The sequence below is a fragment of the Anoxybacillus kestanbolensis genome (assembly GCF_001996285.1).
In the GTDB taxonomy this organism is placed as follows: Bacteria; Bacillota; Bacilli; order Bacillales; family Anoxybacillaceae; genus Anoxybacillus; species Anoxybacillus kestanbolensis_A.
Window position 1 is genome coordinate 1 of the sequence record NZ_MQAD01000013.1, and the last position, 57,112, is coordinate 57,112.

Genomic DNA, 57,112 nt, shown 5'->3' on the forward strand with positions numbered 1-57,112 from the left:
ACTCTTTCGTTTGTTTGAGCTGCGTTAATCTTTTTCTTAGTTCACCATCACTTAAAAATTTGCCACCTTGTTTATCATTTTCTTGTTGTTGTGCTAATGCAAAGTTATACGCCCATCTGGCAACACCTGCGCATTGAAAAAGCTTCGTCTTTTGCTTATTGTTGGGCAGAAGCATGACTTTGTACGTGCGAATCATCTTCTCCCAGCCCCTTTTTGACTTTTTTCACATAAAATGATCATCAGATTTTTATAAAATTTTTATAAATATTTATACATTTATCATGAACAGTCAAAAGCCCCCCTACGATGAGCAAACGTCGCATTCTTCAATCGTTACGGCAGTGCTGCGAACGTAATACGTCGATTTTAACCGTTCTTTCCATGCCGTTAAATGTAAATCCAAAAGATCTTTCGCTTTAATCGTGTTGTATACGTAAAGATTAAAACTTAACGACTGATCGACATGTTTTTGTCTAGCGGCATTTTGACGAATGCTCATCTTTTGATCCACTTCATAGGCATTTTCGTAAAACCAAAATGTTTTGGCATTTAAATCAGGAACGGTAACAGGAATTTTATAATTTTTCTTTTCTTCAAAATATAAGCGATTAAAGACAGGGTCGCATGACGCCGTTCCGTTTGCTAAAACGGATGTCGAAGCGTTTGGCGCAGGCGCCATGAGATACCCATTACGTATCCCATGTCTCATCACTTGTTGCTTTAACTCATCCCAATCTAACTCATCGTGGGAATGATAACCGCGAAGGTCAAAATATTTCCCTGTATGCCAATCAGAACCTGCAAACTCCGGATATGCTCCTTTTTCTTTCGCTAATTCCATGCTTGCTCGAATCGTTAAATAAGCGATTTTTTCAAATAGCTTGTCAGCGAAATCAACGCTTTCTTCGCTATTCCACTTGATTCCTTTTAACGCCAATAAGTGATGCCATGAAAATGCACCTAGACCGATTGCCCGATATTTTTTATTTGTCATCACCGCTTGCAACACTTCAATGCGATTTTCGTTTAAGTCGATGACGTTATCGAGCATACGTACTTGAATCGGAATTAATCTTTCGAGTACATCGTCTTGTACGGCGCGAGCGAGATGAATGCTAGATAAGTTACAAACGACAAAGTCGCCTGGCTTTTTATGAATAATAATTTCACCATCTTGCGTATACTCTTTTGTTACGGTAGTCGCGCTCATATTTTGCATAATTTCCGTACATAAATTGCTAGAATAAATCATGCCCGCATGTTTATTTGGATTCATTCGATTCGCTTCGTCGCGATAAAACATATAAGGTGTACCCGTTTCTAATTGTGATTTTAAAATGCGCTTCATAATTTCAATGGCAGGTACACGTTCTTTACTTAACTCTGGGTGATTGATACATTCTTCGTATTTTTCGCGGAACGAACCACACCCTCGTTCTTCATCGTAAAAATCTTCAAGACCTAGCGGATTCCCATCTTTATCTTTCCACCCCATCACTTTTTTCACTTCATGTGGGTCAAATAAATACCAATCGCCACGCTTTTCGACTTGTTCCATAAATAAATCAGGGATGCATACGCCATAAAATAAATCATGGCATTTTTGCCGTTCATCGCCGTTGTTTAGTTTCGCGTCTAAAAATGAGAAAATGTCTTTATGCCAAACGTCTAAATAGACGGCAATACTTCCTTGTCGCGTACCAAGCTGGTCAACCGATACAGCGGTATTGTTTAATTGACGCATCCATGGGATGACACCAGACGATACGCCTTTAAATCCTTTAATATCCGAGTTGCGTGCCCGAATTTTACCTAAATATACACCAATCCCTCCACCGCCTTTTGATAAACGCGCGACGTCTGTATTTGATTCATAAATGCCGGTTAAGCTATCGTCGACTGTATCAATGAAACAACTCGATAATTGACCGTAAGATTTACCTGCGTTGGCGTACGTTGGTGTAGCGACCGTCATGTATTGGTTCGATAACGCCCAATACGCTTCTTTGACAAGCTCCATTCGTTTTTCTTTTGGCTCATTCACCATCAGCGTAAGAGCAATGGTTAAAAAACGTTCTTGTGGCAACTCATAAATTTCTCCGTCATATCCTTTCGCTAAATAACGATCAACGAGTGTGCGTAATCCGATGTATGTAAATTGCTCGTCTTTTTTCGGATCGATCCATGTCCCCGCTTCTTGTAGTTCTTCTTTCGTATATCGTTCAAGTACAAACGGATCGTAAATACCGAGATCAACGAGCATTGTTTGTAACTCATAAAAGTAGCGGTATGTGTCGGATACATCATAACCCCGATTTATAGCAGCCTCATTGTATAGCTGTTGTAAATAAAGGCGTGCTGCGACAAACGTCCAATCAGGTTGTTCTACGGTGATTTCGTCAAGTGCATTTAAAATGAGTTTGTTCATCATGTCATCGTATGATTTTGTATACGTCAGCGACCGTATCGTACGCTCGATGTATCGCTCGCTTGATAAGTGTGGAAAATCTTTGAAAATATGAAACAATAATGTGCGGGTCGTTTCTTCATTTACTTCTGTTTGTTGTTTTATGTACACCATATAACATCCCTTCCCCTAGAAAATAAAAAAATCCGCTCTCGTTGAGCGGATGAAACGATGGTAAAAGCATGCCTTTTTCCATCGTTTCATCTTCTCAATCCCCGAAGAATATGAAACGATACAAGGAAGGCAGGTCTCCTGACTTGCGCTTCTTCCTACTTTGGATTCCTTCCCATATATGCGCCATAAAACAGCTGACATATACAGTGGTGTTGTTTCCATTTCGTCTGCGCACACAGTTGCGGGGACAGTTCTGGATTCGCACCAGATTCCCTATTAAGTCCGTTTGGACACCTTCGCTTGTCGGTTTCAATATATAGTTATTATCTTGTTTATCATCACAATATATTGTGTAAAAAAGGTTTACGTTTAAAACTATAACGAAAAATCTCAACATTTGCAATCATTATTTTTCATCCTTTGCTACATAGCGTCGATCTTTCATAAACAGCCGCCAAAAATAAATGAATCCTGGAAATAAAATTGCAAAACCAACGATATACGTCAAAAATAAGGCACGAAACGTATTCGGGTGTGTAAATCCCGACTCAATGGTTACATTCGGATAAATCATATACGGTAAATGAGCTTTCCCATATGCATAGCTCGCACAAAAATATTGCAAAACGATCGCACCCACCGCAAGACGCGGTATTCCGCGTCCATGTTTCTTTTTCCATGGGGGAAGAAAAAGCGCCCCGCCAGCTAAAAGGAACAATATGACGGAAGCGACAAGCCATGGCCAATGAGACATCATTCCATCGTATAGCCACCGTGCTTCATTTCGCATCGTAATCATAATCAACATCGAGGAGAGAAGGGCGAATGGTCCTATAATAAGCGCATCGCGACGATAGATCGCATATGCCTCCGCTTCATTCGCTTCATTTGAGTAATCCGCTAATAAAAGCGAAGAAAGAAAAAGTGTGCTTGTAATCGCAAAGGCAATAAACGCATACTCATGTGGGCTTGTAAATAGACGATCGAGCCGAAGACGACTGACACCATTCATTGTTTCAACGAAAGACCCATGTGTAATGGGCAAGACGCTAATTAAAAATGCTGGAATAAGCAAGCCGCTTATGCCTGAAATGTAAATGAGCACTTTTTCATATTTAGGGGCAACGTGCGAAAAAACGAGAAATGCACTACGAACGGTCAGCAAAAGTAAAATAATACTACCAGGGATAAGCAAGATCGTTCCAAGTATAAACGTCGCCCCAGGAAAAAAGCTAACGAGCGCTACGACGATGGCGACGATAAAGACGTTCGTTACTTCCCATGTTGGCGATAAATATCGATTTGCGATTTTCGTTGCTTTTGTTTGTGGACGATTCATATATACCATCGACCAAAAACCTGCTCCGAAGTCCATCGTCGCCATGACGGCGTAAATAAAAATAAATCCCCATAAAATTGAAATCGCAATTAATTCATCTGTCATCATCTTGCTCCTTTCTATATGTGTATAGACAACTGTTGTTCAATCGGATGGCGGCGAAAATACGATCGCAAGACGAGCACGACGGCGATGAGTAAAAATACGTAAATGGACGTAAATAAAAGAAAAAGTGTTCCTAAATTTGTTGATTGTGTTACAGCTTCTGCCGTTGTCATCATGCGATAAATGACCCATGGTTGTCTGCCTGTGCAAGCAAAAATCCAGCCAAATTCAATGCCGAGAAGAGCGAGCGGCCCAGCAGTAACAACTGTCCGCATAAACCAGTTTGGAAATGTATATTGTTTCTTTATGCGATACCAAATGAATCCGACAGTTGAAAGTAGGAGAAGAAACATGCCAATTCCGACCATGGCGTTAAAAAGTGTATGGACGAATAGAGGGGGCCACCATTCTTCTGGAAAATCATTTAACCCGACAACGACGGTATCGAAGCGATTACCAGCTAAAAAGCTAAGCAACCACGGAATTTCAATTCCCCATTTTACTGTTTGTGTTTCGCGATCTGTAAAACCACCGATAACGAGTGGAGCGTGTGACTGCGTTTCAAACAATCCTTCAGCAGCCGCTAATTTTTCTGGTTGATATTCATGAAGAAGTTGAGCTGATTCATGTCCGTTTATTGCCGTGAGTAAAGAAAATACGCCACCGACTGTTAACCCGAGCATCAGTGCTTTTTTATGAAAAAGCTGAATGCGCTCGTTATGTTTATTTTTCAACATCTTGTAGGCAGCGATGGAAGCGATCGTAAACGCTCCGGTCATATAGGCGGATAAAACAACGTGTGTGGCTGTGACGGCAAAGCTCGGATTAAAAAATGCTTTCCATGGATCGACGTCAACAATTTGTCCATTTTCGATGCGAAAGCCTGTCGGTGTACCTTCAAAGGCATGTACGTTCGTAATTAAAATGGCAGAAGCAGCTGCCCCGATGGCCACAAATATTAAGCTTACGATGCGCATCGTTGGTGAAATGCGGTCAGCTGCATATACGTAAATGGATAAAAATAACGCTTCAACGAAAAACGCATAAATTTCAATTTGAAATGGTAGTGCCATCACTTTTCCGATTACTTCCATAAAACCGGGCCATAGAAGGGAGAGCTGCACTCCTGCAATCGTACCGGATGGAATGGCTACACCAAGCAAAATGGCGAGCGCTTTTGTCCAACGATTTGCCATGATGGCATAGTCATTGTCTTTCGTTTTTTGATATAGTAGCTCAGCCAATAAAATCATAAGCGGAATCCCAACGCCAAGAGTGGCGAAAATAATGTGAAATGCCATCGTTGTACCAAAAAGCGTTCTTGCTGTTAATACGTGGTCCATACCGAAATGTTCATCCCTTTCCATACATTGTCGTTTCCTAGTTTGATTTGAAAAGGGAAAAAATATACAAAAAAATAAGCGACCGTTATGATCGCTTATTGTAGAGCTTTTTTTAGTGCAGAGATGTTGTCATTCATAATTGCGAAGTAGTCTTTGTTGTTTTTTATATCATCATTTGTTCGTGCTTCTAAGTTGTGAAGGATAAGTACATCAGCTCCGATTTCGTTTTTCACAACTTCAGCAATTTTCGATGTTACGTTTTGCTCAAAAAAGATATGGTGTATGTCATGGTCTTTGGCGATTTGAATAATCGAAGCAAGCTGCTTTTGCGATGGTTCATTTGTTGGTGACAATCCTGTTACACTTATTTGCTTGATGCCGTATCGTTTTTCCCAATAGCCGTATGCCGCATGAGCGACAAGAATTTCTTTTCTTTTTGCTTCTTTTACTAATTGTTGAAATTGTTGATCTAGTTGTTCAAGCTGTTGTTTTAGCGAAGTAAAGTTTTGTTCAAAATCGTCTTTTGCTTCCGGTTTTAGTTTTGTTAACGTTTGTTTAATCGTTTCAGCCATTTGGATTGAATATATCGGATCTAACCAGACATGAGGATCTACATCACCGTGCTCATGCTCATCTTCATGGGCGTGTTCATCTTCATGAGCATGTTCGTCCCCATGAGCATCGTTGGCTGGAAGCAATTCCATCCCAGCTGTTGCTTCCACGAACTTGACGTGTTCATTCTCTAGCGTTTCGACAACGCGGTCAACAAATCCTTCCATTCCTTGACCGATGTAAATGAAAGCGTCAGCATCTGCGATTTGTTGCATCGTTTTTGCCGTCGGTTCGTATGTGTGCACATCAACGCCGGGAGGATATACGCTTTCCACTTGAACGTGCTTGCCACCAATTTTTTCAGTAAAGTCTTGAAGAGGGTATACAGTTGTATAAACGATAAGTTGATCGTTTTTTTCCTCATTCTTCGATTCATTCGTCTGTTCTTGTTGCGAGCATCCAAACAATAGCAGTGTGCTCGTAAGTATAATGGATAAAATGGTTTTTACCTTCATCTTCCTCCTCCTTCCAAATAAAGAAAGATGTTTCTGATCGTCAGATAACATCTTTCTCACTCCTGTTTTATTATATCGTAATCGTTACGATTTGAAAACTATGAAACAGAAACAAATGGTGGGAGTGGATCGACAAATGTTGACCAATCTTTGCTCATTTCTTCATCTGTTAATAAGCATGTATCGAGTGAAGAAGAAATGGCTTGTTCATCCATATCGATTCCAATAAACACGAGTTCTGTCATGCGATCACCATACGTATCGTTCCATTTGGCGCGTAATTCTGGTTCTTGTTGTAAAATTTGTTCACGTTCATGTGGAGGATATGTGGCAATCCATTCGCCAGCCCCTTGAATCATAATGGACGGTCCAGCTTGAGAAAGAAGTCCGCACATATTGTTGCGCGACGCGAGCCAGAAAAATCCTTTTGCACGAACGACTTCAACCGGCCAGTTTTCAAGCCAATGCATAAGTCTTTCAGGGTGAAACGGGCGACGGCGGCGATATACGAAAGAAGAAATACCGTATTCTTCCGTCTCAGGTGTATGTTCTTCGTTTAGTTCTTTCATCCATCCAGCCGATTGACTTGCTTTTTCAAAATCAAATAAACGGGTATTTAAAATGTCATGAAGTGCCACTTTTCCGTACGTTGTTCGAATGATTTTCGCTTCTGGGTTTAATTTACGAAGAAGTGCTTCTAATTCGTCCGCATCTTCTTCCGAAATACAATCAATTTTATTTAAAATGAGCACGTTTGCAAATTCGATTTGGTCAATTAATAAATCAACGACTTCACGCACATCTGTTTCATCGATCGCTTGTTTGCGATCTAATAACGTTTCACCGGAAGCGAAATCATGCCAAAAACGATGAGCATCGACGACAGTAACCATCGTATCTAATCGACATTTCGATGTTAAATCGATCCCGAACTCCTCGTCAATGTACGTAAACGTTTGAGCAACAGGAATTGGCTCGCTAATGCCTGATGATTCGATAACGATGTAATCAATGTTGCCAGCATCAACGAGATTTTCGACTTCTTTCATTAAATCTTCTCGCAACGTACAGCAAATACACCCATTTTGAATTTGTACAAGCTTTTCTTCTGTACGCGAAAAACCGCCTTGTTTAATTAATTCAGCGTCAATATTGACTTCACTCATGTCATTGACGATGACAGCGATTTTTAATCCGTCACGATTATTTAAAATATGATTAAGCAACGTCGTTTTTCCAGAACCTAAATAGCCGCTTAATACGGTAACAGGGATTTTCATTTTCCTCCTCCTTTTGATAAAGCGTAATTATTACGATTTACAACGTTTATCATATCGAAAAAAAAAAGAGAAAGGGCAATTATTTTTGCTCTTTTTCTGGCACAGGATCAAATCCACCTGGATGAAATGGATGGCACTTTAAAATGCGTTTGATTGTTAAATAGCCTCCTTTAAGTGCACCGAAGCGACGAATCGCTTCTAATCCGTAATGCGAACAAGTCGGATAAAAGCGACATGTCGGTGGTTTTAAAGGGGAAATAAATCGTTGATAAAAACGAATGAGTAAGATGAATATATGTTTCATGTAATACGCCCGCCCCTATTTTTTCTTATTGTAACATATTTGGACGAAACAATTCCAACAAAAAAAGATGAAAAAAGTCGGACTTTTGTGTATGATAAAAACGTAACAATTGAAAAAGAGGTGACATATATGCCTTCAGTAGAAAGCTTTGAACTAGACCATTGTGCGGTCAAAGCACCGTACGTTCGCCATTGTGGTGTTCATCAAGTCGGTAGCGACGGTGTTGTGAATAAATTTGATATTCGCTTTTGTCAACCAAATAAAGAAGCGATGCAACCGGCAGCGATTCATACACTTGAACATTTACTAGCGGTGCACATTCGTAAGCATGCTGAAAAATACGCTCATTTTGATATTATCGATATTTCTCCGATGGGATGTCAAACGGGGTATTATTTAGTCGTTAGTGGCACGCCAACAGTCGAAGAAATTATTGATTTGCTTGAGGCGACGATGAATGAGGCATTGACGGTTACAGAAGTGCCAGCTGCAACGGAAAAAGAGTGCGGTCAAGCGAAATTGCACGATTTAGAAGGAGCTAAGCGACTTATGCGATATTGGCTATCGCAGCCAAAAGAACAATTGAAAAAAGTATTTGGTTAAAAAATAAAGGTTCAGATGTTACATGTCTGAACCTTTACTTTTTTCACTCGGCAATTCATCAATAGTATGTTTGTATTTGTATGCTTTTGAGGTCGTTAAAACGCTTAAAATGAGCACGACAAATACAATGATGATAGAAATAATAAAAGTGAGCAACATACATACCCCTCCATCCTCCATTTTAAATTTTAATATGAAAGCATATTGTTTTCCAAAAAATTTTTTGTTTGTTACAATGAAGAAAGGGAAAGTTTATAATCGAGGAGGGAACAAGGATGAAAGAAAAATTAATTGACATTGTCAACAAACAAATTGCGAACTGGAATGTGTTATACGTAAAATTGCACAACTACCACTGGTATGTGAAAGGACCACAGTTTTTTACGCTGCATACGAAATTTGAGGAACTATACAACGAAGCAGCTCTACATATTGATGAGCTAGCAGAGCGTTTGTTAGCGCTAGGTGGAAAACCGTTAGCGACGATGAAAGATTATTTAGCGGTAGCATCTGTACATGAAGCAAAAGGAAATGAAACGGCGGAAGAAATGGTAGCGGAAATTGTTCGCGATTTTGAAACGATGATTGAAGAATTGAAAGCTGGCATGGACTACGCAGGAGAAATTGGAGATGAAACAACAGGCGATATGCTTTTAGGCATTCATCAAAGTTTAGAAAAACATGTATGGATGCTCAAATCGTTTCTCGGATAAGGTGGGAGTGGCCCCACCTTATTTGCATGTTCAGTCGCAGATGAGTGCTTTTGTTGCATGAAAATAAATGAATCGACTCACACTAACTGTAACAAACGAAAAAGAGGTGGGTCGATGAAAAAAACGTATTATGTTTCGGTGGCACGTGGTGAGATTTCACAAGTGAAAACGGCTTCACCATGGGAATTTCGCATTGAAGCGACGGATGAAGAAATCATTCAATTACGGGAGTATTTTGATGAAATGTATTCATCCGATTGGCAATCGTTTTGGCGTGCACATGTGCCATATGTGCAATATCATTATGATCGGCCGAACGACGGGTATGACAACGCGATGAAAAAAGTGTATGAAATGATTTATGAACTTGGTGATGAAGAAGCGAAACAACAAATTGAAACGATGGGTGTCATACAGTTATAAAGGCTGTCGACAACTTTACTGTGTGGTACAATGAAGAAAACATACAGTTGAGGGTAGACGGTGATGATTGTATTTCAAGATTACTACGGATACAACGTTCGACTTTCTTTTTCTGACCATCCTTTCTCGCAGCAACCGAAACATGTTTTCGTTATTTGTCGGTACGGTGGTCGTTGGTTATTGACAAATCACGCTGTACGTGGCTTGGAGTTTCCAGGCGGGAAAATAGAGAAAGGAGAAACGCCAAAACAAGCAGCAATTCGCGAAGTAAAGGAAGAAACGGGAGGGGTCGTTGAAAAGATCACGTACATTGGACAGTATGAAGTCAACCGTCCGAATGAAACGATTGTAAAAAATATTTATTTTGCCCATGTTAAATCTTTGGAACAAAGGGAGTCGTATTTTGAAACAAATGGCCCTGTGCTCATTGAGCATATGCCAGATGAAATAGCGAAAGATGAACGATTTAGTTTTATTATGAAAGATGGCGTATGGACATATACAAAACAAGAGTTACAGCGGCGGGGAATGTTGTAAAACCCCACCGCTTTTTGACGTGTGGGGTTATGCGCCCTTCACTAATTTCTTTTCAAGCCAACTTACAAGTTGATACATGATGCTTGAAAGTAACGCGATCATAAGCAAACTTAATAAAACGAGCGTAAAGTTGAACACTTGGAATCCGTAAATAATCATATAACCGAGTCCTTGTTTTGAGACGAGAAATTCACCAACGATGACACCAACCCAAGATAGACCAACGTTTACTTTTAACGTTGAAATGATTGTTGGGAAGGAGGCAGGTAAAATGGCCTCTGTAAACCACTGTCGTTTCGTTGCTCCGAATGTTCGAAGCACTTTTATATAGTTTGCATCGACTTCTTTAAATGAGGTGTAAACGACAATCGTTGTAATGATGATCGAAATGATCGCTCCCATTGCGACGATCGATGTCATATTCGGTCCGAGTGCGACGATTAAAATCGGACCGAGCGCTACTTTTGGCATCGCGTTTAAAATGACTAAATACGGATCAACGATGTGAGAGATGCGCGGAAACCACCAAAGTATTGCTGCAAAACAAACACCGATCATCGTTCCGGCGATAAAGCCCAGCACCGTCTCTGTTAATGTGACGGTCGTGTGTGTTAGCAATGTATGATCGCGTATTTTGGCGATAAACAAATGCCAAATGGAAGACGGGGAGCTAAATAATAACGGATCAATCCAATGAAATCGGCTTGCGATTTCCCATAAACTAAAAAACGTAATGACAATGATTACTTGAAAAAAACGGACGATTTGTTTTTCCTGTTTTTCATATGCCATATATTGATCATATATACGTTGCAACCACTCATGTTTGTTCAATGCTCTCTAACTCCTTCCAAATCATTTGAAAGAGCGGTGAAAAATCTGGATGTTGGCGAGCTTGAAATGGTGTACAAGCTTTTAATGAGTCTGGAACAGTAACAATTCGTTTAATTTTTCCGGGTTTTGCGGTAAATAAAACGATCCGATCGCTCATCGCAATCGCTTCACCGATATCGTGTGTGACAAGAAGTGCTGTTTTTCGATATTGTTTTAACGTCTCCCATACAAGATCTTCAAGTTTAAGCTTTGTTTGGTAATCAAGTGCTGAAAACGGTTCGTCTAACAATAAAATTTTCGGATCGGTTGCGAGTGTGCGAACAAGTGCTGCGCGCTGACGCATTCCTCCCGATAATTCATAAGGGTAACGATCGTCCACGTCACGCAAACCGATTTGATGTAGAAGGGAGAGCGTTTGCTTTCTCGTTTTCTCGCTATATTTGCCTGTCAGTTTTAATCCGAGTGTCACGTTTTGTTCAATCGTTTTCCATGGAAACAAATAATCGTGTTGAAGCATATATCCGATCGTTTGGCTCATCGTGTGAATTTCTTTTCCTTCGATAAGCACACGACCTTTTGTTGGTTTGATGAGCCCCGCCACAATTGAAAGAAGCGTTGTTTTTCCACAGCCGCTTGGGCCGAGAAAGGAGACAAACTCTCCTCTCTCGACAGTTAGCGATAGATGATCAAGCGCCAATACGGCAGATTGCTTTGTGACGTAGGCGTGCATCACTTGATCAATTGTTAAAATGGGCATGATGTTCACCTACTTTTTCGCTTTTTCAGCGAACGATGTATTCACTAAAATGGAATGCTCAATGTACGATGGCAACTCGTTTGCTTCTTTCATAATGTTTTGAAGATGGTTCCATTCTTCTTCATCTAAAATCGGATCAGTTGCGTATGAACCTTGTTGTTTATAGCGATCGACGACTTTTTCAATGAGAGCGATATCTGTATTTTCAAAGTACGGTTGAATGACTGTTGCAATTTCTTTCGCATCGTGTGTTTGCACCCATTGTTGAGCTTTATAAAGAGCTCGTGTGAATTTATCAATCACATCTTTATTTTTTTCAATGAAGCTTTGTTTCGCCATAAATGTCGTATATGGGAGATGACCAGATTCCGTTCCGAATGAAGCGACAATATATCCTTTTCCTTCTTGTTCAAAAATGCTAGCAGTTGGCTCAAATAGTTGGACGAAATCGCCTGTTCCGCTTGCAAATGCATTGGCAATATTAGCAAAATCAATATTTTGGATGAGATTTAAGTCTTTGTGTGGGTCAATGCCGTGTTGTTTGAGAACGTATTCTCCGATCATTTGTGGCATGCCGCCTTTTCTTTGCCCCAAAAATGTGCTTCCTTTTAGTTGATCCCATGTAAAGTTGGCGATTGGTTCACGTGAAACTAAAAATGTACCATCGGTCTGTGTCAATTGCGCGAAATTGATGACCGGATCAACAGCTCCTTGGCTATACACGTAAATGGACGTTTCGGAACCGACAAGCGCAATATCCGCTCCGTTTGATAAAAGTGTCGTCATCGTTTTATCGCCGCCCCACGTTGTATTTAGCTCAATATGAAGCCCTTCTTCAGCAAAAAAACCTTTTTCAATTGCCACGTATTGTGGAGCGTAAAAAATGGATCGAGTTACTTCTGCAACGCGTAACGTTTTTACATCATTTGATGAGCAGGCTGTAAGTAAAAACATTAAAATAATGAGCAAAAACCCCCATTTTCGCATGTGTTTCCCCTCTTTCCTGTCGTTTGCTTTATCGTATGCGCCTAATAAAAATGTGTGAATGATCTAAAAAGAAAACCGCCGAGCACATCCCCCGACGGTTTAATTAATCGAATGCAAAGCAATTAATTCATATGTAACGATCGTTGTTTCGTTTTCAAAGGTAAGTTTTTTGACAATCGCTTTTCCCGTTGTTTCTCCGTGTTTTGTTCGTCTTACTTCTAATGGGACATCAAGCGGATATAAACGATAGCCTTCTTTTTGTAATACAAATAAGTTGTGTTCAATTCGTTTTTCTTTTCCATTTGTGACGATCATTGTTTGTACTTCTAACGGCATACCCATGGGATCACTCCATATTCCACATTTTTACCTTCATTGAAACACATTTATGACGATTACACAACTACATTTCATGATTTGTAACTATATCATATAAATAAATCATATGACCTAATGATAAATTTTATTGACAGGACAAGAATATAAATGATACGATGGCAATAAGCTTTCAAAGGAGATGTTTGAATATTCATTTCTTTTTAAAGCGAAGTGTTCACGTATGAGGGGAGTTTTTTGTTACATGAAACAATTTCATTCATTTGGGTGGTATGCGGCTCGCATTGCCCCGTATTTGCCTGAGGAAGCGTTCCGTCCTGTTCCGTCTCGTCTGTTTGGTGGTCTTGCTTACATGCTCGTTTTAGTTAGCAGCATTGTCACGATTTCTTTATTTGATCTCCATTGGTTATGGAACGGATTGCTTTCAGTTGTTATTGGATTTTGTTTTGCTGGTTTAGGGTTTTTAGGACATGAAATTTTGCATGGAACAGTTGTCAAACGGGCGTGGCTTCGTGATTTGTTAGGAGGCATTGCATTTTTGCCACTTTGCACAGGTCCAAAGTTGTGGAGAAAATGGCATAACGCAACGCATCATGTGCATACACAACATGAGGAACTTGATCCGGATGCGTGGCCGACGATCAAACGTTTAGCTCAAAGTCGTTTCCTCCGTTGGATTTATCGCATTCCGTTTCCGATTCGTGCGGCTTTTTCGTTCTTGTCTTTAGCAGGGATGTTTACAGTTCATTCGCTTCATATGCTTCTTCATTTTTGGAAGGAGTTTGAAAAAGGAAGTCGTCGTGCCGTATTCTGGCAATTTGTCTTACCATGGTCGGTATGGATTGGATTATTGTTGATGATCGGAGTAGAAAAATGGCTCTTTGCGTTCGTTCTTCCACTACTTATTGGAAATGCGATCGTGATGGGATACATTTCAACAAACCATCGTTTAAATCCGCTCGTTCCAGTTAACGATCCATTAGCAAACAGCTTAACTGTCATCGTTCCAAAGTGGGTTGACGTATTGCATTTTAACTTTTCGCACCATACAGAACATCATTTGTTCCCAGCGATGAGTTCAAAATATTATCCGCTCGTTAAACAATATATTAAACAACTATGGCCGGATCGTTATTATGAAATGCCGATGACAAAAGCGTTAATTGCGCTATGGAAAACACCACGGCTTTATCACGAACAAACAGAACTAATTGAGCCGCGTGAAGGATATGTATACGGCACGCTTGGATATGGATTAAATATAGATGACCTTTCGCATAAAGTGAAGGAAAATGTTGTAGGAAAAATGGTGAAAGAAAAGTAAAGCGTCGCATCTCGGCGCTTTTTGTTTTCTTGCATGTTTTATTATAGGGGAAATATATAATTGAAAGCTATTTCATTTTTTCTTTTAATTTGCTTATGATGTAATTTTTCGTTTTTTCGTCATAAACGCCATGTCTATTGCCGCCTGAAAACATCAAGTTGACTCGTTTTACAGCATCTTGCGTTTTTTGACCGAACACGCCGTCTTCTGCTCCGCATTTAAAATGAATCGTATTTAACGCTTGCTGTAAGATGCGTACGTCCTCGCCACGATCGCCATATCGAAGTACTTTATTCGGAAGTTTATTAATCAGTTGTTCGATTGGATTTTGTTGCTTCGGTGTTTGATTAGATGGTTGTGATGGAGGGTTGGTTGCTTCTTTCTTTACTTGTTTTTCAATGATAATTTGTTGGCCAGGCTGTAACGTTCTTGGATTGACGTCAGGATTTAGACGCAATAACGTTTTGACGCTTACTCCTGTTTTTTGACTAATTGCCCATAGTGTATCCCCTTGTTCGATAGTATACAGTTTGACGTCTTCTTTTATTTCGATGTTTTCTTTTTCTGCTAATACTTGCGCATAGTTAAAACAAGGACATTGCTTCCATTCGTATCCTTTTAGTTCGTTATGTCCTTTCACATCTTTATAGTTTGGTAATATATTTACAAGTGTTTTGTATAACGCTTTTAGCGATTGTTTTTGTTCATTCGTCGGTTGTTGTGTGCGAAAATCACCTGTTAAACAAATGCCAATGCAGTAAGGGTTATGATTGCCGACATGGTAGCTAATCGTTTCTAAGTCGTTGCAAAAATGAATCGTTCCGTCTTGTTCAATGACAAAATGGTATCCAATTCCGGGCCATCCTTTACTAACGTGATAATTAGCAAACGCGAATGCGGAACCTGTTTTCGTTAAACTATGATGAATAATAATATGTGTTTTTTGTTGAATCGTCGTCTTTTTGTACGAACGTCCGGAACGAGTAGGGAGAAGATGGCGTATATCTTTTAATTGGGGGAGAGCAAGTAGTTCGTTCATTTTTTAGCCTCCTTTTGTTCGTTTTTATATACTACTATATGTTCCAATTTCGTAAATGGTTTGTACGAAACAATAAAAAAAGAAAAAAGCTGCCAAAACAGGCAGCTTTTGTTGTTTACGCGATTGGCCCACCGAGTTTTTCGATGCGTGGATCAACGTTTGTGAATTTTTTAAAGTTTTCCCGGAACTTCGCCGCAAGCTCTTTTGCTTTTTGTTCATATGCTTCCTGATCTGCCCATGTGCTTTTCGGTTGTAACACTTCATCAGGCACACCGGGAACGTGAAGCGGGATATGAAGACCGAAAATAGGATCTTGAACGGTTTCTACGTTGTTTAATTCTCCTTCTAACGCTGCTTTTACCATCGCGCGTGTATACGATAGCTTCATTCGTTCACCAACGCCGTATCCACCACCAGTCCAACCGGTGTTTACTAAAAACACTTGAACACCGTGGGCGTCAATTTTTTGACCAAGCATGTCTGCGTAACGCGTTGCAGGAAGCGGTAAAAACGGTGAACCGAAGCATGTAGAAAATGTTGCTTCCGGCGCTGTCACTCCGCGTTCTGTGCCCGCTAATTTGCTCGTATAGCCGCTTAAGAAATGGTACATTGCTTGTTCTTTCGTTAATTTACTAATTGGCGGCAATACGCCGAACGCATCTGCTGTTAAAAAGACGATTGTATGCGGATGGCCAGCAACGCTCGGCTGCACGATATTATCCATCGCTTCGAGCGGATATGCTGCGCGCGTATTTTCAGTTAATGTTGCATCGTCATAGTTTGGTATGCGCGTGTCTGGGTCAACGATGACGTTTTCTAATACAGAGCCGAAGCGAATCGCATCAAAAATTTGTGGCTCTTTTTCACGTGATAAGTTAATGCATTTGGCATAACATCCACCTTCAATATTAAAAACACCGTTGTTTGACCAACCGTGCTCGTCATCGCCAATTAGGCGACGGTTTGGATCAGCAGAAAGCGTTGTTTTTCCTGTACCAGATAAACCGAAAAAGAGCGCGACATCACCTTCTTGACCGACGTTTGCTGAACAGTGCATCGGGAAGATTCCTTGTTCTGGCAATAAAAAGTTCATGACAGAGAAAATGGATTTTTTCATTTCACCAGCATATTCTGTTCCACCAATTAGTACAGTGCGGCGCTCGAATGAGATGATAATAAACGTTTCTGAGCGCGTGCCGTCAATAGATGGATCAGCTTTAAATGTTGGTGCAGAAATGACTGTAAATTGTGGTTCATGTGTTTGTAATTCTTCCGCTGTTGGACGAATGAACAATTGATGAGCAAATAAGTTATGCCAAGCAAATTCGTTGACCACTTGAATCGGCAAACGATAAGCTGGATCTGCGCCTGCAAAGCCATTAAATACAAATAGTTCTTCTTTTGTCATTAAATAATCGATCACTTTGTTGTAAAGCTTATCAAATACCTCTTCAGAAATAGGTTGATTGACAGTTCCCCAATCAATTTTATGTTTCACAGACGGTTCTTCGACAATATATTTATCCTTTGGAGAACGGCCTGTATATTTTCCAGTTGTTGCACAAATTGCTCCTGATGAAGTTAGGATGCCTTCTTTCCGAGTTAGTACTTTTTCTACTAGTCGTGGTACAGATAAGTTATGAAAAACCCCATCCCTTTGTAAGAGTGTTGATAATTTGTTTGTCAGTTCAATGGAATTCATTGGACAAAACCTACCTTTGTTTGATTTATCTTTATGTAAAAAGTATAACACATTTTGATAAATAGTCCATACTAATTATTGTATTTTTCTTCAGTTTAATTTCAAAATAATCCATATAGAAAAACGTTGACTCGTTTCGTACGGATGTGGTATGATGCTGAAATGAACGGATACTCTTATCCCGAGTTGGTGGAGGGAGACAGGCCCGATGAAACCCAGCAACCGTCACATACGTGAAAAGGTGCTAACCTGTGGCAAGGGAACGCCCTTGAACGATAAGAGTGAAAGGCGCAGACAAATGCAAAAACCTTTCCTCTGAGGGAAAGGTTTTTTTCACGATAGACCATAATAAGAGGGATGAGTACCGTATCATTTGTCATTATACTGAGGAGGAATGTTTGAATGCCTAAACGTCGTCTGTTTACATCTGAATCTGTAACGGAAGGGCATCCGGATAAAATTTGTGACCAAATTTCCGATGCGATTTTAGATGCGATTTTAGCAAATGATCCAAATGCGCGTGTTGCGTGCGAAACGAGTGTAACAACAGGACTTGTTTTAGTGAGCGGAGAAATTACAACATCTACATATGTAGACATTCCGAAAATTGTCCGTGAAACGATTCGTGGAATTGGCTATACGCGTGCAAAATACGGTTTTGACGCAGATACGTGCGCCGTATTAACATCCATTGATGAACAATCTCCAGATATTGCGATGGGTGTTGATAAAGCGTTAGAAGCTCGTGAAGGACAAATGACAGATGAAGAAATCGAAGCGATCGGTGCAGGAGACCAAGGATTAATGTTTGGTTTTGCGTGCAACGAAACGAAAGAGCTTATGCCGCTTCCAATTTCACTTGCCCATAAACTTGCGCGCCGTTTAGCAGAAGTGCGTAAAGAAGACATTTTACCATACTTACGCCCGGACGGAAAAACGCAAGTGACAGTAGAGTATGATGAAAACGGCAAACCTGTACGCATTGATACGATCGTTGTTTCCACACAACATCATCCAGAAATTACGCAAGATCAAATTGTGCGCAACATTAAAGAACATGTCATTCAACCTGTCGTTCCAGCGGAGTTGATCGATGAAAACACAAAATATTTCATTAACCCAACAGGTCGTTTCGTCATCGGTGGTCCACAAGGTGACGCAGGGTTAACAGGACGCAAAATTATCGTTGACACTTACGGTGGTTATGCTCGTCACGGCGGTGGGGCTTTCTCAGGAAAAGACCCAACGAAAGTAGATCGCTCGGCAGCATATGCGGCTCGTTACGTAGCGAAAAACATTGTCGCAGCAGGTCTTGCGGATAAATGTGAAGTGCAATTAGCATATGCGATCGGTGTGGCGCAACCTGTATCGATCTCAATCGACACGTTCGGCACAGGCAAAGTATCTGAGGATGTATTAATTGAAGTGGTGCGCAACAACTTCGACCTTCGCCCAGCAGGCATTATTAAAATGCTCGATCTCCGTCGCCCGATTTATAAGCAAACAGCAGCTTATGGTCACTTCGGTCGCACAGATATCGACCTTCCTTGGGAGCGTACAGATAAAGCGGAAGCGTTAAAACAACAAGCGTTACAGTTAGCGAAGTAAGGAAAAGAGGAGAGTTACAAGATGTAGCTCTCCTTTCCTATTTTTTAAGTAAGAACAGAAAATGAAGCAATACCAAATAGCGTACCGAGCATACAACCGGCAAGTACATCAGACGGATAATGAAGCCCTAAATAAATGCGCGACACGGCAACGCTAACAGCAATAGGTAAAAGACAAACAGCAAGCGCTGGAGCGTATAGTAAAAACGGAACGATGACAGAAAATATTGCAGTCGTATGTCCTGATGGAAATGAATGGTCAGTTAATGGGTTTTTTGTTACTTTCGTTTTATGTAGTGAAATATACGGTCGTTTGCGAGGATATATTTTTTTCATCATTGCGACAGGAATATGGCTAAGTGCTAAGGCGATCGCACTTGCGATAGCAGTATCGCGCCATTCATCCCGCAATAGCCAAATGGCTAGCATAACCGATGTAATTGAAAATGTAGCCCCTCCAACGTGTGTAATTGAACGAAAATAGGTGTTTAGCCATTTTTGATCAAAATAACGATTAATGCTGTAAAATAACTTGCACTCCCAATCGTACCATTTTCGTAACATAAGCAAATCCCCCTGATTTTATGATAAAATACATATGTGAAGTCAATAATAAAACAATGTAAAAATACCACGCTTATTTGTCGCGTGGTTTGTTTACTTGAAGTGATTTATAATATTGTCCTTTTTCGACATATTCGCGACGAATGCGTGCCATTTCACGCTCATCTTCTTCAGTTAATTCACGAATCACTTTCGCAGGACGACCGAATGCAAGTGTGCGTGGCGGGATTTTTTTTCCTTGTGGAACGAGGCTACCAGCGCCGATAAACGCACCTTCACCAATTTCGGCACCGTCTAAGACGATCGAACCCATGCCGATGAGTGCGCCTCTTTTGATGATCGCACTATGCAAAATGACTTGATGTCCGATGGTGACATCATCTTCAATGATCAGTGGATTGTTTGGGCTTTGGTGAAGGACAGAGTTGTCTTGGATGTTTACACGGTTGCCGATGATCGTTGGTGCGACATCTCCACGAATGACAGTGTTAAACCAAACACTCGTTTCCTCTCCAATTGTTACATCACCTGTAATAGTGACGTAATCGGCGATGAAAGCAGAACGTGCAATGTTTGGTGTGTGTTCTTTATATGGATAAATCATTTCACTCGTCCCTTTCGTTTCGTTTTGTTATATTTAGTGTACAAATTTTTCGGCTATTCGTAAACATAAAGGAGGGGTGTATATGTGGAAATGGGAAGGAGAAAATGCAAAAGGAACGATTGTGATCGTTCACGGTGCAGCTGAGCATCATGGACGATATAAATGGCTTATTGAAATGTTTCGCATGCACGGTTTTCATGTTGTTGCAGGAGATTTACCAGGGCAAGGAACGACATCACGCAGTCGAAGAGGACATATTGATTCCTTTGACGAATATATCGAAGCGGTTGCCAGTTGGGTGCATGAAGCAAGCGTGTATGAACAGCCTGTTTTTTTACTCGGTCACAGCATGGGTGGGCTCGTCGTCATTCGTACATTGCAAGAAAAGCGTCTTCCTGTGCGCGGTGTCATTTTATCTTCTCCATGTTTAGGGCTCGTTCACTATCCGTCCAAAGCACTTGAAATCGCTTCGCACATTTTAAATGTTATTCATCCGAAAAAGCGTTTTCCATCAGGGTTAAAGGTGGAGATGGCGACTCGAAATGAAGAAGTGCGTGAGATGGATAAAAACGATTCATTATACGTGACGAAAGTGTCTGTTCGTTGGTATCGTGAGCTAGTCAAAGCCATTCGGATTGCTCATGATAAAATTGCGGACTTACCAGACGTTCCGATGCTTGTCATGCAGGCGGGAGATGATAAAATTGTCGATAAAAGTGCAGTGAAATCATGGTTTGATCAGTTGACGGTAAGTGAAAAAGTGTATAAAGAATGGCCAAAACTATATCACGAGATTTTTAACGAACTTGAACGTGAACAAGTATTTTTATATGCCCATACGTTTTTAACTTTGCAGCTGCAAAGGGGTGAACTCATTGAACGTTCCAACAAATCCGTTTAGTCTAATGCGAGCTGTCTATCATCGCGTTTTTCCGCTTGTTCACCGGGAACTAGCCGTTTGGAAAAAAAGAGCAGAAGCTATTCCAGATGAAGAATTGCGCAAACAAGCGTTAGCGAGCATCGCAACAAAAACGTTTCATTGCGAAGGGGGCGCGATTTTAGCTTTACTGGCGGGAAAAGAAATGGAGCGATGCATTCGTTTTATCGTTGCTTATCAAACGATTAGCGATTACCTCGATAATTTATGCGATCGCAGTACGTCGCTTGATCCGACTGACTTTCGTGCGTTGCACGATTCAATGATCCATGCGTTAACGGTCGGGGCAAAAAAAGAGGCATATTATCGTTATCGTGCCGAACAAGATGACGGTGGCTATTTGCATGCTCTTGTCGATACGTGCCAAGAAATGTTGGAAGGAGTTCAACATTATGAAGTGATCACTCCATTTTTACATGAACTTGCATCATATTATTGTGACTTACAAGTACATAAACATGTAAAAAAAGAGGAGCGCATTCCGCGCTTGAAGCAATGGTTCGCTAAACATGAAGCATCGTTGCCGAAAATGGAGTGGTACGAATTTTCCGCTTGTTCTGGTTCAACGCTCGGTATTTTTTGTCTAGTTGCTTACGCCTGCAACGATGCGTTCGATCAGCTTCTTGCACAACGTGTGCGCAACAGCTATTTTCCATACGTACAAGGGCTGCACATTTTGCTTGATTATTTCATTGATCAAGAGGAAGACCGACAAGGTGGAGATTTAAATTTTTGCTTTTATTATCCGAATGAGGAGACGCTATTTGCTCGTTTACGTCATTTCATTGAAGAGGCAGATCGCCATATTGCACAATTGCCACATCGTGAATTTCATCGCTTTATTCATCGTGGCTTGCTCGGATTATATTTGTCAGATGAAAAAGTGCATGAGCAAGAAACCATTCGTAAACTAGCGAAACAATTGTTGCGTTCTGGCGGCATGACATCTCACTTCTTTTACTGGAATGGCCGAATGTATCGAAAATGGCAAAGATGGATGTATGCGTGAAGAAAATGGGTGTATAATGGAAGAAAAGAAAAGAGGGATGAATATGTCGTTGCCTCGCTTTTCGCATGTGACATATGAACAATATTTAATGATGCGCCAAAATAGTGATGAAAGGTTAGAATATATTAATGGCGTTGTTTATATGACACCTTCGCCCAGCATTCAACATCAACTTGTATCGAGCAATCTTCATACGATATTTGGAAATTATTTAAAAGGAAAGACATGTAAAGTATTTGCGGCCCCAACAGATATTGAACTAGTGAGTGAGAAATGTTCCGAGCGAAAACTTGTCATTCCTGACTTAAGTATTATTTGTGATCCATCAGGATTTACAGATACAAAATATATTGGCGTTCCAACGCTAATTGTTGAAATACTCAGTCCTTCGAATCAAGCGCACGATTTAGTGACGAAATTTAATTTATATATGGAGTACGGTGTAAAAGAATATTGGATCGTTAATCCGATGAAACAAGCAGTTACTGTTTATGCATTAAATGAAGACGGACTGTACGAGCAGGCAGATATTAAGGTGAGCATAGGGATTGTTCAATCTGTTTCCTTTTCGGATCTGTTTGTTGATTTAGAAGAAATATTTCACTAACGAAACAAAAGTAGCGATAGGGAGAACCGATCGCTACTTTTTTACCTCTTCTCAATCGCAACAATAAACGGTGGATGATTGATTTGATTTATAAATTCGTATCGTACGACGTGTGCACGTTGTTGATCGATTGTTGAAACGTATTGCAAAAGGGCATCACGTTCGATTGCTCCTTCGGGATGACCGTGGTAAATGACGAGAACGATGATTCCTTCCGGAGCCATGATGTCCAGCAATTGTTCAATCGCAGCAATTGTTGAGTTTGGCTTTGTGACAATTTGTTTATCTCCCCCGGGCAAATAACCGAGATTAAACATCGCTCCGGTAATGCGTCCTTTATATTCGGAAGGGATATGCGCATCAAGTTCCGCGTGGCTTGCTTGCACAAGTGTGACACGTGTTTCCATATGATGTTCGTGCAATCGCTTTGTCGTATTTTCAATCGCTTGCGCTTGAATATCGAAACCAAACACATGTCCAGACTGGCCAACACGTTCCGCTAAATAAAGCGTATCGTGGCCGTTGCCTACCGTTGCATCGACGACGATATCGCCCTCTTTGACTGCTAAGTCGATAAGCGAGCGCGCAAACGGCAAAATGCGCATCAGTTTCATCATCTTTCTTCCTTTCGCACATATTTTTTCCCTTGATAACTATTGCGTCGCTCTAATTCAGCATCGATGGCGTTTAACACTTCCCACTTATTGACGCTCCACATCGGACCAATCATTAAATCGATCGGGCCGTCCCCTGTAATCCGATGAACAATCATCTCTGGCGGCAATACTTCTAACTGATCACAAACGAGTTGAACATACTCATCGAACGTTAAAAAGCGAAGCATTCCTTTTTCATATTGTTTCACCATCGGCGTTCCTTTTAACAAATGGAGCAAATGGATTTTAATCCCTTGCACATCTAAATGAGCGACCGTCTTTGCTGTTTCCATCATCATGTCATACGTTTCAAGCGGTAATCCGTTAATAATATGGGCACAAACGCGAATGCTATGTTTACGTAGCTTTTGTACTCCTTCTACATAGCACGAAAAGTCATGTGCGCGGTTAATTAAAGTAGCGGTTTGTTCATGAACGGTTTGCAAGCCAAGCTCGACCCATAAATACGTTCGCTCATTCAATTCGGCTAAATAGTCAACGACATCGTCAGGTAAACAATCGGGGCGTGTAGCGATTGATAAACCGACGACCCCTTCTAAATGTAACACCGATTCGAATTTTTCACGCAAGACGTCAACGGGTGCATGCGTATTTGTGAACGCTTGAAAATAGGCGATGTATTTGCCATCTTTCCATTTCGTATGCATTTTTTCTTTAATCGTATGAAATTGCGTTACTAAGTCGTCCGTTCGTCTACCTGCAAAATCACCGGAACCGGCAGCGCTACAAAATGTGCAACCGCCATACGCGACGGTGCCATCACGATTCGGACAATCAAATCCTGCATCAAGCGACACTTTAAACACTTTTTCACCGAACGTTTGGCGTAAATGATAATTCCATGTATGGTATCGTTTCTTGTCGTTTGTATATGGAAAAGGATTCATGTTTATCACCTCGCATCATTTTAGCATTGTAGCACGTTTCAAACGAGAAGCTCAACAGTGCTGTGATAAATGACAAGAAAATGTACAAACTATAAAGCGATACGAAAGAAAGGAAGGGATGCGTATGGCAACAAGACAGTCGATGGATGAATTTTTGCAGCATTGTGAAGATGTGCTTCGCTATGCAAAAGAGCAATATACAGAAGCAAGCAAGCTTGAACATTATAACGATACAGAATATGTAAAAGCCCAGCAAATGCTCGAACATGCGGTGACCGATTTGGCGCATTTTTCGTTAAGTTGTAACGCCCAACAGCGCGAGCAATTGCATCGCATGCGCCTGCAGCTTGAACAATTACAAAACGATATGATTTTACTTCGTCACTAGGAGGAAAACGATGAAAAAACGTTCGAAACAAAACAATCCAGAACAAAAAACGTTGCATGCGAAAGATTTCGGTGATCCGGTAAAAGAAGTGAAACAAAGGAATGCGAAAAAAGGGCAAGAAGCAAAAGCGGAATATCATAATGAAACGTAATTTCCCCACTCGGACATGCTCCGGGTGGGGGATAGTTTAGTTTTGCTTCAAAATGTCATCTAGTTTTTCTTTGGTAAGGTTTGTCACCCCGTAAAAAACAGGATCAATATATGTGCTTGATGCTTTTCCTGCTAATTCATATTCAATTTTTGGTGAAACAATATAAAAGTGAGCGTTTTGTTCTGTCTTTTCAGCAAGAGTAAAATACATATTTATTGTTTCGTTTGGACTTACACTCTGTTTTTCCGATTTATCGTTTATTTTTACATCTTTTGTCTGTAAATAAGTGTTTTCTACAGTTACACGCTTTATTTGGATCGTATGCTTTGAAACGTTTTTCAGCTTTGCTTGAAAAAATTGCGTATTTGGATAAGCTGTCACATACTCATTTTGTGGAGTAAATATTCCTTTCTCGTCTACAGCTAACTTAATTTGACCGATCGGGAATGTCTCTTTATATTTTTGATCAAATATGAGAGTTATTTTAGATAGTGTCGCGCTACTTACTTCTTTTAAACGTAAATTTACAGCGATATTAAATAATTGAAAGTCTTTGTATTTATCACCTTTGATAAGATCATATTGCATGTCATCGATTGCGTGTGAGATTTCGGGAAAATCGATAGATGTTACGTTTGTTAGAGGGCTGTCACTTAATAAAATGAAGTTAAGAACAAAAGGAGCATCTTTTTTTGCTACATATACACCGTCCCATTTCCCGAAAACAATAAATTTTTTCATTTGTTCCGACTGGCATCCGAGAATAAGAAAACTGATGAGAATAGAGAAGATGAGAAAAAATTTTTTCATCATTTATTGTCAACTCCCTTTCATTTTAGTGTATAATAACCTAATCATAATAAAATAACTACCTGAAATATTTTTAATTATTTTATACTTTTTGTATCATGTGTATCATCTATATGATTGAGTAGCCATGCTTAAATACACTTGCAACGAGGGTGTAAATTTTTTAAAATAATGTGTATAATGAAATAATGGAAAATGACGGTGAAAAGGAGTAGTAGTAAACAAATGGTCGGCAGAGAGTTGACGGGTGGTGCGAGTCAACCGAAGTTTGTTTACGAACTCGCCTTGGAGTCGCGTGTGCGAATGAAGTAGCATGCGCCGTGAATCTGCGTTAATGATGAAAGTGAGTGCACGATTCGTGCGCTAACAAGGGTGGTACCGCGGGAGAATCCTCTCGTCCCTTTTTGGGATGGGAGGTTTTTTGTTTTTCATTTTTGTTAAAAATGGATTAAAAGGAGGTTTGTCACGTGAGTTTTAATCATCGAGAAATCGAAAAAAAATGGCAAAAGTATTGGGAAGAAAATAAAACGTTTAAAACGACAGAAGACGACGGAAAGCGAAAGTTTTATGCGCTTGACATGTTCCCATATCCATCAGGGGCGGGATTGCACGTTGGTCATCCAGAAGGATATACAGCAACGGACATTTTAGCGCGTATGAAACGCATGCAAGGGTATAACGTATTGCATCCGATGGGGTGGGATGCGTTCGGATTGCCAGCGGAGCAATACGCACTGGATACAGGAAATGATCCAGCCGAATTTACAGAAAAAAATATTAACAACTTCCGCCGTCAAATTAAATCGCTCGGTTTTTCATATGACTGGGATCGCGAAGTGAATACAACTGATCCGAACTATTACAAATGGACACAATGGATTTTCCTAAAGCTATATGAAAAAGGATTAGCGTACATGGATGAAGTGCCGGTCAATTGGTGCCCAGCATTAGGAACGGTATTAGCGAATGAAGAAGTGATCGATGGAAAAAGCGAGCGCGGGGGACATCCAGTCATTCGTAAGCCGATGAAACAATGGATGCTTCGCATTACGGCATATGCGGACCGTTTACTTGAAGATTTAGAAGAATTAGACTGGCCTGAAAGCATAAAAGAAATGCAACGCAACTGGATCGGCCGTTCTGAAGGGGCAAATATTCATTTTCAAGTTGATGGACATGATGAAACGTTTACGGTGTTTACAACGCGTCCAGATACGTTATTTGGAGCCACTTATGCGGTGCTTGCCCCTGAACATCCGCTCGTTGAAAAAATTACAACACCTGAGCAAAAAGAAGCGGTTGAAGCTTATTTAAAACAAATTCAAAGCAAAAGTGATCTTGAGCGAACGGATTTAGCGAAAGAAAAAACAGGTGTATTTACAGGAGCTTACGCGATCAACCCAGCCAATGGGGAAAAATTGCCGATTTGGATCGCAGATTACGTGTTAATGAGCTACGGTACAGGCGCCATCATGGCGGTACCAGCGCATGATGAGCGCGATTATGAATTTGCAGAAAAATTCAATTTGCCGATCAAACAAGTCGTTGCCGGTGGCGACATTTCAAAAGAAGCGTACACAGGCGATGGAGAACATATTAACTCTGATTTCTTAAACGGTTTAAATAAAGAAGAAGCAACGAAAAAAATGATCGAATGGCTAGAGGCCAACGGAAAAGGAGAGAAAAAAGTATCGTATCGCCTTCGCGATTGGTTATTTAGCCGCCAACGTTATTGGGGCGAACCGATTCCGATTATCCATTGGGAAGACGGAACGATGACACCAGTGCCAGAAGAAGAATTGCCGCTTGTATTGCCGAAGACAGATGAAATTAAACCGTCAGGCACAGGAGAGTCTCCACTAGCAAACATCGAAGAATGGGTGAACGTTGTTGACCCGAAAACAGGCAAAAAAGGTCGCCGCGAAACGAATACGATGCCACAGTGGGCAGGAAGCTGCTGGTACTACTTGCGTTACATCGATCCGCATAACGATAAACAATTAGCCGATCCTGAAAAGCTAGAAAAATGGCTACCTGTTGACATCTATATTGGCGGGGCAGAACATGCCGTATTGCACTTGTTATACGCGCGTTTTTGGCATAAGTTTTTATATGATATTGGCGTTGTACCGACAAAAGAGCCATTCCAAAAGCTATTCAACCAAGGGATGATTCTTGGGGAAAACAATGAAAAAATGAGCAAATCAAAAGGAAATGTCGTCAATCCAGACGATATTGTTGAAAGTCATGGGGCGGACACATTACGTTTATACGAAATGTTTATGGGTCCTTTAGAAGCATCGATTGCATGGTCGACAAAAGGTCTGGACGGTGCACGTCGCTTTTTAGATCGTGTATGGCGCTTATTTGTTGAAGAAAACGGTGAATTAAATCCAAAAATCGTTGACAATCCAGAAACAGATACGCTTGAACGCGTATATCATCAAACAGTGAAAAAAGTAACCGAAGATTACGAAGCGCTTCGTTTCAATACAGCGATTTCACAGTTAATGGTGTTTATTAATGAAGCATATAAAGCACCTATATTGCCAAAAGCGTATATGGAAGGATTCGTAAAACTGTTATCGCCAGTTTGTCCGCACATTGCTGAAGAGTTGTGGGAAAAACTAGGTCATAGCAACACGATTGCTTACGAAGCTTGGCCAGCATACGATGAAGCGAAATTAGTTGAAGATGAAGTTGAAATCGTCATTCAAGTGAATGGAAAAGTACGTACAAAACTACATGTGCCAGCTGATGCAACGAAAGAACAACTTGAGCAATTAGCAATGGAAGATGAAAAAATTAAAGAACAAATTGAAGGAAAAACAGTGCGTAAAGTGATCGCTGTACCAGGAAAATTAGTGAACATTGTTGCAAATTAATGTACAAAGCCTCTCGCACATGTGGTGGGGGGCTTTCGCTAAAGAAAGGGAGAGATGGATGAAAGAAATGACAGCCGCTCAATTAAAACAAATAATGCAAACGGGAGAGCGTGTCCATATCATTGATGTACGCGAAGATGAAGAAGTCGCTTTCGGAATGATTCCATCAGCGATTCATATAAAGATGGGGGACATTCCTGAACGAATGAGTGAACTAGACAAACAGAAAACATATGTGATTATTTGTCGTTCTGGCGTGCGTAGTGAACACGTTTGCCGTTATTTAGAGGCACATGGGTATGATGTTTGTAATGTCATTGATGGCATGCTTGGCTGGAATGGAGAACTTGTATAACATAGAAGGAACCAATAAGATCGCTTGATCGGCGATCTTATTGGTTTGCATACATAGCAGCATGCATACCTGCAAGCCGACCGGTCACGAGCGCCGCGGTAATATTATAGCCACCTGTATAGCCGTGAATATCTAAAATTTCCCCACAAAAATAAAGGCCATTCATCAGCTTGGATGCCATTTCTTTCGGATGGACTTCTTTGACGGATACTCCTCCACCTGTGACGAACGCTTTCTCAAGCGGCAACGTGCCATGTACGGAAAAAGAAAATTTTTTTAATAACGAAACGAACATCCGCACTTTCTCACGACTGAGTGTGCTTGCGACCGTATGTGGATCAATTGTTGCTTGCTCGAGTAAAAACAATACATACCGCTCTGGGAGAGAGATCGTTCCCTTGACAATAGTTTTTATCGTTTTTTTCGGCTCTTCTTTCATCGTGTGCACAATACGTTGAAATAATGTCTCTTCTTTTTCGTCTGGCAGTGCATCGATTGTCATGATCGTAGAAGGCTGTTTTTTTAACTGTTTCACAACGAACTGGCTACATCGTAGTGCAGCGGGTCCGGAAATACCAAAATGTGTAAAAATCATATCCATTCGATGTGTGACGATTGGTTTTCCTTTTTCGTTTAATACACTTAATGCCACATCGCGTAGTGATAATCCTTGTAACGTTCGCTTTTGAATAAATGGTTCATGTGAAACAATCGGCACTTCGGTTGGAAACAGTTCTGTAATCGTATGTCCAGCTTTTTCTGCCCATGCGTAGCCGTCCCCTGTCGAACCGGTATGTGGCACAGATTTCCCTCCGACGGCAACGACAACTGCTTTCGTTTGAATGACTTCCCCTGTTTGTAGCCTCACGCCATAAACAGCCCCGTCTTTATATTCAATATCTTTTACAAGGGTATGGACGCGAATGTCGACGCGCAATCGTTTTAATTCTCGAAGCAAAGCTTGTACGACAGATTGCGCACTATCGCTCACCGGAAACATACGACCGTGGTCTTCTTCTTTTAACGGAACACCGAGTCGTTCAAAAAAGCGAATAATATCTTCATTATTAAACATTGAAAATGCGCCATATAAAAAACGACCGTTTCCTGGGATATGTTGAATGAGTTCATCCACCGGCCGTCGATTTGTGACATTACATCGTCCACCGCCCGAAATGGCTAATTTTCGACCAAGCTTATCCCCTTTATCAAGGAGAAGTACACGTCCCCCTTGTTCGCCGGCGGCAATGGCAGCCATTAACCCTGACGGCCCTCCACCGATCACTACGACATCATATATCATGACTTTCACGTCCTTTCTGTCAAAATTATAATGATTTTATGAAAAAGAAAAAAGTGTGATAAAATAAGTGAAGCAATGAATCCGTTAAGGAAGGGATAATATGTCGTCATCAAAATTGTTGCGCGGGACGTTTATTTTAACTGGGGGTGTATTTTTATCTCGCATTTTAGGACTTATATACGTCTTCCCATTTTACCAACTCGTTGGTAAACAAGGGGGGGCACTTTATTCATACGGCTACGTTCCATATACGTTGTTTATTAGCATTGCCACGATGGGTGTGCCGCTTGCGGTATCAAAGTTTGTCTCGAAATACAATGCACTTGGGGAATATGCGATCGGGCGAAAATTGTTTCGTTCAGGCGTTACGTTAATGGCGATTACCGGATTTCTCGCTTGGCTCATTTTATATATGAGTGCACCGTTGTTAGCGCCATTTGTCGTCAATGATGATGGATACGGCAACTCCATTGCTGATGTTATTTCCGTGATTCGTGCCGTTAGTTTTGCTTTATTGCTCGTGCCGATGATGAGCTTAATTCGTGGATTTTTTCAAGGGCATGAATCAATGGGGCCAACAGCGCTGTCGCAAGTTATTGAACAACTTGTGCGCATCATCTTTTTGCTTTTAGGGAGCTACATCGTGTTGCGTATTTTCGGGGGCTCGCTAACAACAGCTGTTCAAGTGGCAACGTTTGCAGCATTTGTCGGAGCGGTTGGTGGACTAGCTGTGTTATTGATGTATTGGTTCAAGCGTAAAACATTTTTAGATGAGCTATTAAAACAAGATCGCGGCACCATTGATATGTCATTAAAAGACATGTATAAAGAATTGATTGCTTACGCTGCTCCCTTTGCGTTTGTTGGTCTAGCTATGCCGCTATATCAACTGATTGATCAATTTACGTTTAACAAGGCGATGGCGAGCATTGGGCTTGGAGCCATATCGGAAGATGCATACGGCATTTTCAACGTATGGGCGCAAAAACTCGTCATTATTCCGGTTACGTTAGCTACATCGTTTAGCTTAACGCTTATTCCCACCATTACGAAAGCTTATGTGAAAGGGGAAAGCAAGCGGTTACGAAAATATTTAAACGACACGTTTCAAGTCGTCATGTTTATTACGTTGCCTGCTGTTATCGGTATGGCGCTTTTATCTGAATACGTATATGCTGCTTTTTATAGTTATGATCCACTCGGAACAGAAGTGTTGCGCGCATATGCCCCGACAGCTATTTTCTTTGCATTATTTTCTGTTACGGCTGCCATTTTACAAGGAATCAATAAGCAAAAATTTACCGTTATTAGTTTATGTATTGGGTTGTTGTTCAAATTGCTTTTTAACTATATGTTTATCGTTTCTTTTGAAACGGTGGGAGCTATTTTGGCAACGACGATTGGATACGCTTTATCGGTCGGGATAAACTTATGGATCATTCAACGTTACACAAATTATCGTTATCATTTCGTCGCTAAGCGCATATTGTTTATGGGAATTTTAACAGCGATCATGTGTGCTGTCGTTTGGCCGATTGTAAAACTAATTGATCGTTTCTTCCATTACAATGGCAGCATGATCCAATCGGTCGCGATCGTTGCGTTCGGTGGATTCATTGGAGCGGCTGTTTATTTTTATTTAAGTGAGCGTTCAAACTTGTTGTATATGTTATTTGGAAACAGATTTTCATTTTTGCGAAAAAAAGAAAAGAAGGCCGTATCGTAGCCTTCTTCTTTCTATTAGAAATCGCTGCTAAACGGGAATCCAAGCTGACGCTCAACGCGTTGAAGGCGTCGATTTAAATTGTTAATTTGTTGTTGTTGTCGCTCGGTGATGCGTTCAAGACGGTCGACGCGACGCTCAAGAGAGCCGCTTGGAAATCCAGGTGTTCCTGGGAATGTTGGTGTTCCAGGGAATCCCGGCATAAACGGAGTGCCTCCGTAATAAGGCATACCAGGCATTTGCTGTTGTTGTTGGCGTTCATCCATTCGGAAAACTCCTTTCGCTTTGATCGTTACGTAGGCAGTATATGTGACAATTGCCATACGTGTATGGACGGATGCCTAAAAACGAAAAACATTTGGAGGGATTTTAGTGTTACGAATCGATAAACTGTTGGCAAATATGGGATACGGAACGAGAAAGGAAGTGAAAAAGCTATTAAAAGCAGGCGTCGTTAAAGTCGATGGGATGACGATAAAAGATGCGAAAACACACGTCGATCCTAAGGAGCAAGTTGTTACCGTATGGGGGGAAGAAGTCGAGTATAAGCCGTTTATTTATCTCATGATGAACAAACCGAAAGGGGTTATTTCAGCAACGGAGGATGCGGTCGAAGAGACAGTTGTTGATTTGCTAGAAGAGGAAGATCGCATATTTGATCCATTTCCTGTTGGACGGTTAGATAAAGATACGGAGGGGCTATTGCTGTTAACAAATGATGGTCAGCTTGCTCATCAACTATTGTCACCGAAAAAACATGTTCCGAAAACGTATGAGGCGATCATTGATGGAGAAGTAACAGAAGAAGATGTTGTTGCCTTCCAGCGCGGTGTCGTGCTCGACGACGGGTATGAAACGAAACCAGCAAAACTTGTTATCGTTCGCTCCGGTTTACGTTCTGACGTGCAAATTACAATTACAGAAGGGAAGTTTCATCAAATTAAACGAATGTTCCAAGCGGTTGGCAAGCGAGTCGTTTACTTAAAGCGGGTTCAAATGGGACCGTTGCCGCTCGATGAAACGTTAGAGCCTGGAGAATATCGTGAGTTGACGGATGAAGAAATCGCTTTATTAAAGGGAGAAGACAAAAAATAGGAACCTGCATCGCTCAGGTTCCGTCTATATCCATTTCGTTATGACGACATCTTCACTCTTTTTTTAGTTGTTGTCCATTTACCTTTGCTAGGGCTGTGAATTAAGTCGTTGTATGCTAACACGTTTAAATCCCGCTGAATCGTTCGTGGAGTAATGCCGAATTCGTCCACGAGCTCTTGCGTTGTCACTGTCCCTCTCTCATTAATGAACATGTAGACGGACTTAATACGGGTTAGCATGCGATCGGTAGATGGTTTCAAATGATCACTCCCTATCGTCACATCATTCGCATGGTACAACAAAGATGAAAAACTAGATGTCTCACTATTTATTTTACACGAAAACATACGAAAAATGCTATAAATTTGCTGAATTTTACACAATATTTACACAATTAATACCATATTTTTCTTGAGGAAAGGTGAAAGTGACGATGAATATGAACTGGATGGAAGAAGTGAAGAAGCGAGAAAAAGCACTTTTGCAAGATTTACAAACATTTTTGCGCATTCCAAGCGTACGAAACGAACAAACAGCAACAGAAGAAGCCCCGCTAGGAAAAGAAGTGTATGAAGCACTTTGTTACATGTTGAAACGTGGGGAAGAAGAAGGGTTTGTCACAAAAAACGTTGACGGACTAGCTGGTCATTTGGAAATGGGCAATGGTGAAGAGATTGTAGGGATATTATGTCATGTTGACGTTGTTCCCGCTGGTGACGGATGGACGTTTGATCCGTTTGGAGCAACGATTGTAGATGGGAAAATTTACGCACGTGGTGCACTCGATGATAAAGGTCCGACGATCGCTGCCTTTTATGCGATGAAAATTGTCAAAGAGCTCGGTTTACCGTTAGCTAAGCGCGTACGAATGATTATTGGGACAGATGAAGAGAGCGATTGGCAATGTGTTGAGCGTTATTTTCAAACAGAGCAAATGCCAACGCTCGGATTTGCGCCAGATGCCGATTTCCCGATTATTTACGCTGAAAAAGGGATTGCCGATTTTGATCTCATTCAACAGCCAATAAATAAGCAAACGGCTGATTGTGTTCTTCTGTCGTTTCAAGCTGGTCGTCGATACAATATGGTTCCAGATTTTGCAGAGGCTGTTTTGCAGTTAACGAACGGAAACGATATGAAAGATCGTTTTACTGAATTTTTACAAGTACACACACTTGAAGGTGAGGCGTATGTAGATGGCGAAACGATGAAGTTATGTGTTCGCGGTGTTTCTGTGCATGGGATGGAACCAGACGACGGAGTGAATGCGGGGCTATGGCTTGCAAAATTTTTAGCAGATGAAACACTCGATCCACAAGCAAACGAATTTGTTCGTTTCGTTTCTCAATACTTTTATGGCGATACGCGCGGAAAGCAATTAGGGGTTGCGCATACAAATGAGGAATTAGGAGATTTAACGATCAATGTCGGTGTTCTTTCATATACGAATGAACATGGTGGAAAGATCGGCATCAACTTGCGCTACCCTGTGACGAATGACATCGTGCATACGAAAAAAATGATTGAGCAAGTTGCTGAGCGTCATGCGTTTGCGCTGACGGATTTTTCGAATTCTGCACCTCATTATGTAGCAAAAGATCATCCGCTCGTTCAAACGTTGCAACGCGTCTATGAAGAGCAGACGGGCGAACGATCGTCACTACTTGCCATCGGCGGTGGGACATATGCTCGTTCGTTACAAGCTGGGGTAGCATTCGGTCCGTTATTTCCGAATCGTCCGGATGTGGCGCACCAAAAGGATGAGCATATGTTTATTGACGATTTGTTAAAAGCAACGGCCATTTATGCTCAAGCGATTTATGAGCTAGCAAAATGACAGTTTCCAAAAATATGTTATAATGAAAAGTGCCGTCGATCGTGACGGTACTTTTCGTTATTTTATTCGATATGGGGGATTTTTTGTGTATACACGTATTTTTCGAGCATTTTATTTTTTACAGTTTTTTAGTTTTGGTTCGCTCTTTCCGTTGTTATCTGTATATTTAAAAGATGAAGTCGGTTTGTCTGGGACAGAAATTGGGATGATTATGTCCATTAGCCCGATCGTCATGATTTTTACTCAGCCTATTTGGGGGATGGCGAGTGATTATACGCGTAAGCCGGTTCAAGTATTAATGATATCTTTATTAGGAACCGCTTTATTCGGACTGATGTATTCACTCGCCCACTCCTACGTATCGTTGCTTGTTATTGCTGCTCTGCTTGCAGTTATGCAAAGTGGTATCGTTCCTCTGTCTGATAGTATTGCTCTTCATTATGTACAAAAGGCAAATGAGCGATATGGATCGATTCGGCTTTGGGGGGCGCTTGGGTTTGCGTCGGCTGTTCCTGTCGCTGGACAAGTGGCTGAGTGGTTTCACCTCCGTTTTATTTTTTATATTTTCGTGACGTTGCTCATCATTTCAAGTGCATTAGCATGGAAATTACCGAGAGAGCAGGCAAATGCAAAAGTGAATATTCGTGAGGGAATGAAAGAACTTATTCGCATTCCGCCGTTTCTTTTGTTTTTATTGACAACGTTTCTCGTTTTTGGACCGATTTATGCGAACAATTTTTATTTCGGTATTTTCATTACAGATTTAGGAGGAACGCTTGCAGGAGTGGGGATTGCATTTTTATTGGCGGCAGGTAGTGAGGCGCCGTTTATGAAATTTGCTGACGGTGTCGTTCGGAAATTCGGGATGATGAACGTGCTATTAGTTGCAACAGCTTTATCTTGTGCTCGTTGGTTATTTTACTTTTTTGAGCCTCCGTTAATGATTGTTTATGCGACAACGATTGTGCAAGGAGCGTCTGTTGGTTTATTTATTCCAGCAGCGTTGCAATACGTTCGCGATGTGACACCTGAACATGTGCGCACAACGGCTGTATCGCTTTATGCTACAGTTGGAAATGGACTTGGAAGCTGGTTTTGCACGTTTGTAGGAGGATATATTTTAGAGCGTTGGACAATCGAGCATGTATATTTATTTTTTGGATTGTTGACATTTGGAGGAATGATCATTTTTGCTTGGCAGTCAAAAAAGGCGTTGCGAAAACTACATGAATTTTGATAAAATTTAGAAAATTAAAGGTGGGACGATATATGCATTACTTTTTGGCAATACCTTTGCCAAATGAAGTAAAAAAGCAGTTGCATAGCTTTATATCTGAATGGAAAGCGCCATTTCGTTTGTTCGTTCATGAAGAAGATTATCATATTACACTTGCATTTTTAGGGAGGGCAACGGAAGAAGAGCGGAAACAAATTGCAGAGTATATGCCAAAAGTAGTTCGAAAACATCAGTCATTTTCGTTACAGCTGAGCGAAGTTTATTCGTTTGGTTCTCGTATTTTATGGTATGGCGTAAAAGAAGAGTCCCGTTTGTTTTCCCTTCGTCAAGATGTGTATGACGTTTGCCGGCAGATAGGTTTTTCTCTTGATGCTCGACCGTTCACGCCACATATTACGTTGGCGAAAAAATGGAACGGATCGTTTCCGTTCTCACTTGAAACATATCCGAGAAAGATTGAAGGAGAGGACATTCGCTTTTTCGTACACGACGTTGTGCTATACGAAACACATATGGATCAAACGCCGAAATATAAGCCGTTGATGCGTTTTCCTCTTTCATAATTCAATAACAGGGGGAGAAAAAATGGGGATTACGGTCATTCAAATCGGGGTATTGTATATGCTGTATATTTTTGGTTCAATTATTCAGCAACTGCTACACATCCCTATTCCAGGTAGTATGATAGGGATGTTGTTGCTATTTTTATTGTTAATGACCGGAATGGTGAAGGAAGAGTGGATTTCCCGTGGTGCTAACATGCTTTTGTCTCATTTAACACTTTTGTTTATTCCGGCAACTGTTGGCATCATTGATTATGTTGAACTTTTTTTAGGGAAAGGGATATGGTCTATTTTCGTTGTCATCGTGAGCACAATGATCGTCATGTTGTTTGCTGGTTTCATCGGTCAATGGGCACAAACACGTGAACAAAAGCGAATGCATGAGGTGAAAGGAGCATGATCGGCGCAATTATGCTTTTGTGGACGATTGTCGTGTATATGGCGATGCGCAAATTGTATGCTCGCTTTTATTTTCCTTTGCTTGTGCCAATCGCTACGAGCACAGTAGTCATCATCATCACGTTATCGCTTTTTCATTTGTCGTATGAACAATATATGAGCGGAGGAAAATGGCTTGTTCATTTGCTTGGACCAGCCGTTGTCGCGCTAGCTTTGCCGCTTTACCAACATCGGCATACGTTAAAACAGTTTTTATGGCCGTTGTTATGTAGTACATTTTTCGGGACGATCATTGGAATGGGTAGCGGTTTATTATTAGCGCGTCTTTTTCATTTACCAGAACGAGTTGTTCGCTCGATTATTCCGAAATCGGTTACTTCGCCTGTTGCGATGGATATTGCAAAGTTGATTGACGGTATACCGACGCTTGCAGCGGTATATGTCATGGTTGCAGGGATTTTTGGTGCCATGTTTGGACCGACTATTTTTCAACGCTTGCGTCTGACCACAGCTTTAGGGGTCGGGAGCGGACTAGGGGCGGCTTCACACGGCATCGGTACTGCAAAAGCGCTTGAAATTGGTAAAAAAGAAGCAGCGATTAGCTCGGTAGCGATGACATTAAGTGCAATTTTCGCTTCTCTTCTTTGCCCGTTGTTGCTTTTGTTGTAGAATGAAAGTAACAATTGATTGCTGGAGGTTAAGGCGTGGGACAGCTCATTAAGCTTCAAGACTATATTTCGCGCTACGAGCTAGATATTTATCATTATCCGAGCGAGTTTATTCGTTTAAAAAAGAAGCAATGGGAACGAATGAAGCATGCATGGGAGACGGGTCAATTGGTGCCACAAGTGGAGTCGCATGTACATGAGTCATGGAAATGGCTTGAAGAGGAACCGTCACTTTTTGATAAGATTAAGCGCATATGGAAACGGAAAAAAGTAAAAGATGTGACGGATGAAAATGAACAGTCGCAAGAAGAGGAAGACTTTATGTTTTCTATTCCGTCCGAACCAAGAACGATTGAAGAATTGAAAATATTATTTTTAGAAAAGCTGTTTCAACTGCAAATTCGTTGGGCGAGCTCGACGTTAACGGAAGAATCCGTTATTGATCCGAAATATTATTATGACGTATATTTAAAATATTTTTTGCAACGTTTTCCAGATACATACTTATGTATGTACAAGCCTGTATTTTTATTGAAAAAAGCTCCTGTCGAGCTTAATACGATTTTGATTAGTCCAACAACGACGTGGTGCGTTGCGTTTACGGAAGAACGGAAAAATAACATTATTGTTGGCTCAGCTGAACGTTTTTGGACGGAGATTGTCGATGATGTGGAGAGAAAAATCGTCAATCCGATGATTTCGCTTCATCGAACGGAAAAAGTTGTTCAAACGATTTATAAGCAATTTTCCGTCGATATGCCGATCAAAAAAGTGTTGATTAATCGAGAAGGGTATATTGATTATCGCTACGCACCGAGCGATCTTGATATCGTCGATCGCCGTCATTATGAGACATGGTTTATGTCACTCAGACAGTTGACGATGCCATTGAAACATACGCAACTGAAGGCGGCGCAATCATTGCTCACATATTGTGATGCACGCTATTACGATCCGCTCGTTATTGAAGAAATAGAAGAGGCTGACGAATGAAGCGTAGCCTCTTTTTCGATTTTTTATAATTATGGTAAGGATAAATACTTTTTTTGTTCTTCTTGCATAATAAGTAAGTAACCAGATGGTAAAAGCGGAAATGGAACGCTACATGAAATACATGAATGCATGATTTTCCCCCTCTTTTTTATTGAGTTCATTTTACAACAAAAATAATTGACTTCAAAACTGGAAGTTGGTGACCGATGATGATGACAAAACAACACTCGTTTGAAGCCTATTTAGATGAGTTGACGTTAATTACTATTTTGGTACCGAACGATGTTGTTCAAGAACGTGCACCAATATTTTTTTTATGCGATGAAGAACAAACAGCATACCGTTTAACAGTTCGTTCAAGTGAGAAACAACACTCATTTACAAAATATGAGTGTCTCGTCCCTTTTATCGTTCCATTAGGGAAACGATATGTCGTTTATACAGAAGAAGGATGGCAAACACCTTTACTGGTAGGGGCGGTGATGCGAACAAAAGCGTTTGACGATTTATACGCATATGACGGAAATGATCTTGGTGCAACGTACAAACCGGAAAAAACGACGTTTAAAGTGTGGGCGCCGACGGCAACAAAGGTGTTATTAAAGCTTATTCATCCGAAGACGAAAGAAGAAACAACTTATGCCATGGTGCGCGAACAAAAAGGAGTATGGACTTATACCGTTTATGAAAACATGGAATATTTTTTGTATACGTATCAGACATATATCAATTTTGTTTGGCGAGAAGCAGTGGATCCTTATGCAAAAGCGGTTTCAGTTAACGGCACATACGGTGTTGTTGTTGACCTTTCGAAGACAAACATAAAAAAACCAACGATGCCTCCGTTTATTTCTATGACGGATGCGATCATTTATGAAATGCATGTTCGTGATTTTACGATCCATCCTAAAAGTGGCGTGGAACATAAAGGGAAATATCTCGGTTTAGCGGAGCAGGATACATTAGGACCAAACGGAACGGTGACGGGTCTTTCGTACGTAAAACAGCTCGGTGTGACACATGTTCAACTTATGCCTGTGCAAGATTTCGAAGGAGTGGATGAGCTCGAGCCATTTGAATACAACTGGGGATATAACACGGTTCATTACAACGCTCCAGAAGGAAGTTATGCGACGGATCCAACCGATCCATATGCACGTATCATCGAGTTAAAGCAGGCGATTCGTGCGTTTCAACAAGAAGGCATTCGCGTCATTTTAGACGTCGTCTATAATCACGTATATATTCGAGAAACATCATCGTTTGAACAGCTTGTACCGGGTTATTATTTCCGATACGAATCAAACGGTTATCCATCGAATGGAACAGGAGTTGGGAATGATTTAGCATCTGAGCGGAAAATGGTACGAAAATTTATCGTTGATTCGGTGACGTATTGGCTAAGTGAATATGGTGTCGATGGATTTCGTTTCGATTTAATGGGCATTTTAGATATCGACACAATGAATGACGTTCGCCGAGCTATCGATGCAATTGATCCGACTGTTCTTGTTCTTGGAGAGGGATGGGAGTTAGCTACTCCATTACCTCAAGAAAAAAAGACAACGATTGCAAACGCGAAACATACGCCTCGTATTGCTTATTTTAACGATCGATTTCGGGATTATGTAAAAGGAAGTACGTTTCAAGTCCACGATCGAGGATTTGCGTTAGGTGATTGTTCATATAAGGAAGCGGTAATGGAAGTTATTCGAGGAAGCATCCATCTATTTTTTTCGCCAAGGCAAAGTGTCAATTATGTCGAATGTCACGATAACCATACATTATGGGATAAAATGGTGATTGCTAATGCGCATGAGAGCGAATATATTCGTCGGAAGCGCCAAAAGCTAGCGACCGCGATCGTTTTATTATCCCAAGGTATTCCATTTTTGCACAGCGGTCAAGAGTTTTATCGAACGAAACAAGGAATTGAAAACAGCTATAACGCTCCTGATGAAGTGAATCGAATCGATTGGGAGCGGAAAAGTGAATGGGAAGAAGATATTCGAGAGATAACGGCTCTCATTGCGCTTCGTAAAAAACATGCTGCGTTTCGTTTTTTTACTGCCGATCAAGTTCGGCGTCATATCAAGTTTTATGATACCCATCCATCTGTGATCGCCTATCAGCTTGTCGATGTGGGTGTGTATGGTCCATGGGAACAAATTGTTGTCGTTCATCATAATGAGGAGAAAAAAACGACATTACCTCTTTCTGAAGGAAAATGGAAAGTCGTTTTCAGCTCAAATCGGGAAGAAGTAGAGAAAAAGTGCGAACACTTTATTGAAATTAATGGAATCGGGACGTGGGTATTAATTGAATGTTGACGGGGAAACGATGGGAAAGATAAAATCTAGTAAGATGACAATTGCAATTTTTATTTTGACTAAGTCGAAAGGTGAGCTCACTTGGAACAGTTACTAGGTAAGGAGTGGGAAATTTCCCCGGCAGGTGGTGCGACAGGGGATGCATATATTGCGGAGTACGATGGGAAGAAGTTGTTTTTAAAGCGCAATTCTTCACCATTTTTAGCTGTTTTATCAGCGGAAGGAATCGTCCCAAAATTGGTATGGACGAAACGAATGGAAAATGGAGACGTAATTACCGCCCAACAATTTTTACAAGCGCGTGAATTAAAGCCGAGTGATATGGCTAGCAAACAAGTTGCTCAATTGCTTCGGAAAATTCATCGCTCGAAAGAATTGTTGGGAATGATGGAGCGCCTTGGTAAAAAACCTTTAGTACCTCATCGTTTGCTAGAGGAAGTAAAGCAAAATGAATACGTTGAATTAAAGGCGCATCCGACCGTTCGGGACGCATTGGCATTTTTAGAGCGACACGTAGATGATGTGTATTGTATGGATTATGTCGTTTGTCATTGCGATATGAATCATAATAACTGGCTTTTAACAGAAGATGATCAATTGTATTTAATTGACTGGGATAGCGCAATGATTGCCGATCCGGCGATTGATATCGGAATGTTGTTATATGCTTACATCCCAAGAGAGCAGTGGGCGAGTTGGCTAGAAGAATATGGTAAGAAGTTCGATGAGCAATTGCAGCTACGTATGAAATGGTATACGATTGCTCAAACGGTTACGTTGCTTGCATGGCATAAAGGACGGAATAATGAAAAGGAAATGCAACGACTGTTGCATTTCCTTGAACATGTGCTACGTTAATTGATCCATCCAATTCGCAAGTTGCTGTTCGTGTTGATCGATGTGTAAAGAAAGATCGGTTGCATTTTTACCGTTTTGACTGTATGTGTAAATATGAGACAATGTTTGTTTGAGTTCGGAGTGGATAGCATCGTTCGCCATCAATGATTTGGCGAGCCGTTCAATTTGTTCACATTCTGAAACGGTTCCTGAACGATCAAGGTGATGTTCCGATAAAATGTCTTTTAACACAGTTAATTGATGTTCATGATTAATGGCCATGTTCATCCCCCTATTCGTTTTATAATATGGCCGTTTTTATCTTTTTATATACAAAGAAACGGAGGATGAGACGTGCGTTTACGAAATAAGCCTTGGGCGAAAGAAAAAATTGCATCATATCCGCAATACATTATTCCACAACCAGAGCAATATAAAGGACGTTGGCATGAATTGTTTTCAAACGATCATCCGATTCATATCGAAATTGGGACAGGGAAAGGCCGTTTTATTACCGAAATGGCAAAAATGAATCCTCACATTAACTATATTGGAATTGAGTTATATGAGAGCGTCATTGTATGCGCCCTCGACAAATTGATCGAGAACGATTTGCCAAATTTGCGCTTATTAAATGTCAATGCAAAAGACTTAACGAATATTTTTGCTAAAGGAGAAGTAGAGCGTATTTATTTGAACTTCTCCGATCCGTGGCCGAAAAAGCGCCATGAAAAACGACGTCTAACGTATCGCTCGTTCTTGGAGTTATATGAAAATATTTTAATGGATGAGGGAGAAATTCATTTTAAAACGGATAACCGTGGGTTGTTTGAATATTCCCTTGTTAGTTTTTCACAATACGGTTTAGTTCTTCAATACGTCAGCCTTGATCTTCACCGAAGTGATTTTGAAGGAAATGTGATGACTGAATATGAACAAAAATTTTCAGAAAAAGGAAATCCGATTTACCGTTGTGAAGTGAAGTATCGAGAACCTATGTCATAATCAGGCATAGGTTTTTCTTCTTTTCTGAATATTTTCGTAATGTTAAAATGGATGATGAGAGAAGACAAGGGGGAGAAAAGATGGAGAAATTAACGATCGGTCGAATAACAATGACGTGGTTGAATGGGGGAATTACACATTTAGACGGGGGAGCGATGTTTGGTGTTGTACCAAAGCCCCTTTGGACGAAAAAATACCCATGCAACGAACAAAATCAAATTCCACTTCGTACGGATCCGATTTTATTGCAAGTGGATGGGAAAAACATACTTATTGAATCGGGTATTGGACGTGGAAAGCTGAATGAAAAACAAAAGCGGAACTTTGGGGTAACAGAAGAATCTTCTTTAATAGAGCAATTGGCGCTTCTTTCTTTAACACCTGAAGACATTGACGTTGTATTAATGACACATTTACATTTTGATCATGCGAGCGGTTTAACAACATGGGAAGGAGATACGCTCGTTCCAACGTTTCCACGTGCGCGCATTATTACGTCGGCGGTAGAGTGGGCGGAGATGAAAGAACCAAACATGCGCTCGCGCAACACGTATTGGAAAGAAAACTGGGAAGCCATTGTTGATCAAGTCGATACGTTTGCGGAACAGTTGGAAGTCGTTTCAGGGGTAACGATGATTCATACAGGCGGTCATAGTGACGGACATGCGATCATTATGATCACATCCGAAGGGGAAACAGCCATTCATCTCGGTGACTTAATGCCGACACACGCCCATCAAAATCCGCTTTGGGTTATGGCATACGATGATTACCCGATGACGTCTATTTTTGCTAAGCAAAAATGGCTCGCCTATGGAATGGAAAAAAACGCATGGTTTACATTTTATCACGATGCGTACTATCGGGCTGTTCGTTGGAATGATGAGTTTCAAATTGTTGAATCCGTTAAACGTCAATAAACCCAAGCGGCTTTGCTTGGGTTTTACAATTTTCGTGCTTCAATAATCGTCCCTGTTTTTGCATCAATGAGACATTCATATGCATCGGTTGGACGAGTGATTCCTCCTCGATAGACAGTATAGCGCAACCCGTTTTTTTCAATCATTTCAACGGTTGTTTGAATCCACGATCCTGTAATGTCACCCGTTTGTTGAAAAGCTTCTTTCGCTTTTTGAAGCGCTTGTTCAGATGAAATCAAACGTCTATGTTGCCATTGGTCAAATATGTATGCTGCTGTTGCACCGACAACGATACCGGTAAGAAATGTTTTCATGCGCATATGCATTCCTCCACTTTTTCTTTTAGTATACCGAATTGTTCGAGTGGAAACTACATGTAAAATTCGCTACAATGACAAATAGCGAGAAAAGAAAGGGGATACAGCGATGGATTTGCAGTTATTTCGAACGTTAACGGAATTGCCGGGAGCACCGGGAAATGAACATGCGGTGCGCGCCTTCATGCGTGAACAGTTACAAAAATATGCCGATGAAATTGTGCAAGATCGGCTTGGGAGCATTTTTGGAGTGAAGCGCGGAACGGAAGATGGTCCAGTTGTGATGGTTGCAGGGCATATGGATGAAGTGGGTTTTATGGTCACTGCCATTACAGAACAAGGAATGATTCGCTTTCAACCGCTTGGAGGTTGGTGGGGGCAAGTACTGCTCGCTCAACGTGTACAAATCATAACAGATCAAGGTCCGATTGTTGGAGTCATCGGCTCGATCCCGCCTCATCTGCTTGATGAAGAGCAACGAAAAAAGCCGATGGATATGAAAAATATGCTTATTGATGTTGGAGCAGATGACCGTACCGATGCAGAGCGCATGGGCATCCGTCCGGGGCAACAAATTGTACCGCTTTGTCCGTTTACACCGATGGCAAACGAGAAAAAAATTATGGCGAAAGCATGGGATAATCGTTACGGTTGTGGCTTGGCGATCGAGTTGTTAAAGGAATTAAAAGATGAAACGTTGCCGAACGTATTATATTCTGGAGCAACGGTTCAAGAAGAAGTCGGATTGCGCGGTGCACAAACGGCAGCAACGATGATTAAACCAGATATTTTCTTTGCGCTAGATGCAAGCCCAGCGAACGACATGACAGGAGACGAAAAAGAGTTCGGGCATCTTGGGAAAGGGGCGCTCGTGCGCATTTATGATCGTACAATGATTACTCATCGCGGCATGCGCGAATTTATTTTAGATACAGCGGAAACGAACAATATTCCATACCAATATTTCATTTCACCAGGTGGGGGAACAGATGCGGGGAGAGTGCATATCGCGAATAGCGGCGTTCCTTCAGCTGTCATTGGCATTTGTGCACGCTATATTCATACACATGCTTCTATCATTCATGTGGATGACTATGAAGCGGCAAAACAGTTATTAATCGCCCTTGTAAAACAATGTGACCGTGCGACAGTCGATGCGATTCGTCATAACGGTTAAGGTGATTGAGCGATGAAAATTGCAGTTGGAACAAAAAACAACACGAAAGTAAAAGCGGTAAAAGCTGTATTTCATGAGGCGCATCATGCGATTATAGCGAGTGACGTGCAGCCGAACGTGTCAAAACAGCCGTTTTCCGATGAAGAAACGTTGCAAGGTGCGATTGAGCGTGCAACGTTAGCTGTTCATGAACAACAAGCACATATCGGAATAGGTTTAGAAGGAGGCGTATTTGTTGCACGTAATGGAACAGTCTGGCTATGTAATTGGGGTGCGCTTGTAGATCGGGACGGCGTTGTCGTTGTGGCAGGAGGGGCGCGCATTCCGCTTCCTGTCGAAATTAGTGAACAATTAAAAACTGGGAAAGAATTAGCTGAAGTGATAGACGAATACGCCGATCGTCGCGATGTTCGTTCAAATGAAGGAGCGATTGGCATTTTGACGAACGGAGCCATCGACCGAACAACGATGTATACACATATTGTTCATATGTTGAAAGGGCAATACGAACATCAAAAGAAAGGATGGAGAAATCAATGAAAACGATTGAACGGATCGAACAATATAACGAAGCGATTCAACATGGGAAAGTCATTATGATGTTTACAGCTGATTGGTGCCGGGATTGTCAATTCATCAAACCGGTTTTACCAGAAATTGAAGCGCAATTTTCCGATTATACGTTTTATGCGGTCGATCGCGATCAATTGCTCGACTTGTTTGCGGAGCACAACGTTTTTGGCATTCCGAGTTTTATTGCATATGAAAATGGCCAAGAGAAAGGGCGATTTGTCAGCAAAGATCGGAAAACGAAAGAAGAAATCGTCGCTTTTATTCAAAGCTTAGGTGAGCGTGATGAATAGTAAGCAAATAAGCGAGCATATTCAACAACGATTATCCCACTACCCATGGGAATTTCGATGGGATCGAAAAAAAGATACACTTCGCATTGAGCATCGTGACACGAAAAAAGGGGTGACGATTTCGTTACCCCCTATTATCGCAAAATGGGAGGTTGAGAAAGAGCGTGCCATTGACGAAATTGTTTATTATGTCGAACAAACGTTAACGGCATTACATGATGACTCGCCGTTACATGGAAAAGAAAAACATATATATCCGGTTATTCGCTCTACCTCATTCCCGACAACGACGAACGAAGGCGCTGCGTTTATTTATGACGATCATACAGCAGAAACGCGCATTTATTATGCGCTCGATTTAGGAACAACGTATCGGCTCATTGATGAACGTTTAGTTGAATCCGAGCGTTGGAATGTGCAACAATTGAAAGAAATTGCCCGTTTTAACGTTCGTTCATTGCCTACGACAGTAAAAGAAGATCATGTCGCTGGAAATACATTTTATTTCGTAAACACAAATGATGGATATGATGCAAGCCGCATATTGAATGATGCTTTTTTGAAAAACTTTGCTGAAAAAATAAAAGGAACGATGCTGCTTGCAGTTCCTCATCAAGATGTGCTCATTATTGCTGACATTGAAAACGAAATCGGCTATGATGTACTTGCGCAGTTAACGATGAGCTTTTTTGCAAGCGGTAGAGTGCCGATTACTGCGCTCTCATTTTTATATGAAGATGGGCAACTGCAACCGATTTTTATTCTTGGGAAAAATCGTCGAAAGGATGAGAAATGATGAACGTATTTTACAATCGTGAAGGCATTGGTGACACGTTACTCATTACTTTAAAAGTTGTTGATCCACAGGTGCGTGCTTTTGAGAAAAAAGGGGATGTTGTGCGCATTTATGATGAGCAAACAAGTGAAACAGTTGGTTACAATATTTTTCATGCGTCTACATATAGCACATTTGAAGGAAATGGAGTCGTTGAACTAAACGAACAAGTAATCGCTACGATTAACGACATATTGCAAAAAAATGGTGTAAATGAACAATTAAAGGCTGATTTTTCACCAAAATTTGTTGTCGGTTACGTGAAAGAAAAGGAGAAGCACCCGAATGCTGATAAATTAAGTGTTTGTCAAGTAGACATTGGTACGGAAACATTGCAAATTGTATGCGGGGCTCCAAACGTAGAAGCAGGACAAAAAGTCGTTGTCGCAAAAGTCGGAGCAGTCATGCCAAGCGGTCTAGTCATTCAAGAGGCAGAACTTCGTGGGGTGAAGTCTTACGGAATGATTTGTTCTGCCCGTGAACTCGATTTGCCAAACGCCCCACAAGAGAAAGGGATTCTCGTTTTAGATGATGAGTACGAAGTAGGTCAACCATTTTTCAGCTGACTTCCGTCACGGCAGTCAGCTTTTTTTTGTGGTAAAATAAAACCGAATGTATAAGAGAAAGAGTGAGGATTAAATGGGTTGGTTTAAGGCATTACTTCGTTATTTATTTGGAGAAAATGATAAGGCAAAAGAAACGCGCAAACGCCCCCCTTCCGTACAAAAAAATGATCATAAACATGTGGAGGCAAAAGTTGTTTATGAATATCCGAAAGGGAAATTTCGCTTTCCATTAATTCCAGATGAACCAAAAGAAAGACAAAAAGAGCGAATATATGAACAAAAGCGCTCATCACCGCAAACCGTTTCCTCTGAGAAAAAAATAACACGCATAGAGCGCACAGTAAACGAATCACGCACGTTTCGTCCGACAGATGTGCCATCGCCTATATTTGGTTATAAGCGAATGGAGCGTGTTGAGCGAAAAAAAGAACATGATGCGGTTGTTGAATTTGAACTTCCGATCGTTGAAGAAGCTGAAACAAACGAATATGCGCATACACAAAGAGATGAATCTGTAGGAAAGCAGCTTGTTGATGAAACAAACGAACATGTGCATATGCCAGCAAGTGAGCCAATTCATCATGAAGAGAAAGATGTTGTTCATGAAAAAGAAGAAATGCAACAAGAAGAAGTGCAGAGGGAAGCTGGTGAAGAACAAGTTACGCAAACACAAGTAGGAGAAAGTAAAGAGCAGGAGTGTAGAGAAGAAAAAATTGAACAGGCGAACGAGGGACGAGAGAGAAAGAGAAGCGGTGTGCCATATAACGTGATAATGTTAAAACAAGATCGAGAAAAATGGAAAGAGCGACAGCAACAGGGATCTTATACGTTTCCGCCGTTATCGCTATTGCATGCTCCAGCGATTCAGCATGAGGGCGATGAAACGTGGCTAAAAGAGCAAACAGAGCGGTTAAATGAGACGTTTAAAAATTTCAATGTTGGAGCAACAGTCGTTCACGTGACCCAAGGTCCGACGGTGACTCGTTTTGAAGTGCAACCAGAACTTGGAGTAAAAGTGAATAAAATTACGAATTTAGCGGATGATATTAAATTAAATTTAGCGGCTGTAGATATTCGTATCGAAGCGCCTATTCCTGGGAAAAACACGATCGGAATCGAAGTGCCTAATCGCTCAAGCCGCCCTGTTTTCATTCGTGAAGTATTACAAAGCGAGGTGTTCCAACAATCACAATCCCCGTTAGCTGTTGCCTTAGGATTAGATATTTCAGGGAGACCAGTTGTTACTGATTTAAAAAAGATGCCGCACGGATTGATTGCGGGAGCAACTGGATCAGGGAAAAGCGTCTGCATGAATGCGATGTTAGTAAGTTTGTTATATAAAGCAACACCGCACGAAGTGAAGTTATTATTGATCGACCCGAAAATGGTCGAACTTGCACCGTACAATCATATTCCACATTTAGTTAGCCCAGTTATTACAGATGCAAAAGCAGCAACAGCAGCATTAAAATGGGCTGTATCTGAAATGGAGCGGCGATATGAGTTGTTTGCACATACAGGGGTGCGCGATATTGTTCGTTATAATGAGTTAATACGAAAAGCACAAAAACCAGAACAACACTTACCGTATATCGTTATTGTCATTGATGAACTTGCGGATTTAATGATGGTTGCTCCAGCCGATGTAGAGGAAGCCATTTGCCGTATTGCCCAAAAAGCGCGGGCGTGTGGGATGCACTTACTTGTTGCTACACAACGACCGTCTGTTGATGTCATTACCGGCTTAATTAAGGCAAATATCCCAACGCGCATTGCCTTTTCTGTATCGTCACAAATTGATTCACGTACAATTATTGATATAAACGGTGCTGAAAAATTACTTGGGCGAGGCGATATGTTATTTTTAGAAAACGGAACAGCAAAACCAATTCGCTTACAAGGCAATTTTGTATCGGATGAAGAAATTGAGCGCGTCGTTGCCCATGTGCGTCAACAAATGGAACCGTCTTATTTATTTCAACACGATGAGTTGTTGCAACAACATGTACAAGCTGAGGAAGATGATGAGCTCTTTTATGAAGCATGTGAGTTTGTTGTTCAACAAGGTGGTGCTTCGACGTCGAGTTTGCAACGTCGTTTTCGTATCGGCTATAATCGGGCAGCGCGCTTAATTGAAATGATGGAGCAGCGCGGGATTGTATCGGCACCAAAAGGAAGCAAGCCACGCGATGTGCTAATTGACGAGCAAGATCTTGAGCAACTACAAGATACAATTTAGACGGAGTAGTCGTGAAATAGAAAACGTGCTATGCTAAAGACGTGAAAACGATGGCTGAAGGGGAAAGAAAAATGAAAGAGATCGAGTTGAAATTACAAGGGAAAATTAAACGGCTAACAAATAAAACGTTTAAATTTGATGAGCGTGTGCGAGACGGATGGTTTTCAGCCGTATATTTTTTAAAAACGCGTGAAATCGTCAAAGAATTTCGTCCGGATAATATCGTCACAATGCAATTTTTTCAAAAAGAACATGCTGTTTTATGTGGCACCGATGAAGTGATCGCCTTGTTGCATACGTTTGCAGATGAACCAGAAAAATTAGAGATTTACTCGTTAAAAGATGGAGACAAAATTAGTCCGTTTGAGACGGTGCTTACGATTACAGGGCCGTATCAAAATTTTGGGTATTTAGAAGGCATTATTGATGGAATTTTAGCGCGCCGAACATCTGTAGCAACAAACGTATACAATGTAGTTAAAGCGGCGGCATTATCTGGTGTACAAAAGCCGGTCATTTTTATGGGAGATCGGGATGATCATTTTATGATGCAAGCTGGTGATGGATACGCTGCGTTTATTGGTGGTTCCACCGCTCAAGCGACCCATGCGATGAACGAGTGGTGGGGAAAACAAGGCATGGGGACGATGCCGCATGCCCTCATTCAATTGTTTGATGGTGACGTTGTTGCGGCAGCAAAAGCGTATCATGCAAAATATCCAGATGATGATTTAATTGTTCTTGTTGATTACAACAATGACTGTATTACAGATGCGCTGAAAGTGGCTCGTGAATTTGGCGATAAGCTAAAGGCTGTTCGCGTTGATACGTCTCGGACGATGATCGATCAATATTTTATTCGCCATCCAGAAGTGCTTGGCACATTTGATCCACGTGGCGTCAATCCACCGCTTATTTTTGCTTTACGCGAAGCGCTTGATCGCGAAGGATTTGAACATGTTAAAATCGTTGTTAGTGGCGGATTTAATGAACAGCGCATTATTGAGTTTGAAAAACAAGGTGTGCCAGTTGATATGTATGGTGTGGGAAGTAGTTTATTGAAAGTGCACATTGGTTTTACAGGAGATAATGTATTGTTAAATGGAAAACATCAAGCGAAAGCAGGACGGCGTTATCGTCCAAATCCGCGCCTTGAAAAAGTGGAGTATACGCCTCAATAACACGGAAAAACTGATAGAAGAACGTTCTTCTATCAGTTTTTCTTATCATCGTGGGCAAACGATGGTATAATGAAATTTGTTACATATCGTGAAAATAGCAAAACGGAATTTATGTCATATACTGTGATATAGATCAACGATAGTTGGTGGAGGTTTTCTTATGACTATTTACCATTTTGTCGGCATTAAAGGAACTGGAATGAGCGCACTCGCACAAGTATTACATGATATGAAATGCGTCGTGCAAGGATCGGACTATGATAAGCGGTTTTTCACGCAAGAAGCTTTAGAAGCACGTGGGATACCGATTTTTCCATTTAGTGCTCAAAATATTCAGAAAAATATGGTTGTGATTGCTGGTAACGCCTTTCCTGATACACATGAAGAAATTGTAGCCGCTCGTGAACTCGGTGTACCCGTCATTCGTTACCATCAGTTTTTAGGTGAATTTTTACAAAAATTTACGAGTATCGCTGTGACAGGCGCCCATGGGAAGACATCAACAACAGGATTGCTTGCTCATGTAATGCAGGGAGCAGAACCGACGTCGTATTTGATCGGTGATGGTTCTGGAAAAGGAAGAGAAGGGAGCAAGTATTTTGTATTTGAAGCGTGTGAATATCGCCGTCATTTTTTAGCATATTCCCCTGATTATGCGATTATGACAAATATTGATTTTGATCATCCAGATTACTTTGTAAATATTGAAGATGTGTTTTCAGCATTTCAACAAATGGCGTGGCAAGTGAAAAAAGGAATTATTGCTTGTGGGGATGATGAATATTTACAAAAAATTCAAGCTAAAGTTCCTGTCGTTTTTTACGGGTTCGGTGAAGATAACGATTTTCAAGCCCGAAATGTTGTGAAAACACCAGAAGGGACATCGTTTGATGTGTTTGTGCGCCATACGTTTTTTGCTTCTTTCCATATTCCGCGATATGGCGATCATAACGTGCTTAATGCGCTTGCTGTCATTGCGCTTTGCCATTATGAAGGGATCGATGTAAGCATTATTCAAGAGCGATTAAAAACGTTTCCTGGCGTGAAACGTCGCTTCCATGAGAAAACGTTTGGTTCACAAGTGCTTATTGATGATTATGCGCATCATCCGACTGAAATACGTGCAACGATCGAAGCAGCAAGACAAAAGTATCCAGATCGTCAAATTGTTGCGATTTTTCAACCGCACACATACACGCGTACACAAACATTTTTACATGAATTTGCTGAAAGCTTATCGTTAGCTGATGCTGTATATTTGTGCGATATTTTTGGCTCTGCTCGTGAGCATCAAGGGAAATTATCTATCGAGGATTTGCGTGCTAAAATCGAAGGGGCAAAGCTTTTAGACGAGGAGCAAGTCGATGTATTAAAGCAACATGATAACGCTGTGCTTATTTTTATGGGAGCAGGCGATATTCAAAAATTTCAACAAAGATATGAACAATCCGTTCACGTATAAGCAAAAAGCAACTATGATGCGTTCATAGTTGCTTTTTGCATTTGTTCGTATGTGATGTTCCAATGCGAAGCATGCCACGCTACTCCGTCATTTGTCACCCATAACACTTGAGGAGATTCGTGTTTAACATGAAACGTTTCTGCAATATGTTGCGACAATGGGCGTGCGTGTTGTACATGTAAATAATATGCATGAGTGTGCGGAAAATCTTTTGTGAAACGTTCGAACTCCCCCCATGCTCGATGGCTAATCGGACACGTGAGACTATGTTTCATCAATAAAAATGGACGATGGGACAAACAAATTTGTTCAAACTGTTCTACTGTCTCAATTTTCTCCATGCGTGTCCATTCCTTTATTTAAATGTTTTTCCACATCGTTCACAGCTTCCTCTGTCTCTTTTAACAACTGTTCCACATCTGATGAAGGAAGCGGAATCGGAATAGATGAAACGGAATGTGATTTCTCTTGTTCGCTTTTTATCAGTTCTTCTTTTTCTTCACTTTTTCTCCATTCATTTATATTGCTTTCTTTTAAATCATTCAGCAGTTGTTTTCCATGTTGTGCTGATTCGGTTAATAACTGCTTTCCACGTTCGCTCGACAAGAATAGTGCTGTTGCTGCGCCTGCAATTCCCCCGACAATTGTCCCAAGTAGAAAAGAACTATTTTTAGCCATATGAAACCCTCCTTATTTTCGTTTCCCTTTCCATTTTGTCCATATTTCTACAAGCGTTTGTCCCCATTGAATGGCTTGTGTAATTTTTTTTTCATTTGTTGTTAACGTTTTAGAAATGGAGTCGCTAAATGTTTGAACGGTGACTCCTACTTGTTTGACTGCATCAAATACACCTTGCAAACTTTCTGCTTTTTTATGCACATCATCCGCAAGCGCGTTCGTCTTATGTAGTAATTGTGCCGTTTCTTTTCCGATTTCATGCATTTGTTTTTCAACTTCTTCGACGGTTTTCGCAACGTGTTGTAAAGTTGTTTGCAACGTTTTTAACGTTTGGATAACATAAATGACTAAAATGAGAAAGGCGATGGCGATGAGTGCAATGCTCCCGTATAAAATAACGTTCATTGTAAAACTCCTTTCTGTATATTTTACATTTCATTCGACAAAAAAAGAAAAAATCCTGCAAAAAACTCCAAATTTTTTGTAGATCGGTTACAATATACATGTACATATGATGGAATGGAGGAAGACAAATGAAAGATCCACGTATTGAAAAGTTAGCGAAAAACTTAATTCATTACTCGCTTCGTTTACAAAAAGGAGAAAAGGTATTAATCGAAAACTTCGGTTTGCAACGAGAGCTTGTGATCGCGCTTGTGCGTGAAGCATATGCGGTAGGTGCGCATCCGTTCGTTTCATTAAAAGACCACCAAGTTGATCGTGCCCTTTTGCTTGGAGCACAAGAAGAACAGTTTAACATGATGGCTGAGTTCGAAGCGAATGTTATGAAAGAGATGGATGCTTATATCGGCTTACGTGCTGGGGACAACATTAATGAGTTTGCTGACGTGCCAGCGGATAAAATGAAAATTCATGGAAAAACAATTATGCAAAAAGTACATCGTGACATTCGTGTACCGAAAACGAAGTGGGTTGTGCTCCGCTATCCGAATCCATCGATGGCACAGCTTGCAAAAATGAGTACAGAGGCGTTCGAAGATTTTTATTTCAACGTATGTAACTTAGATTACGGTAAAATGGATAAAGCGATGGATGCTCTAGTTGAGTTAATGAATAAAACGGATCAAGTGCGCATTACAGGACCGGGTACAGATTTAACGTTCTCCATTAAAGATATTCCTGCTATAAAATGTTCAGGTCAAATGAACATTCCAGACGGAGAAGTATATACGGCTCCAGTCCGCGATTCTGTCAATGGTACCATTACGTTTAATACACCTTCTCCTTATCAAGGATTTACGTTTGAAAACGTGAAATTAACATTTAAAGATGGAAAAATTATTGAAGCAACAGCAAACGACACAGAACGCATTAATCAAATTTTTGATACAGATGAAGGTGCGCGTTACATTGGTGAGTTCGCGATCGGAGTAAACCCATATATTCAACATCCAATGCAAGATATTTTGTTTGATGAAAAAATTGATGGAAGCTTCCATTTTACGCCGGGACAATGTTATGACGAAGCGTACAACGGCAATCACTCGAATATTCATTGGGACATGGTTATGATTCAACGTCCGGAATATGGCGGCGGTGAAATATATTTTGACGGTGTGCTCATCCGAAAAGACGGCCGTTTTGTTCTCCCTGAGCTAGAGCCATTAAATCCAGAAAACTTAAAATAAAGAAAAAGCAACTATGACTTGCTCATAGTTGCTTTTTCTTATGCCAAACAATTTCAAGTTGATCTCCTGGGGTAAGCGGTTCATAAAATGTTGTTTGTTCTCCATTTTTTAGCAATGTAAATGTTGTTGATGCCCCGTGAGGAATATCAACTTCGACATATTGAAATATATCTTGAAAAATGAACGGTTCGATTTTTTGTTCATGAAATTGGAGCTCATCTTCATGGTGAACGAGACCATCTTCTTTGAGCTGTTCACCGTTGCGATAAAATATACCGATCGGCTTTGTCAATGTAAATGTTTCGCCATGAAATATAATCGGCATCGTATAATGAAGCTTTATTTGTTTTGCTTCAGCAATTTGAGCGATGGTGCGCGGCTTTTGTTCGTGAACAGTAATATGATCGCCGTCTTCAAACGTTGTATAACGTTGGCACTCTAGCCCGTTGCGATACACTGTTCCGCACCATTCAGGAAATTTTATTTGTTTTCCGTTTAACGTGATTGTAAACGGTTCAAGTTGTTTCAGAAGGTGGTCGTTTTTTGTTGCTTTTAGAAGCTGCTCAATCGTTTCAGGCATATGAATGACAATGTCATCACGATCACATAAGACGACATCGAGAGAAACAGCTTCTCCGTTTCGTAATACAAGTGGTTCAATGTTGTAATGTTGGTCGTTTATTGTTACATGCTTTGTCGGCAATGATTCGAGCAAATCACGAAGCCGAATCGTTGCTTGTTGTCCATCTTTTCCTTTTTCAATGACAATCTCGTCATTATTTTTAATTGGTGTATCAAATGTCGCTAGCTCACCATTTTTTATAATGGTTGGTGGTTCTCCGTGTGTCCCGGGAACTGTAATAACCTGTCCATTCAACGTAACGACGCACGCTAAGCCAGGTTTTCCATATAGTTTATGTAGTTGAATGCCTGCAGCGAGTAAGGCATCACCGATTGTTAGTTGCTTCATGTCAAATAGGCGAATTGTTTGTTCATTTACATGGACTGTCACGTACTGGATCGGTGTTTGCTTTGCGGCAATTGCGATGCCGATCGGGGTGACGAGTTCTGGTCGATGTTTCATTTCTTCACGATCGATATGCAATTTTTGAATAGCATCAATACCACGAATAGCAACGCGATTTTCTGGAAGATGAAGCTTGTGAGCAAGCCGTTTTGGCAGTTCTGGCGTCAAGCTCCCTCCTCCAACAAGCATAACTGCTTTCGGAGATTGATGATTATTTAATCGTAAAATTTCTTTGCTAATTGCATCAGCAAGTCGATCAATGGCATCTGAAATCGTGGCAATCATTTGTTCGCGAGTCACTTCTGTTTCAAACCCGAGAATGTCTGTAATTGTTACCGTTTCTTTCGAATACAAGTCGCGTTTCGCTTGTTCAGCGAGAGGAAAATCAAGTAAATAGGCGTCTGAAATTGCTTCAGTAATTTCATCTCCTGCCATCGGTACCATGCCGTAGGCGATGACTGTACCGAGATCGGTAATGGCGATGTCAGACGTTCCTGCGCCAATGTCTACAAGTGCTACATTTAATCGTCGCATCGTTGGAGGAATAAGCACGTTTAGTGCGGCGATCGGCTCAAGTGTTAGCGCCTCCATTTCTAAATGAGCGCGTTGTAGTGCTGCAAGAAGTGACTCAACAACGAGTCTCGGTAAAAATGTAGCGATCACTTCAACGCTTGCCTCGTCTCCTTGCTGATCAATTAAGTTACCAATTTCTTCGCCGTCAATTTCATAGCGCGTGACGGAATAACCGACGCAATAATAGTGATAACTTTTTTCATTCGCTGATTTTTCTGCTAACGTCATTTGAGCTTGCTGTACGGCGGTGAGTTCTAAGTACGCGACATCTTCATGAGTTAAAAGCGGCTTTCCTTTAATTGAAATCGTTGCTTTTCCTTTTTCTGTTTTTAATGAACGACCTGCCGCTGCGACGCATACGCGCGTCAAAGGCCCGTGCCGCTCCTCTAACGTTTTCTTTATGTCGAGAATGACGTTAGAAACAGCAAGTACGTCATGAATTTGTCCGTCAAGCATCGCTCGTTCTTCATGTTCTTTTATGACAATGTCTTCAACTTGATATCGTCCGTCTGTTTCCTTTAAAATAATGCCAACTACTGAACGTGTGCCAATGTCTAATGCAAAAATCAAGCTTCCCACCTTCTTTTTCGAAAATTAAAAAATTCTTTATTACTTAAACGCGTTTTATAAATAAAGGGGTGACAACTTTATCCACTTCGTTTATAATAATCTCTAATTATATAGAAATGTACCATATTTTTTAGCTTATATAAAGAAAGGATGAGATGTATGAGTAACGAAAGATTAGACGAGCTGAGAGCAAAGGTTGATGAGTTGAATTTACAGCTGTTAAAGTTAATTAATGAACGCGGACGTGTTGTTCAAGAAATTGGGAAAATTAAAGATGCTCAAGGGACGTACTTTTATGACCCTGTTCGTG

63 protein-coding genes, 2 riboswitches and 1 other annotated feature (1 of these 66 cut by a window edge) are annotated in these 57,112 nt (G+C 40.9%); of the genes, 35 read left to right on the top strand and 28 right to left on the bottom strand.

The genetic code is table 11. From position 1 onward, the window contains the following. The 7 genes from BO219_RS08590 to yidD form a co-directional block, all read right to left on the bottom strand. Positions 1-196, bottom strand: a 196-nt coding sequence (locus BO219_RS08590; RefSeq protein WP_035021385.1) for a helix-turn-helix domain-containing protein, incomplete at its 3' end; no start/stop codon positions are given. 105 nt (positions 197-301) lie between these two features. Next, a complete protein-coding gene (locus tag BO219_RS08595) occupies positions 302-2,581 on the bottom strand; it encodes a ribonucleoside-diphosphate reductase subunit alpha (protein WP_077429221.1) in 2,280 nt (759 codons plus the stop codon). Between the two features lie 112 nt (positions 2,582-2,693). Continuing rightward, positions 2,694-2,894: riboswitch (cobalamin riboswitch) on the bottom strand. 93 nt (positions 2,895-2,987) lie between these two features. After that, a complete protein-coding gene (locus BO219_RS08600; protein ID WP_198936678.1) occupies positions 2,988-4,025 on the bottom strand; it encodes a cytochrome d ubiquinol oxidase subunit II in 1,038 nt (345 codons plus the stop codon). 14 nt (positions 4,026-4,039) lie between these two features. Next, positions 4,040-5,368: a cytochrome ubiquinol oxidase subunit I gene (locus BO219_RS08605; RefSeq protein ID WP_198936681.1), complete on the bottom strand. Its 1,329-nt coding sequence runs from the start codon at positions 5,366-5,368 to the stop codon at positions 4,040-4,042. A gap of 95 nt (positions 5,369-5,463) precedes the next feature. Then, positions 5,464-6,435: a metal ABC transporter substrate-binding protein gene (locus BO219_RS08610; protein WP_077429224.1), complete on the bottom strand. Its 972-nt coding sequence runs from the start codon at positions 6,433-6,435 to the stop codon at positions 5,464-5,466. 98 nt (positions 6,436-6,533) lie between these two features. Continuing rightward, on the bottom strand, positions 6,534-7,715 hold the full coding sequence (locus BO219_RS08615; protein ID WP_077429225.1) for a GTP-binding protein: 1,182 nt from the start codon (positions 7,713-7,715) through the stop codon (positions 6,534-6,536). 79 nt (positions 7,716-7,794) lie between these two features. Then, complete coding sequence (gene yidD / locus BO219_RS08620; RefSeq protein ID WP_004888944.1) at positions 7,795-8,019, bottom strand: membrane protein insertion efficiency factor YidD; 225 nt, start codon at positions 8,017-8,019, stop codon at positions 7,795-7,797. A gap of 129 nt (positions 8,020-8,148) precedes the next feature. Here yidD and BO219_RS08625 point away from each other — a divergent pair, with 129 nt between their 5' ends. Continuing rightward, the gene (locus BO219_RS08625; RefSeq protein ID WP_077429334.1) at positions 8,149-8,622 is read left to right on the top strand and encodes an S-ribosylhomocysteine lyase; all 474 of its coding nucleotides are present in this window, start codon (positions 8,149-8,151) and stop codon (positions 8,620-8,622) included. A gap of 18 nt (positions 8,623-8,640) precedes the next feature. Here BO219_RS08625 and ytzI read toward each other — a convergent pair whose 3' ends face one another. Then, positions 8,641-8,781 (bottom strand): YtzI protein, encoded by a 141-nt coding sequence (gene ytzI, locus BO219_RS08630; protein ID WP_077429226.1) that lies wholly within the window; start codon positions 8,779-8,781, stop codon positions 8,641-8,643. A 116-nt stretch (positions 8,782-8,897) separates the two neighbouring features. Here ytzI and BO219_RS08635 point away from each other — a divergent pair, with 116 nt between their 5' ends. The 3 genes from BO219_RS08635 to ytkD all read left to right on the top strand — a co-directional run bounded on the left by BO219_RS08635 (position 8,898) and on the right by ytkD (position 10,295). Then, entirely contained in the window at positions 8,898-9,335 is a 438-nt protein-coding gene (locus tag BO219_RS08635) for a Dps family protein (RefSeq protein ID WP_012574110.1), read from the top strand. Between the two features lie 114 nt (positions 9,336-9,449). After that, on the top strand, positions 9,450-9,758 hold the full coding sequence (locus BO219_RS08640; protein ID WP_004888947.1) for a hypothetical protein: 309 nt from the start codon (positions 9,450-9,452) through the stop codon (positions 9,756-9,758). 63 nt (positions 9,759-9,821) lie between these two features. Next, the gene (ytkD, locus tag BO219_RS08645; RefSeq protein ID WP_077429227.1) at positions 9,822-10,295 is read left to right on the top strand and encodes an RNA deprotection pyrophosphohydrolase; all 474 of its coding nucleotides are present in this window, start codon (positions 9,822-9,824) and stop codon (positions 10,293-10,295) included. Positions 10,296-10,322: 27 nt separating this feature from the next. Here the strand turns inward: ytkD and BO219_RS08650 are convergent, their stop codons facing one another. From BO219_RS08650 to BO219_RS08665, 4 genes are all read right to left on the bottom strand, one after another. After that, positions 10,323-11,129 carry an ABC transporter permease gene (locus BO219_RS08650; protein ID WP_171700374.1) on the bottom strand — a complete coding sequence of 269 codons (807 nt, stop codon included), beginning with the start codon at positions 11,127-11,129 and terminating at the stop codon, positions 10,323-10,325. Continuing rightward, positions 11,116-11,886, bottom strand: a complete 771-nt coding sequence (locus BO219_RS08655) for an ABC transporter ATP-binding protein (RefSeq protein WP_077429228.1) — start codon at positions 11,884-11,886, stop codon at positions 11,116-11,118. The genes BO219_RS08650 and BO219_RS08655 overlap by 14 nt, the downstream gene beginning before the upstream one ends. 9 nt (positions 11,887-11,895) lie before the next feature. Continuing rightward, positions 11,896-12,873, bottom strand: coding sequence for an ABC transporter substrate-binding protein (locus BO219_RS08660; protein WP_077429229.1), 978 nt, complete (start codon positions 12,871-12,873; stop codon positions 11,896-11,898). A 99-nt stretch (positions 12,874-12,972) separates the two neighbouring features. Continuing rightward, on the bottom strand, positions 12,973-13,215 hold the full coding sequence (locus BO219_RS08665) for a DUF2584 domain-containing protein (RefSeq protein WP_012574116.1): 243 nt from the start codon (positions 13,213-13,215) through the stop codon (positions 12,973-12,975). Positions 13,216-13,453: 238 nt separating this feature from the next. On the opposite strand from BO219_RS08665, the gene desB reads away from it, so the two are divergent. Beyond that, complete coding sequence (gene desB, locus BO219_RS08670) at positions 13,454-14,533, top strand: Delta(10) desaturase DesB (RefSeq protein WP_077429230.1); 1,080 nt, start codon at positions 13,454-13,456, stop codon at positions 14,531-14,533. Positions 14,534-14,600: 67 nt separating this feature from the next. Here the strand turns inward: desB and BO219_RS08675 are convergent, their stop codons facing one another. Together BO219_RS08675 and pckA are read right to left on the bottom strand one after the other, a co-directional pair. Continuing rightward, on the bottom strand, positions 14,601-15,572 hold the full coding sequence (locus BO219_RS08675; protein ID WP_077429231.1) for an N-acetylmuramoyl-L-alanine amidase: 972 nt from the start codon (positions 15,570-15,572) through the stop codon (positions 14,601-14,603). Positions 15,573-15,687: 115 nt separating this feature from the next. After that, positions 15,688-17,274: a phosphoenolpyruvate carboxykinase (ATP) gene (pckA, locus tag BO219_RS08680; protein ID WP_077429232.1), complete on the bottom strand. Its 1,587-nt coding sequence runs from the start codon at positions 17,272-17,274 to the stop codon at positions 15,688-15,690. A 173-nt stretch (positions 17,275-17,447) separates the two neighbouring features. After that, positions 17,448-17,556: riboswitch (SAM riboswitch) on the top strand. Positions 17,557-17,676: 120 nt separating this feature from the next. Between pckA and metK the strand changes: the two genes are divergently transcribed. After that, complete coding sequence (gene metK / locus BO219_RS08685) at positions 17,677-18,882, top strand: methionine adenosyltransferase (protein ID WP_077429233.1); 1,206 nt, start codon at positions 17,677-17,679, stop codon at positions 18,880-18,882. Between the two features lie 44 nt (positions 18,883-18,926). On the opposite strand, the gene BO219_RS08690 is transcribed toward metK, so the two are convergent. Together BO219_RS08690 and BO219_RS08695 are read right to left on the bottom strand one after the other, a co-directional pair. Further along, positions 18,927-19,445 (bottom strand): phosphatase PAP2 family protein, encoded by a 519-nt coding sequence (locus tag BO219_RS08690; protein ID WP_077429234.1) that lies wholly within the window; start codon positions 19,443-19,445, stop codon positions 18,927-18,929. Between the two features lie 73 nt (positions 19,446-19,518). Next, positions 19,519-20,049, bottom strand: coding sequence for a gamma carbonic anhydrase (locus BO219_RS08695; protein WP_077429235.1), 531 nt, complete (start codon positions 20,047-20,049; stop codon positions 19,519-19,521). An 82-nt stretch (positions 20,050-20,131) separates the two neighbouring features. On the opposite strand from BO219_RS08695, the gene BO219_RS08700 reads away from it, so the two are divergent. From BO219_RS08700 to BO219_RS08710, 3 genes are read left to right on the top strand one after another with little or no spacing between them, the layout of a single operon-like run. Next, positions 20,132-20,950, top strand: a complete 819-nt coding sequence (locus BO219_RS08700; RefSeq protein ID WP_077429236.1) for an alpha/beta hydrolase — start codon at positions 20,132-20,134, stop codon at positions 20,948-20,950. Next, positions 20,925-21,995, top strand: coding sequence for a tetraprenyl-beta-curcumene synthase family protein (locus BO219_RS08705; RefSeq protein ID WP_077429237.1), 1,071 nt, complete (start codon positions 20,925-20,927; stop codon positions 21,993-21,995). Before BO219_RS08700 ends, BO219_RS08705 begins: the two co-directional genes overlap by 26 nt. Positions 21,996-22,038: 43 nt before the next feature. After that, positions 22,039-22,602 (top strand): Uma2 family endonuclease, encoded by a 564-nt coding sequence (locus BO219_RS08710; RefSeq protein WP_077429238.1) that lies wholly within the window; start codon positions 22,039-22,041, stop codon positions 22,600-22,602. Positions 22,603-22,643: 41 nt separating this feature from the next. Here the strand turns inward: BO219_RS08710 and mnmM are convergent, their stop codons facing one another. Beyond that, positions 22,644-23,216, bottom strand: coding sequence for a tRNA 5-(aminomethyl)-2-thiouridylate-methyltransferase MnmM (gene mnmM / locus BO219_RS08715; RefSeq protein ID WP_077429239.1), 573 nt, complete (start codon positions 23,214-23,216; stop codon positions 22,644-22,646). Beyond that, the gene (mnmL, locus tag BO219_RS08720) at positions 23,216-24,166 is read right to left on the bottom strand and encodes a tRNA modification radical SAM protein MnmL/YtqA (protein WP_077429240.1); all 951 of its coding nucleotides are present in this window, start codon (positions 24,164-24,166) and stop codon (positions 23,216-23,218) included. The genes mnmM and mnmL overlap by 1 nt, the downstream gene beginning before the upstream one ends. A 124-nt stretch (positions 24,167-24,290) precedes the next feature. Here mnmL and BO219_RS08725 point away from each other — a divergent pair, with 124 nt between their 5' ends. Together BO219_RS08725 and BO219_RS14670 are read left to right on the top strand one after the other, a co-directional pair. Then, positions 24,291-24,554: a YtzC family protein gene (locus BO219_RS08725; protein ID WP_003397789.1), complete on the top strand. Its 264-nt coding sequence runs from the start codon at positions 24,291-24,293 to the stop codon at positions 24,552-24,554. Positions 24,555-24,564: 10 nt separating this feature from the next. Further along, positions 24,565-24,705 carry a hypothetical protein gene (locus BO219_RS14670; protein ID WP_006320695.1) on the top strand — a complete coding sequence of 47 codons (141 nt, stop codon included), beginning with the start codon at positions 24,565-24,567 and terminating at the stop codon, positions 24,703-24,705. 36 nt (positions 24,706-24,741) lie between these two features. Here BO219_RS14670 and BO219_RS08730 read toward each other — a convergent pair whose 3' ends face one another. Further along, positions 24,742-25,518 carry a hypothetical protein gene (locus BO219_RS08730; RefSeq protein ID WP_077429241.1) on the bottom strand — a complete coding sequence of 259 codons (777 nt, stop codon included), beginning with the start codon at positions 25,516-25,518 and terminating at the stop codon, positions 24,742-24,744. A 189-nt stretch (positions 25,519-25,707) separates the two neighbouring features. Next, positions 25,708-25,920 (top strand) — a binding site (T-box leader). Positions 25,921-25,982: 62 nt separating this feature from the next. On the opposite strand from BO219_RS08730, the gene leuS reads away from it, so the two are divergent. Next, positions 25,983-28,400, top strand: a complete 2,418-nt coding sequence (gene leuS / locus BO219_RS08735) for a leucine--tRNA ligase (RefSeq protein ID WP_077429242.1) — start codon at positions 25,983-25,985, stop codon at positions 28,398-28,400. A gap of 58 nt (positions 28,401-28,458) precedes the next feature. Beyond that, positions 28,459-28,755, top strand: coding sequence for a rhodanese-like domain-containing protein (locus BO219_RS08740; RefSeq protein WP_077429243.1), 297 nt, complete (start codon positions 28,459-28,461; stop codon positions 28,753-28,755). Positions 28,756-28,792: 37 nt separating this feature from the next. Here BO219_RS08740 and BO219_RS08745 read toward each other — a convergent pair whose 3' ends face one another. Then, positions 28,793-30,058, bottom strand: a complete 1,266-nt coding sequence (locus BO219_RS08745; RefSeq protein WP_077429244.1) for a BaiN/RdsA family NAD(P)/FAD-dependent oxidoreductase — start codon at positions 30,056-30,058, stop codon at positions 28,793-28,795. A 100-nt stretch (positions 30,059-30,158) separates the two neighbouring features. Between BO219_RS08745 and BO219_RS08750 the strand changes: the two genes are divergently transcribed. After that, positions 30,159-31,784: a putative polysaccharide biosynthesis protein gene (locus BO219_RS08750; RefSeq protein ID WP_077429245.1), complete on the top strand. Its 1,626-nt coding sequence runs from the start codon at positions 30,159-30,161 to the stop codon at positions 31,782-31,784. Between the two features lie 14 nt (positions 31,785-31,798). On the opposite strand, the gene BO219_RS08755 is transcribed toward BO219_RS08750, so the two are convergent. Next, positions 31,799-32,047, bottom strand: coding sequence for a hypothetical protein (locus BO219_RS08755; RefSeq protein ID WP_077429246.1), 249 nt, complete (start codon positions 32,045-32,047; stop codon positions 31,799-31,801). A 106-nt stretch (positions 32,048-32,153) separates the two neighbouring features. Here BO219_RS08755 and BO219_RS08760 point away from each other — a divergent pair, with 106 nt between their 5' ends. Continuing rightward, positions 32,154-32,876 (top strand): pseudouridine synthase, encoded by a 723-nt coding sequence (locus BO219_RS08760; protein WP_077429247.1) that lies wholly within the window; start codon positions 32,154-32,156, stop codon positions 32,874-32,876. A gap of 38 nt (positions 32,877-32,914) precedes the next feature. On the opposite strand, the gene BO219_RS08765 is transcribed toward BO219_RS08760, so the two are convergent. Beyond that, entirely contained in the window at positions 32,915-33,136 is a 222-nt protein-coding gene (locus tag BO219_RS08765) for a DeoR family transcriptional regulator (protein ID WP_012574138.1), read from the bottom strand. 173 nt (positions 33,137-33,309) lie between these two features. Here BO219_RS08765 and pepV point away from each other — a divergent pair, with 173 nt between their 5' ends. From pepV to BO219_RS08805, 8 genes are all read left to right on the top strand, one after another. Then, the gene (gene pepV, locus BO219_RS08770) at positions 33,310-34,713 is read left to right on the top strand and encodes a dipeptidase PepV (protein ID WP_077429248.1); all 1,404 of its coding nucleotides are present in this window, start codon (positions 33,310-33,312) and stop codon (positions 34,711-34,713) included. A gap of 85 nt (positions 34,714-34,798) precedes the next feature. Beyond that, positions 34,799-35,950, top strand: a complete 1,152-nt coding sequence (locus BO219_RS08775; protein ID WP_077429249.1) for an MFS transporter — start codon at positions 34,799-34,801, stop codon at positions 35,948-35,950. A 32-nt stretch (positions 35,951-35,982) separates the two neighbouring features. Next, positions 35,983-36,513: an RNA 2',3'-cyclic phosphodiesterase gene (gene thpR, locus BO219_RS08780; protein WP_077429250.1), complete on the top strand. Its 531-nt coding sequence runs from the start codon at positions 35,983-35,985 to the stop codon at positions 36,511-36,513. Positions 36,514-36,535: 22 nt separating this feature from the next. Then, positions 36,536-36,913: a CidA/LrgA family protein gene (locus tag BO219_RS08785; protein ID WP_004888980.1), complete on the top strand. Its 378-nt coding sequence runs from the start codon at positions 36,536-36,538 to the stop codon at positions 36,911-36,913. After that, positions 36,910-37,581 carry an LrgB family protein gene (locus tag BO219_RS08790; RefSeq protein WP_077429251.1) on the top strand — a complete coding sequence of 224 codons (672 nt, stop codon included), beginning with the start codon at positions 36,910-36,912 and terminating at the stop codon, positions 37,579-37,581. Before BO219_RS08785 ends, BO219_RS08790 begins: the two co-directional genes overlap by 4 nt. A 35-nt stretch (positions 37,582-37,616) precedes the next feature. After that, entirely contained in the window at positions 37,617-38,573 is a 957-nt protein-coding gene (locus BO219_RS08795; protein WP_077429252.1) for a glucanohydrolase, read from the top strand. 209 nt (positions 38,574-38,782) lie between these two features. After that, positions 38,783-40,903, top strand: coding sequence for a type I pullulanase (gene pulA, locus BO219_RS08800; RefSeq protein WP_077429253.1), 2,121 nt, complete (start codon positions 38,783-38,785; stop codon positions 40,901-40,903). An 81-nt stretch (positions 40,904-40,984) separates the two neighbouring features. Next, positions 40,985-41,761 (top strand): phosphotransferase family protein, encoded by a 777-nt coding sequence (locus tag BO219_RS08805; RefSeq protein WP_077429254.1) that lies wholly within the window; start codon positions 40,985-40,987, stop codon positions 41,759-41,761. On the opposite strand, the gene BO219_RS08810 is transcribed toward BO219_RS08805, so the two are convergent. After that, positions 41,753-42,022: a YtzH-like family protein gene (locus tag BO219_RS08810; protein ID WP_064214285.1), complete on the bottom strand. Its 270-nt coding sequence runs from the start codon at positions 42,020-42,022 to the stop codon at positions 41,753-41,755. The two genes, BO219_RS08805 and BO219_RS08810, sit on opposite strands and share 9 nt — an antisense overlap. A 72-nt stretch (positions 42,023-42,094) precedes the next feature. Between BO219_RS08810 and trmB the strand changes: the two genes are divergently transcribed. Together trmB and BO219_RS08820 are read left to right on the top strand one after the other, a co-directional pair. Further along, positions 42,095-42,745: a tRNA (guanosine(46)-N7)-methyltransferase TrmB gene (gene trmB, locus BO219_RS08815; RefSeq protein ID WP_077429255.1), complete on the top strand. Its 651-nt coding sequence runs from the start codon at positions 42,095-42,097 to the stop codon at positions 42,743-42,745. 80 nt (positions 42,746-42,825) lie between these two features. Beyond that, positions 42,826-43,665, top strand: coding sequence for a YtnP family quorum-quenching lactonase (locus tag BO219_RS08820; RefSeq protein ID WP_077429256.1), 840 nt, complete (start codon positions 42,826-42,828; stop codon positions 43,663-43,665). Between the two features lie 23 nt (positions 43,666-43,688). Here BO219_RS08820 and BO219_RS08825 read toward each other — a convergent pair whose 3' ends face one another. Then, positions 43,689-43,985: a PepSY domain-containing protein gene (locus tag BO219_RS08825; protein ID WP_226373799.1), complete on the bottom strand. Its 297-nt coding sequence runs from the start codon at positions 43,983-43,985 to the stop codon at positions 43,689-43,691. A 106-nt stretch (positions 43,986-44,091) separates the two neighbouring features. Between BO219_RS08825 and BO219_RS08830 the strand changes: the two genes are divergently transcribed. The 8 genes from BO219_RS08830 to murC all read left to right on the top strand — a co-directional run bounded on the left by BO219_RS08830 (position 44,092) and on the right by murC (position 52,305). Beyond that, a complete protein-coding gene (locus BO219_RS08830) occupies positions 44,092-45,159 on the top strand; it encodes a M42 family metallopeptidase (RefSeq protein WP_077429258.1) in 1,068 nt (355 codons plus the stop codon). Between the two features lie 12 nt (positions 45,160-45,171). Further along, positions 45,172-45,699, top strand: coding sequence for a DUF84 family protein (locus BO219_RS08835; RefSeq protein WP_077429259.1), 528 nt, complete (start codon positions 45,172-45,174; stop codon positions 45,697-45,699). Beyond that, the gene (locus BO219_RS08840) at positions 45,696-46,022 is read left to right on the top strand and encodes a thioredoxin family protein (RefSeq protein ID WP_226373800.1); all 327 of its coding nucleotides are present in this window, start codon (positions 45,696-45,698) and stop codon (positions 46,020-46,022) included. Before BO219_RS08835 ends, BO219_RS08840 begins: the two co-directional genes overlap by 4 nt. Then, positions 46,015-46,818 carry a DUF1444 domain-containing protein gene (locus BO219_RS08845; RefSeq protein ID WP_077429261.1) on the top strand — a complete coding sequence of 268 codons (804 nt, stop codon included), beginning with the start codon at positions 46,015-46,017 and terminating at the stop codon, positions 46,816-46,818. Before BO219_RS08840 ends, BO219_RS08845 begins: the two co-directional genes overlap by 8 nt. After that, on the top strand, positions 46,818-47,423 hold the full coding sequence (ytpR, locus tag BO219_RS08850; RefSeq protein ID WP_035018444.1) for a YtpR family tRNA-binding protein: 606 nt from the start codon (positions 46,818-46,820) through the stop codon (positions 47,421-47,423). The genes BO219_RS08845 and ytpR overlap by 1 nt, the downstream gene beginning before the upstream one ends. A 73-nt stretch (positions 47,424-47,496) precedes the next feature. Continuing rightward, complete coding sequence (locus BO219_RS08855) at positions 47,497-49,662, top strand: DNA translocase FtsK (protein WP_077429262.1); 2,166 nt, start codon at positions 47,497-47,499, stop codon at positions 49,660-49,662. A 71-nt stretch (positions 49,663-49,733) separates the two neighbouring features. Further along, positions 49,734-50,843, top strand: a complete 1,110-nt coding sequence (locus BO219_RS08860) for a nicotinate phosphoribosyltransferase (protein ID WP_004888994.1) — start codon at positions 49,734-49,736, stop codon at positions 50,841-50,843. A gap of 160 nt (positions 50,844-51,003) precedes the next feature. Continuing rightward, complete coding sequence (gene murC / locus BO219_RS08865) at positions 51,004-52,305, top strand: UDP-N-acetylmuramate--L-alanine ligase (protein WP_077429263.1); 1,302 nt, start codon at positions 51,004-51,006, stop codon at positions 52,303-52,305. Between the two features lie 11 nt (positions 52,306-52,316). Here the strand turns inward: murC and ytxJ are convergent, their stop codons facing one another. From ytxJ to BO219_RS08880, 3 genes are read right to left on the bottom strand one after another with little or no spacing between them, the layout of a single operon-like run. Then, positions 52,317-52,646, bottom strand: coding sequence for a bacillithiol system redox-active protein YtxJ (gene ytxJ / locus BO219_RS08870; RefSeq protein WP_077429264.1), 330 nt, complete (start codon positions 52,644-52,646; stop codon positions 52,317-52,319). Further along, the gene (locus BO219_RS08875; protein ID WP_004888997.1) at positions 52,633-52,983 is read right to left on the bottom strand and encodes a hypothetical protein; all 351 of its coding nucleotides are present in this window, start codon (positions 52,981-52,983) and stop codon (positions 52,633-52,635) included. The genes ytxJ and BO219_RS08875 overlap by 14 nt, the downstream gene beginning before the upstream one ends. A gap of 12 nt (positions 52,984-52,995) precedes the next feature. Further along, positions 52,996-53,388: a DUF948 domain-containing protein gene (locus BO219_RS08880; RefSeq protein WP_077429265.1), complete on the bottom strand. Its 393-nt coding sequence runs from the start codon at positions 53,386-53,388 to the stop codon at positions 52,996-52,998. Positions 53,389-53,516: 128 nt separating this feature from the next. Here BO219_RS08880 and BO219_RS08885 point away from each other — a divergent pair, with 128 nt between their 5' ends. Further along, positions 53,517-54,632 (top strand): aminopeptidase, encoded by a 1,116-nt coding sequence (locus tag BO219_RS08885; protein WP_077429266.1) that lies wholly within the window; start codon positions 53,517-53,519, stop codon positions 54,630-54,632. Between the two features lie 22 nt (positions 54,633-54,654). Here BO219_RS08885 and BO219_RS08890 read toward each other — a convergent pair whose 3' ends face one another. After that, positions 54,655-56,811, bottom strand: a complete 2,157-nt coding sequence (locus BO219_RS08890; protein WP_077429267.1) for a cell division protein FtsA — start codon at positions 56,809-56,811, stop codon at positions 54,655-54,657. A 150-nt stretch (positions 56,812-56,961) separates the two neighbouring features. On the opposite strand from BO219_RS08890, the gene BO219_RS08895 reads away from it, so the two are divergent. Next, positions 56,962-57,112, top strand: the beginning of a protein-coding gene (locus tag BO219_RS08895) for a bifunctional 3-deoxy-7-phosphoheptulonate synthase/chorismate mutase (protein WP_004889001.1). It continues 932 nt past the right edge of the window; only the first 151 of its 1,083 coding nucleotides appear in the window; it begins with the start codon at positions 56,962-56,964; the stop codon falls past the right edge of the window.

Bases quoted from the DNA above. Each gene is read 5' to 3' on its own strand.
- BO219_RS08595 (WP_077429221.1), bottom strand. From the start codon at position 2,581: ATGGTGTACATAAAACAACAAACAGAAGTAAATGAAGAAACGACCCGC.
- BO219_RS08600 (WP_198936678.1), bottom strand. From the start codon at position 4,025: ATGACAGATGAATTAATTGCGATTTCAATTTTATGGGGATTTATTTTT.
- BO219_RS08605 (WP_198936681.1), bottom strand. From the start codon at position 5,368: ATGGACCACGTATTAACAGCAAGAACGCTTTTTGGTACAACGATGGCA.
- BO219_RS08610 (WP_077429224.1), bottom strand. From the start codon at position 6,435: ATGAAGGTAAAAACCATTTTATCCATTATACTTACGAGCACACTGCTA.
- BO219_RS08615 (WP_077429225.1), bottom strand. From the start codon at position 7,715: ATGAAAATCCCTGTTACCGTATTAAGCGGCTATTTAGGTTCTGGAAAA.
- yidD (WP_004888944.1), bottom strand. From the start codon at position 8,019: ATGAAACATATATTCATCTTACTCATTCGTTTTTATCAACGATTTATT.
- BO219_RS08625 (WP_077429334.1), top strand. From the start codon at position 8,149: ATGCCTTCAGTAGAAAGCTTTGAACTAGACCATTGTGCGGTCAAAGCA.
- ytzI (WP_077429226.1), bottom strand. From the start codon at position 8,781: ATGTTGCTCACTTTTATTATTTCTATCATCATTGTATTTGTCGTGCTC.
- BO219_RS08635 (WP_012574110.1), top strand. From the start codon at position 8,898: ATGAAAGAAAAATTAATTGACATTGTCAACAAACAAATTGCGAACTGG.
- BO219_RS08640 (WP_004888947.1), top strand. From the start codon at position 9,450: ATGAAAAAAACGTATTATGTTTCGGTGGCACGTGGTGAGATTTCACAA.
- ytkD (WP_077429227.1), top strand. From the start codon at position 9,822: ATGATTGTATTTCAAGATTACTACGGATACAACGTTCGACTTTCTTTT.
- BO219_RS08655 (WP_077429228.1), bottom strand. From the start codon at position 11,886: ATGCCCATTTTAACAATTGATCAAGTGATGCACGCCTACGTCACAAAG.
- BO219_RS08660 (WP_077429229.1), bottom strand. From the start codon at position 12,873: ATGCGAAAATGGGGGTTTTTGCTCATTATTTTAATGTTTTTACTTACA.
- BO219_RS08665 (WP_012574116.1), bottom strand. From the start codon at position 13,215: ATGGGTATGCCGTTAGAAGTACAAACAATGATCGTCACAAATGGAAAA.
- desB (WP_077429230.1), top strand. From the start codon at position 13,454: ATGAAACAATTTCATTCATTTGGGTGGTATGCGGCTCGCATTGCCCCG.
- BO219_RS08675 (WP_077429231.1), bottom strand. From the start codon at position 15,572: ATGAACGAACTACTTGCTCTCCCCCAATTAAAAGATATACGCCATCTT.
- pckA (WP_077429232.1), bottom strand. From the start codon at position 17,274: ATGAATTCCATTGAACTGACAAACAAATTATCAACACTCTTACAAAGG.
- metK (WP_077429233.1), top strand. From the start codon at position 17,677: ATGCCTAAACGTCGTCTGTTTACATCTGAATCTGTAACGGAAGGGCAT.
- BO219_RS08690 (WP_077429234.1), bottom strand. From the start codon at position 19,445: ATGTTACGAAAATGGTACGATTGGGAGTGCAAGTTATTTTACAGCATT.
- BO219_RS08695 (WP_077429235.1), bottom strand. From the start codon at position 20,049: ATGATTTATCCATATAAAGAACACACACCAAACATTGCACGTTCTGCT.
- BO219_RS08700 (WP_077429236.1), top strand. From the start codon at position 20,132: ATGTGGAAATGGGAAGGAGAAAATGCAAAAGGAACGATTGTGATCGTT.
- BO219_RS08710 (WP_077429238.1), top strand. From the start codon at position 22,039: ATGTCGTTGCCTCGCTTTTCGCATGTGACATATGAACAATATTTAATG.
- mnmM (WP_077429239.1), bottom strand. From the start codon at position 23,216: ATGAAACTGATGCGCATTTTGCCGTTTGCGCGCTCGCTTATCGACTTA.
- mnmL (WP_077429240.1), bottom strand. From the start codon at position 24,166: ATGAATCCTTTTCCATATACAAACGACAAGAAACGATACCATACATGG.
- BO219_RS08725 (WP_003397789.1), top strand. From the start codon at position 24,291: ATGGCAACAAGACAGTCGATGGATGAATTTTTGCAGCATTGTGAAGAT.
- BO219_RS14670 (WP_006320695.1), top strand. From the start codon at position 24,565: ATGAAAAAACGTTCGAAACAAAACAATCCAGAACAAAAAACGTTGCAT.
- BO219_RS08730 (WP_077429241.1), bottom strand. From the start codon at position 25,518: ATGATGAAAAAATTTTTTCTCATCTTCTCTATTCTCATCAGTTTTCTT.
- BO219_RS08740 (WP_077429243.1), top strand. From the start codon at position 28,459: ATGAAAGAAATGACAGCCGCTCAATTAAAACAAATAATGCAAACGGGA.
- BO219_RS08745 (WP_077429244.1), bottom strand. From the start codon at position 30,058: ATGATATATGATGTCGTAGTGATCGGTGGAGGGCCGTCAGGGTTAATG.
- BO219_RS08750 (WP_077429245.1), top strand. From the start codon at position 30,159: ATGTCGTCATCAAAATTGTTGCGCGGGACGTTTATTTTAACTGGGGGT.
- BO219_RS08755 (WP_077429246.1), bottom strand. From the start codon at position 32,047: ATGGATGAACGCCAACAACAACAGCAAATGCCTGGTATGCCTTATTAC.
- pepV (WP_077429248.1), top strand. From the start codon at position 33,310: ATGAATATGAACTGGATGGAAGAAGTGAAGAAGCGAGAAAAAGCACTT.
- thpR (WP_077429250.1), top strand. From the start codon at position 35,983: ATGCATTACTTTTTGGCAATACCTTTGCCAAATGAAGTAAAAAAGCAG.
- BO219_RS08785 (WP_004888980.1), top strand. From the start codon at position 36,536: ATGGGGATTACGGTCATTCAAATCGGGGTATTGTATATGCTGTATATT.
- BO219_RS08790 (WP_077429251.1), top strand. From the start codon at position 36,910: ATGATCGGCGCAATTATGCTTTTGTGGACGATTGTCGTGTATATGGCG.
- pulA (WP_077429253.1), top strand. From the start codon at position 38,783: ATGATGACAAAACAACACTCGTTTGAAGCCTATTTAGATGAGTTGACG.
- BO219_RS08810 (WP_064214285.1), bottom strand. From the start codon at position 42,022: ATGGCCATTAATCATGAACATCAATTAACTGTGTTAAAAGACATTTTA.
- BO219_RS08820 (WP_077429256.1), top strand. From the start codon at position 42,826: ATGGAGAAATTAACGATCGGTCGAATAACAATGACGTGGTTGAATGGG.
- BO219_RS08825 (WP_226373799.1), bottom strand. From the start codon at position 43,985: ATGCGCATGAAAACATTTCTTACCGGTATCGTTGTCGGTGCAACAGCA.
- BO219_RS08830 (WP_077429258.1), top strand. From the start codon at position 44,092: ATGGATTTGCAGTTATTTCGAACGTTAACGGAATTGCCGGGAGCACCG.
- BO219_RS08835 (WP_077429259.1), top strand. From the start codon at position 45,172: ATGAAAATTGCAGTTGGAACAAAAAACAACACGAAAGTAAAAGCGGTA.
- BO219_RS08840 (WP_226373800.1), top strand. From the start codon at position 45,696: ATGAAAACGATTGAACGGATCGAACAATATAACGAAGCGATTCAACAT.
- BO219_RS08845 (WP_077429261.1), top strand. From the start codon at position 46,015: ATGAATAGTAAGCAAATAAGCGAGCATATTCAACAACGATTATCCCAC.
- ytpR (WP_035018444.1), top strand. From the start codon at position 46,818: ATGAACGTATTTTACAATCGTGAAGGCATTGGTGACACGTTACTCATT.
- BO219_RS08855 (WP_077429262.1), top strand. From the start codon at position 47,497: ATGGGTTGGTTTAAGGCATTACTTCGTTATTTATTTGGAGAAAATGAT.
- BO219_RS08860 (WP_004888994.1), top strand. From the start codon at position 49,734: ATGAAAGAGATCGAGTTGAAATTACAAGGGAAAATTAAACGGCTAACA.
- murC (WP_077429263.1), top strand. From the start codon at position 51,004: ATGACTATTTACCATTTTGTCGGCATTAAAGGAACTGGAATGAGCGCA.
- ytxJ (WP_077429264.1), bottom strand. From the start codon at position 52,646: ATGGAGAAAATTGAGACAGTAGAACAGTTTGAACAAATTTGTTTGTCC.
- BO219_RS08875 (WP_004888997.1), bottom strand. From the start codon at position 52,983: ATGGCTAAAAATAGTTCTTTTCTACTTGGGACAATTGTCGGGGGAATT.
- BO219_RS08880 (WP_077429265.1), bottom strand. From the start codon at position 53,388: ATGAACGTTATTTTATACGGGAGCATTGCACTCATCGCCATCGCCTTT.
- BO219_RS08885 (WP_077429266.1), top strand. From the start codon at position 53,517: ATGAAAGATCCACGTATTGAAAAGTTAGCGAAAAACTTAATTCATTAC.